The 55595-nt window shown below is 55.2% G+C and carries 59 protein-coding genes (1 of these 59 only partly in view); 36 read left to right on the top strand and 23 right to left on the bottom strand.

Annotated features, from left to right (window positions below; translation table 11 throughout):
* Positions 1-357 precede the first annotated feature (357 nt).
* On the top strand, positions 358-1638 hold the full coding sequence (gene serS / locus Q0O33_RS00595; protein WP_295494649.1) for a serine--tRNA ligase: 1281 nt from the start codon (positions 358-360) through the stop codon (positions 1636-1638).
* Positions 1638-2405, top strand: coding sequence for a 5'/3'-nucleotidase SurE (surE, locus tag Q0O33_RS00590; RefSeq protein WP_295494647.1), 768 nt, complete (start codon positions 1638-1640; stop codon positions 2403-2405). Before serS ends, surE begins: the two co-directional genes overlap by 1 nt.
* Positions 2406-2428: 23 nt before the next feature.
* Here the strand turns inward: surE and Q0O33_RS00585 are convergent, their stop codons facing one another.
* Positions 2429-2830 (bottom strand): DUF1761 domain-containing protein, encoded by a 402-nt coding sequence (locus Q0O33_RS00585; RefSeq protein ID WP_295494644.1) that lies wholly within the window; start codon positions 2828-2830, stop codon positions 2429-2431.
* A gap of 75 nt (positions 2831-2905) precedes the next feature.
* On the opposite strand from Q0O33_RS00585, the gene rimO reads away from it, so the two are divergent.
* Positions 2906-4285: a 30S ribosomal protein S12 methylthiotransferase RimO gene (rimO, locus tag Q0O33_RS00580; protein ID WP_295494641.1), complete on the top strand. Its 1380-nt coding sequence runs from the start codon at positions 2906-2908 to the stop codon at positions 4283-4285.
* Here the strand turns inward: rimO and Q0O33_RS00575 are convergent, their stop codons facing one another.
* Positions 4286-5095 carry a DUF1295 domain-containing protein gene (locus tag Q0O33_RS00575; protein WP_295494636.1) on the bottom strand — a complete coding sequence of 270 codons (810 nt, stop codon included), beginning with the start codon at positions 5093-5095 and terminating at the stop codon, positions 4286-4288. It lies immediately after the preceding gene.
* The gene (locus tag Q0O33_RS00570; RefSeq protein ID WP_295494633.1) at positions 5092-5640 is read right to left on the bottom strand and encodes a lysophospholipid acyltransferase family protein; all 549 of its coding nucleotides are present in this window, start codon (positions 5638-5640) and stop codon (positions 5092-5094) included. Before Q0O33_RS00570 ends, Q0O33_RS00575 begins: the two co-directional genes overlap by 4 nt.
* A gap of 176 nt (positions 5641-5816) precedes the next feature.
* On the opposite strand from Q0O33_RS00570, the gene Q0O33_RS00565 reads away from it, so the two are divergent.
* Positions 5817-6956: a beta-ketoacyl-ACP synthase III gene (locus Q0O33_RS00565; RefSeq protein WP_295494630.1), complete on the top strand. Its 1140-nt coding sequence runs from the start codon at positions 5817-5819 to the stop codon at positions 6954-6956.
* Between the two features lie 107 nt (positions 6957-7063).
* On the opposite strand, the gene Q0O33_RS00560 is transcribed toward Q0O33_RS00565, so the two are convergent.
* Positions 7064-7240: a PspC domain-containing protein gene (locus Q0O33_RS00560; RefSeq protein WP_295494628.1), complete on the bottom strand. Its 177-nt coding sequence runs from the start codon at positions 7238-7240 to the stop codon at positions 7064-7066.
* 381 nt (positions 7241-7621) lie between these two features.
* On the opposite strand from Q0O33_RS00560, the gene recF reads away from it, so the two are divergent.
* Positions 7622-8677 (top strand): DNA replication/repair protein RecF, encoded by a 1056-nt coding sequence (gene recF, locus Q0O33_RS00555; protein ID WP_295494625.1) that lies wholly within the window; start codon positions 7622-7624, stop codon positions 8675-8677.
* Positions 8678-8707: 30 nt separating this feature from the next.
* Here the strand turns inward: recF and clpA are convergent, their stop codons facing one another.
* Together clpA and Q0O33_RS00545 are read right to left on the bottom strand one after the other, a co-directional pair.
* A complete protein-coding gene (gene clpA, locus Q0O33_RS00550; RefSeq protein WP_295494624.1) occupies positions 8708-11050 on the bottom strand; it encodes an ATP-dependent Clp protease ATP-binding subunit ClpA in 2343 nt (780 codons plus the stop codon).
* A 130-nt stretch (positions 11051-11180) separates the two neighbouring features.
* Complete coding sequence (locus tag Q0O33_RS00545) at positions 11181-11378, bottom strand: DUF1192 domain-containing protein (protein ID WP_295494622.1); 198 nt, start codon at positions 11376-11378, stop codon at positions 11181-11183.
* A gap of 82 nt (positions 11379-11460) precedes the next feature.
* Here Q0O33_RS00545 and Q0O33_RS00540 point away from each other — a divergent pair, with 82 nt between their 5' ends.
* Positions 11461-12459, top strand: coding sequence for an NAD(P)H-quinone oxidoreductase (locus Q0O33_RS00540; RefSeq protein WP_295494619.1), 999 nt, complete (start codon positions 11461-11463; stop codon positions 12457-12459).
* Between the two features lie 6 nt (positions 12460-12465).
* Here the strand turns inward: Q0O33_RS00540 and Q0O33_RS00535 are convergent, their stop codons facing one another.
* Positions 12466-13437, bottom strand: a complete 972-nt coding sequence (locus Q0O33_RS00535) for an alpha/beta hydrolase (RefSeq protein ID WP_295494616.1) — start codon at positions 13435-13437, stop codon at positions 12466-12468.
* Positions 13438-13599: 162 nt separating this feature from the next.
* Between Q0O33_RS00535 and Q0O33_RS00530 the strand changes: the two genes are divergently transcribed.
* The 10 genes from Q0O33_RS00530 to Q0O33_RS00485 all read left to right on the top strand — a co-directional run bounded on the left by Q0O33_RS00530 (position 13600) and on the right by Q0O33_RS00485 (position 23048).
* Positions 13600-14301 carry a DUF1013 domain-containing protein gene (locus Q0O33_RS00530; protein ID WP_295494613.1) on the top strand — a complete coding sequence of 234 codons (702 nt, stop codon included), beginning with the start codon at positions 13600-13602 and terminating at the stop codon, positions 14299-14301.
* A gap of 49 nt (positions 14302-14350) precedes the next feature.
* Positions 14351-15451, top strand: a complete 1101-nt coding sequence (locus Q0O33_RS00525; RefSeq protein ID WP_295494610.1) for an MBL fold metallo-hydrolase — start codon at positions 14351-14353, stop codon at positions 15449-15451.
* On the top strand, positions 15423-17141 hold the full coding sequence (locus Q0O33_RS00520) for an AMP-binding protein (protein ID WP_295494928.1): 1719 nt from the start codon (positions 15423-15425) through the stop codon (positions 17139-17141). The genes Q0O33_RS00525 and Q0O33_RS00520 overlap by 29 nt, the downstream gene beginning before the upstream one ends.
* A 13-nt stretch (positions 17142-17154) precedes the next feature.
* Positions 17155-18252, top strand: coding sequence for a DNA polymerase IV (gene dinB, locus Q0O33_RS00515; RefSeq protein WP_295494607.1), 1098 nt, complete (start codon positions 17155-17157; stop codon positions 18250-18252).
* 65 nt (positions 18253-18317) lie between these two features.
* Positions 18318-18962 (top strand): TetR family transcriptional regulator, encoded by a 645-nt coding sequence (locus Q0O33_RS00510; protein ID WP_295494605.1) that lies wholly within the window; start codon positions 18318-18320, stop codon positions 18960-18962.
* A gap of 150 nt (positions 18963-19112) precedes the next feature.
* Entirely contained in the window at positions 19113-19556 is a 444-nt protein-coding gene (locus tag Q0O33_RS00505) for a DUF1330 domain-containing protein (protein ID WP_295494602.1), read from the top strand.
* Between the two features lie 22 nt (positions 19557-19578).
* Positions 19579-20499: a nitronate monooxygenase gene (locus Q0O33_RS00500; RefSeq protein ID WP_295494599.1), complete on the top strand. Its 921-nt coding sequence runs from the start codon at positions 19579-19581 to the stop codon at positions 20497-20499.
* A 9-nt stretch (positions 20500-20508) separates the two neighbouring features.
* Positions 20509-20910 carry a ribose-phosphate pyrophosphokinase gene (locus Q0O33_RS00495; RefSeq protein ID WP_295494596.1) on the top strand — a complete coding sequence of 134 codons (402 nt, stop codon included), beginning with the start codon at positions 20509-20511 and terminating at the stop codon, positions 20908-20910.
* 24 nt (positions 20911-20934) lie between these two features.
* Positions 20935-21738, top strand: a complete 804-nt coding sequence (locus tag Q0O33_RS00490) for a TIGR03084 family metal-binding protein (RefSeq protein ID WP_295494594.1) — start codon at positions 20935-20937, stop codon at positions 21736-21738.
* A 5-nt stretch (positions 21739-21743) separates the two neighbouring features.
* Positions 21744-23048: an amidohydrolase family protein gene (locus Q0O33_RS00485; RefSeq protein ID WP_295494591.1), complete on the top strand. Its 1305-nt coding sequence runs from the start codon at positions 21744-21746 to the stop codon at positions 23046-23048.
* Here the strand turns inward: Q0O33_RS00485 and Q0O33_RS00480 are convergent.
* Positions 23035-24123 carry a DUF2855 family protein gene (locus tag Q0O33_RS00480; protein WP_295494588.1) on the bottom strand — a complete coding sequence of 363 codons (1089 nt, stop codon included), beginning with the start codon at positions 24121-24123 and terminating at the stop codon, positions 23035-23037. The genes Q0O33_RS00485 and Q0O33_RS00480 overlap by 14 nt on opposite strands.
* 132 nt (positions 24124-24255) lie before the next feature.
* Here Q0O33_RS00480 and ribB point away from each other — a divergent pair, with 132 nt between their 5' ends.
* From ribB to Q0O33_RS00445, 7 genes are all read left to right on the top strand, one after another.
* Entirely contained in the window at positions 24256-25557 is a 1302-nt protein-coding gene (ribB, locus tag Q0O33_RS00475) for a 3,4-dihydroxy-2-butanone-4-phosphate synthase (protein ID WP_295494585.1), read from the top strand.
* Positions 25557-25976, top strand: coding sequence for a 6,7-dimethyl-8-ribityllumazine synthase (ribH, locus tag Q0O33_RS00470; RefSeq protein WP_295494582.1), 420 nt, complete (start codon positions 25557-25559; stop codon positions 25974-25976). Before ribB ends, ribH begins: the two co-directional genes overlap by 1 nt.
* 180 nt (positions 25977-26156) lie before the next feature.
* Positions 26157-27758 (top strand): carboxyl transferase domain-containing protein, encoded by a 1602-nt coding sequence (locus Q0O33_RS00465; RefSeq protein WP_295494579.1) that lies wholly within the window; start codon positions 26157-26159, stop codon positions 27756-27758.
* A complete protein-coding gene (locus Q0O33_RS00460; protein ID WP_295494577.1) occupies positions 27755-28246 on the top strand; it encodes a DUF559 domain-containing protein in 492 nt (163 codons plus the stop codon). Before Q0O33_RS00465 ends, Q0O33_RS00460 begins: the two co-directional genes overlap by 4 nt.
* Positions 28243-30105: an acetyl/propionyl/methylcrotonyl-CoA carboxylase subunit alpha gene (locus Q0O33_RS00455; RefSeq protein ID WP_295494574.1), complete on the top strand. Its 1863-nt coding sequence runs from the start codon at positions 28243-28245 to the stop codon at positions 30103-30105. The genes Q0O33_RS00460 and Q0O33_RS00455 overlap by 4 nt, the downstream gene beginning before the upstream one ends.
* Positions 30106-30205: 100 nt before the next feature.
* The gene (locus tag Q0O33_RS00450) at positions 30206-30652 is read left to right on the top strand and encodes a MaoC family dehydratase (protein WP_295494570.1); all 447 of its coding nucleotides are present in this window, start codon (positions 30206-30208) and stop codon (positions 30650-30652) included.
* A gap of 36 nt (positions 30653-30688) precedes the next feature.
* Entirely contained in the window at positions 30689-31540 is an 852-nt protein-coding gene (locus tag Q0O33_RS00445) for a CoA ester lyase (protein WP_295494568.1), read from the top strand.
* Here Q0O33_RS00445 and acnA read toward each other — a convergent pair.
* Complete coding sequence (gene acnA / locus Q0O33_RS00440; RefSeq protein WP_295494566.1) at positions 31537-34212, bottom strand: aconitate hydratase AcnA; 2676 nt, start codon at positions 34210-34212, stop codon at positions 31537-31539. The genes Q0O33_RS00445 and acnA overlap by 4 nt on opposite strands.
* 392 nt (positions 34213-34604) lie before the next feature.
* Entirely contained in the window at positions 34605-34790 is a 186-nt protein-coding gene (locus Q0O33_RS00435) for a hypothetical protein (protein WP_295494563.1), read from the bottom strand.
* A 178-nt stretch (positions 34791-34968) separates the two neighbouring features.
* Between Q0O33_RS00435 and crcB the strand changes: the two genes are divergently transcribed.
* The 7 genes from crcB to Q0O33_RS00400 all read left to right on the top strand — a co-directional run bounded on the left by crcB (position 34969) and on the right by Q0O33_RS00400 (position 39331).
* On the top strand, positions 34969-35346 hold the full coding sequence (gene crcB / locus Q0O33_RS00430; RefSeq protein WP_295494560.1) for a fluoride efflux transporter CrcB: 378 nt from the start codon (positions 34969-34971) through the stop codon (positions 35344-35346).
* Positions 35343-36596: an RluA family pseudouridine synthase gene (locus tag Q0O33_RS00425; protein ID WP_295494557.1), complete on the top strand. Its 1254-nt coding sequence runs from the start codon at positions 35343-35345 to the stop codon at positions 36594-36596. The genes crcB and Q0O33_RS00425 overlap by 4 nt, the downstream gene beginning before the upstream one ends.
* Complete coding sequence (locus tag Q0O33_RS00420) at positions 36596-37195, top strand: FMN-binding negative transcriptional regulator (protein WP_295494554.1); 600 nt, start codon at positions 36596-36598, stop codon at positions 37193-37195. Before Q0O33_RS00425 ends, Q0O33_RS00420 begins: the two co-directional genes overlap by 1 nt.
* Complete coding sequence (locus Q0O33_RS00415) at positions 37192-37854, top strand: HAD-IA family hydrolase (protein WP_295494551.1); 663 nt, start codon at positions 37192-37194, stop codon at positions 37852-37854. Before Q0O33_RS00420 ends, Q0O33_RS00415 begins: the two co-directional genes overlap by 4 nt.
* A complete protein-coding gene (locus Q0O33_RS00410) occupies positions 37851-38090 on the top strand; it encodes a hypothetical protein (RefSeq protein WP_295494548.1) in 240 nt (79 codons plus the stop codon). The genes Q0O33_RS00415 and Q0O33_RS00410 overlap by 4 nt, the downstream gene beginning before the upstream one ends.
* Positions 38087-38788, top strand: coding sequence for an ATP12 family protein (locus Q0O33_RS00405; protein ID WP_295494546.1), 702 nt, complete (start codon positions 38087-38089; stop codon positions 38786-38788). The genes Q0O33_RS00410 and Q0O33_RS00405 overlap by 4 nt, the downstream gene beginning before the upstream one ends.
* Before the next feature lie 66 nt (positions 38789-38854).
* Entirely contained in the window at positions 38855-39331 is a 477-nt protein-coding gene (locus tag Q0O33_RS00400; protein WP_295494544.1) for a DUF3429 domain-containing protein, read from the top strand.
* On the opposite strand, the gene gmk is transcribed toward Q0O33_RS00400, so the two are convergent.
* The 4 genes from gmk to Q0O33_RS00380 all read right to left on the bottom strand — a co-directional run bounded on the left by gmk (position 39328) and on the right by Q0O33_RS00380 (position 42144).
* Positions 39328-39981, bottom strand: coding sequence for a guanylate kinase (gene gmk / locus Q0O33_RS00395; RefSeq protein WP_295494541.1), 654 nt, complete (start codon positions 39979-39981; stop codon positions 39328-39330). The genes Q0O33_RS00400 and gmk overlap by 4 nt on opposite strands.
* A gap of 69 nt (positions 39982-40050) precedes the next feature.
* On the bottom strand, positions 40051-40245 hold the full coding sequence (locus tag Q0O33_RS00390; RefSeq protein WP_295494538.1) for a hypothetical protein: 195 nt from the start codon (positions 40243-40245) through the stop codon (positions 40051-40053).
* A 37-nt stretch (positions 40246-40282) separates the two neighbouring features.
* Complete coding sequence (fumC, locus tag Q0O33_RS00385) at positions 40283-41671, bottom strand: class II fumarate hydratase (RefSeq protein ID WP_295494536.1); 1389 nt, start codon at positions 41669-41671, stop codon at positions 40283-40285.
* A complete protein-coding gene (locus Q0O33_RS00380) occupies positions 41668-42144 on the bottom strand; it encodes a ClpXP protease specificity-enhancing factor SspB (protein ID WP_295494925.1) in 477 nt (158 codons plus the stop codon). Before Q0O33_RS00380 ends, fumC begins: the two co-directional genes overlap by 4 nt.
* Positions 42145-42237: 93 nt before the next feature.
* Between Q0O33_RS00380 and hisB the strand changes: the two genes are divergently transcribed.
* The 6 genes from hisB (at position 42238) to groL (ending at position 47139) form a co-directional block, all read left to right on the top strand.
* Positions 42238-42825 (top strand): imidazoleglycerol-phosphate dehydratase HisB, encoded by a 588-nt coding sequence (gene hisB / locus Q0O33_RS00375; RefSeq protein ID WP_295494921.1) that lies wholly within the window; start codon positions 42238-42240, stop codon positions 42823-42825.
* A 3-nt stretch (positions 42826-42828) separates the two neighbouring features.
* Positions 42829-43440, top strand: coding sequence for an imidazole glycerol phosphate synthase subunit HisH (gene hisH / locus Q0O33_RS00370; protein WP_295494533.1), 612 nt, complete (start codon positions 42829-42831; stop codon positions 43438-43440).
* Positions 43437-44165 carry a 1-(5-phosphoribosyl)-5-[(5-phosphoribosylamino)methylideneamino]imidazole-4-carboxamide isomerase gene (hisA, locus tag Q0O33_RS00365; protein ID WP_295494530.1) on the top strand — a complete coding sequence of 243 codons (729 nt, stop codon included), beginning with the start codon at positions 43437-43439 and terminating at the stop codon, positions 44163-44165. The genes hisH and hisA overlap by 4 nt, the downstream gene beginning before the upstream one ends.
* Positions 44162-44920: an imidazole glycerol phosphate synthase subunit HisF gene (gene hisF, locus Q0O33_RS00360; RefSeq protein ID WP_295494527.1), complete on the top strand. Its 759-nt coding sequence runs from the start codon at positions 44162-44164 to the stop codon at positions 44918-44920. Before hisA ends, hisF begins: the two co-directional genes overlap by 4 nt.
* Before the next feature lie 164 nt (positions 44921-45084).
* Positions 45085-45372: a co-chaperone GroES gene (gene groES, locus Q0O33_RS00355; RefSeq protein WP_125230447.1), complete on the top strand. Its 288-nt coding sequence runs from the start codon at positions 45085-45087 to the stop codon at positions 45370-45372.
* A gap of 111 nt (positions 45373-45483) precedes the next feature.
* Positions 45484-47139 carry a chaperonin GroEL gene (groL, locus tag Q0O33_RS00350; protein WP_295494525.1) on the top strand — a complete coding sequence of 552 codons (1656 nt, stop codon included), beginning with the start codon at positions 45484-45486 and terminating at the stop codon, positions 47137-47139.
* An 86-nt stretch (positions 47140-47225) separates the two neighbouring features.
* Here the strand turns inward: groL and Q0O33_RS00345 are convergent, their stop codons facing one another.
* From Q0O33_RS00345 to cobS, 9 genes are all read right to left on the bottom strand, one after another.
* The gene (locus Q0O33_RS00345) at positions 47226-47615 is read right to left on the bottom strand and encodes a nuclear transport factor 2 family protein (protein ID WP_295494522.1); all 390 of its coding nucleotides are present in this window, start codon (positions 47613-47615) and stop codon (positions 47226-47228) included.
* Positions 47616-47617: 2 nt separating this feature from the next.
* A complete protein-coding gene (locus Q0O33_RS00340; RefSeq protein ID WP_295494519.1) occupies positions 47618-48562 on the bottom strand; it encodes a D-2-hydroxyacid dehydrogenase in 945 nt (314 codons plus the stop codon).
* The gene (locus Q0O33_RS00335) at positions 48559-48915 is read right to left on the bottom strand and encodes a hypothetical protein (RefSeq protein WP_295494516.1); all 357 of its coding nucleotides are present in this window, start codon (positions 48913-48915) and stop codon (positions 48559-48561) included. The genes Q0O33_RS00340 and Q0O33_RS00335 overlap by 4 nt, the downstream gene beginning before the upstream one ends.
* Positions 48912-50465, bottom strand: coding sequence for a cysteine--tRNA ligase (cysS, locus tag Q0O33_RS00330; RefSeq protein ID WP_295494513.1), 1554 nt, complete (start codon positions 50463-50465; stop codon positions 48912-48914). Before cysS ends, Q0O33_RS00335 begins: the two co-directional genes overlap by 4 nt.
* Before the next feature lie 167 nt (positions 50466-50632).
* Positions 50633-51304, bottom strand: coding sequence for a nitroreductase (locus Q0O33_RS00325; protein ID WP_295494510.1), 672 nt, complete (start codon positions 51302-51304; stop codon positions 50633-50635).
* Between the two features lie 64 nt (positions 51305-51368).
* Positions 51369-53183: a cobaltochelatase subunit CobT gene (gene cobT, locus Q0O33_RS00320; RefSeq protein WP_295494507.1), complete on the bottom strand. Its 1815-nt coding sequence runs from the start codon at positions 53181-53183 to the stop codon at positions 51369-51371.
* Positions 53183-54379 carry an alpha/beta hydrolase gene (locus Q0O33_RS00315; protein ID WP_295494505.1) on the bottom strand — a complete coding sequence of 399 codons (1197 nt, stop codon included), beginning with the start codon at positions 54377-54379 and terminating at the stop codon, positions 53183-53185. Before Q0O33_RS00315 ends, cobT begins: the two co-directional genes overlap by 1 nt.
* Complete coding sequence (locus Q0O33_RS00310) at positions 54379-54915, bottom strand: peroxiredoxin (protein ID WP_295494501.1); 537 nt, start codon at positions 54913-54915, stop codon at positions 54379-54381. Before Q0O33_RS00310 ends, Q0O33_RS00315 begins: the two co-directional genes overlap by 1 nt.
* A gap of 39 nt (positions 54916-54954) precedes the next feature.
* A protein-coding gene (gene cobS / locus Q0O33_RS00305; RefSeq protein WP_295494498.1) for a cobaltochelatase subunit CobS crosses the window boundary here: on the bottom strand, positions 54955-55595 show its 3' portion. It continues 355 nt past the right edge of the window; the window shows 641 of its 996 coding nt (coding positions 356-996); the start codon falls outside the window, past its right edge; it ends in the stop codon at positions 54955-54957.

Here is a 55595-nt window from a genome sequence, read left to right as displayed (position 1 = left end):
CACATATGTATCATCGATGCCAAAGTCAGAGACGCTTGTTTCACTGATCGTGTCTTGAGGCTTGGCGTTCACGCCCATCCAAATTCTCCACCCTGGGACAGCCCTCCAGTACGAAGGAATCTGCGTCCAATCCACTCTTCGCGGCGCTATAGCTTCGGGCCCAATGGGGCACAAGCGCCAAATGGCAAGGCTTGTCATCAATTGGACAATAATTTTGGAAATCGGGGCGTATGGAAAGGGAAAGGTCTGCAAAGGGTGCTGCAGGCCGTAAATGTTTAGGCGCCAAACATGTTTGTGCATCTGATCAACCCCCTTTTTCGTTGCGAAACCGAGACACGCGCGGCATAGCCTAAAGCCATGCATGACCTAAAATACATCCGCGAAAATCCAGTAGACTTTGACGCAGCTCTTATGCGCCGGGGCGCTGCACCCGTTGCTGCATCCATTCTCGTTCTGGACGAAAACCGGCGTGCAATTTTGACCGAAATGCAGAATGCGCAGGCCCGCCGCAACGATGCGTCCAAAGCCATAGGGGCGGCCATGGGCAAGGGCGATACCGCAACGGCTGAAGCTTTGAAGGCCGAAGTCGCGCAGTTGAAAGACACATTGCCGCAGTTGGAGGAGCGCGAACGGGCGGCGGGTATGGAACTCGATGCCTTTCTTGCCGGATTGCCGAACTTGCCCGCTGCTGACACCCCGGACGGCGCAGATGAGACCGAGAATGTCGAAATTGCGCGCTGGGGCGAACCACGCAATTTTGATTTTGAACCCCGCGACCATGCCGATATTGGTCCATCTCTTGGCCTTGATTTTGAAACCGGTGTTGCCATTTCCGGTGCGCGGTTCACCTTCATGCGGGGACAAATGGCGCGCTTGAATCGCGCGCTTGGGCAATTCATGCTCGATCATCAGACGGCGCAGCGCGGCTATACAGAGTGCGCTACGCCTTATCTTGTGCGGCAGGAATCTTTGTTCGGAACGGGGCAGTTGCCCAAATTTGCCGAAGACAATTTCCAGACAACCGATGGTCGATGGCTTATTCCAACCGCTGAAGTGTCGCTGACCAACAGTGTGCGGGAGCAAATTTTGGACGAAAGCGCATTGCCGATCCGGCTGACGGCGCTGACCCCATGCTTCCGTTCCGAGGCAGGGGCTGCGGGCCGCGATACCAAGGGCCTTATCCGTCAGCACCAGTTTGAAAAGGTGGAACTGGTCTCCATCGTCCAGCCCGAAGACAGTGTGGCAGAGCATGAACGCATGGTGGAGAGCGCCGAAGGCATTTTGCAAGCGCTTGAATTGCCATATCGGAAGATGCTGCTGTGTACGGGTGATATGGGTGCAAGCGCGCGGCGGACCTATGATCTCGAGGTCTGGTTACCGGGCCAAGCACTATACCGCGAAATCTCAAGCTGCTCGAACTGCGGTGACTGGCAGGCACGGCGGATGAATACCCGCTACCGTCCAACGGAAGGCAAAGGCAATGTCTTCGTTCATACGCTGAATGGTTCTGGCCTTGCGGTTGGCCGTACGCTCGTTGCTGTGCTTGAAAATCATCAGCAGGCCGACGGCAGTGTCAATATTCCTGCGGCCTTGCTGCCCTATATGGGCGGCCTTATGAAGTTGGAGCCAACCGCCTGATGCGTATATTATTGACCAATGATGATGGCGTGAATGCACCAGGCCTTAAGGTGCTTGAGGCGATTGCCCGCACGATCAGTGATGATATCTGGATTGTGGCGCCTGCGGAGGAAAACTCTGGCGCCGGCCATTCGCTTACCCTGACGAAGCCCGTACGCATTCGCCAGCATGGGGATAAGCATTATTCGGTCGCTGGAACACCAACCGATTCTGTCATGCTGGGGCTCGGGGTCATTATGAAAGATGCGACGCCAGATCTTATCCTATCGGGCGTGAACCGTGGTGCCAATTTGGGTGATGACATCACTTATTCCGGCACGGTGTCTGCCGCGATGGAAGGGGCGTTGGCAGGCATTCGGTCCATCGCACTGAGCCAGGTTTACAGCAAGGAAGGCATGGCCGACGCTGTGCCCTTTTCGGCCGCCGAAGCATGGGGCGAGCGTGTCCTTCGCCCGCTGCTCGATATGCCAGATACCCCGCGTACATTGACAAACATCAACTTTCCGCCGCTGCTGCCGGAAGACGTGAAGGGGATTAAAGTCGCCCGTCAGGGCTTTCATGATTACAGCCGTGGTTCAATTGTCAAAGGTACAGACCCACGCGGATATGATTATTATTGGTTTGGTTTGCATGGCACGCTGCATACGCCGGGCCATGATACCGACCTTGAAGTCATAGAAGACGGTTATATTGCCGTCACGCCTCTCCAACTTGATCTGACACACCATGAATCGTTAGCGGCATTGAGGCACAGATATAGCATTTGAAGCCGCGCTCTGGGCTCATGACCCTAATGCTCAAGGATTAGGAAGACCAAGCCCATAGCCGCGTAGAACACGATCCAATATCCGGCATCGATGGCGAATAACTTGCCTGACTTGCGCGAGAACAGGTAATTTGTAACAATGGCGGGGATGATATAGCCAAGCGAAATACCAACAGATATCATCAACGTCGAACGCGTATTGGTATCAAAAAATGCCAGTAAATGACCAAGAAAAACGGCGGAAAGTACAGAAAAAGCAAAGGTTAGGCCGTAGATTTTAATCATGTTGCTGCCACGCAATTGTTCTTCCGTAAATCCATGCTCTGCCATCCATGCTTTCCCGAAAAATGGCCCGTACCAGAGGCCACCAATCAGAAATCCCGTCGCGGCGGCCACCAGTATCGCCAACAGATTTGCGTTTGCCATCAATATCCCTTTCGTCATTCCGCCGATTTATCATGCGCTTGTTCACTAGTCGTGACAAGAGCACCGAAACCCGCTATGCGGCCCATCATCATGGCAACAGTAATTAAAGCAGCGCCGAAAGTCGGCATGGTATCGCTTGGCTGTCCCAAGGCGCTGGTCGATAGCGAACGAATTCTCACCAAACTGCGTGCAGACGGCTATGGCCTGTCGCCCGATTATGCGGGTGCCGATGTCGTGCTCGTAAATACGTGCGGGTTCCTCGATTCCGCAAAGGAAGAGAGCTTAGAAGCCATTGGCGAGGCTATAGCGGAAAATGGCCGTGTCATTGTGACGGGCTGCATGGGTAATGAGGCCGATGTTATTCGCGCGCGCTTTCCCGATGTGTTGGCAATTACCGGTGCGCATCAATATGAGGCTGTCGTATCAGCGGTCCATGAAGCTGCCCCGCCGACACGCGGTGCATTCGTAGATCTGGTGCCTGAAGGCGGATTGAAGCTCACGCCGCGCCATTACAGCTATTTGAAAATTTCAGAAGGCTGCAACCACAGTTGCGCGTTCTGTATTATTCCCTCCCTGCGCGGAAAGCTTGCCAGTCGCCGGATAGACGCGGTGCTGCGTGAGGCGGAGAAGCTAGTTTCTGCAGGTACCAAAGAGCTGCTCGTTATCTCGCAAGACACATCCGCTTACGGCGTCGATACACGGCATGAACCACGCGAATGGCAGGGGCGTCAGGTGCGGGCGCATATGACTGACCTTGCGCGCGAACTCGGTTTATTGCGTACCAGTGACGGCATTGCGCCATGGGTCCGGCTGCATTATGTTTACCCTTACCCACATGTGGATGATGTCATACCGTTAATGGCGGAGGGATATTTGACTCCCTATCTCGACATTCCGTTCCAGCATGCTGCGCCGGATGTCCTGAAGGCCATGAAGCGGCCAGCCAATGACGCCAAGGTGCTTGAGCGTATTCGCAAGTGGCGCAGCATCGCGCCGGACATCGCGATCCGTTCAAGTTTTGTTGTCGGCTTTCCCGGTGAAACCGAATCTGATTTTGAATATCTGCTCAATTGGCTCGAGGAAGCGCAACTAGACCGTGTTGGCGCGTTCCGCTTTGAACCGGTAGACGGCGCGCAAGCGAACGATCTGCCCAACCCAGTGCCCGAAGAGGTCAAGGAAGAGCGATTCCAGCGTATCATGGCGAAAACAGCCGCAATCAGCGCCGCTAAGCTTGCGGCAAAGGTGGGGCATAGCATTCCAGTTATCATCGACGAAATCGGCGACGTGGATGAAGATGGCAGCATCGGTGCGACCGGACGGTCGCAGGCCGATGCGCCTGAAATCGACGGCCATGTCTATCTGCGTGATGTCGCCTCCTCTTTGAAGTCGGGTGATGTCGTGCTCGTCAATGTCGAGGACGCTGACGAGCACGACCTGTTTGGCGTGGTAGCCTGATTATTTGCGCTTTGGCGGTAAAGGAAAGAAGCCCGATGTGCGGGCGACATAATCGGCATATTCGGGCCGCGTCTTCTTCATACCACGTTCCAATAATGGCTTGCCTGACCAGCGCGTCAGGGTGAATGTCAAAAATATCGGGCCAATGACACTGATCCATCCGGCCAGACCTGTTTCGCAGGCTATAAGCCAAATGCCCCACCATGTGCAGGCATCACCAAAATAATTGGGATGGCGGGTATAGCGCCATAGGCCGGTATCCAGAACCTTGCCCTTATTAGCCGGATTGGCGCGGAATGCGTTAAGCTGTGAATCGCCGATGGTTTCAAATGATATGCCGATGATCGCAATCACTGCGCCGCATAATGCCAACGGGCCCAAAACCGTGTTCCCACCTTCGCTTGCCCAAATACCAAGCTGCGCGGGTAGGGATGTTATGAATAGCAATGGTGCTTGTGTGAGAAACACCGAAAGTAGAGACGTCTTGCTCCAGCTCCAGCCTTTCTTTTCCATCGCGCTACCCATGATTTTTGTGTAGCGTGGATCTTCGCCATGCGCGCGCCAGCGTGTCCAAAGATGAAAGGTGAGGCGTAATCCCCATAGGTTGGTCAGCGCCAGCAGCAGGTGGGACCGTGCATCCGGTGCGTTTGATTGCGCCCAAGTCGCCCAGGCCAGTAATACCATGCCGAATGCCCAAAAGGCATCGATAAATGACACATCCCGAATTTTCACGGAATATGCCCATAAGGCAAGAATCACCGCGAGCAACGCCGCCGCATTGATAAGCATCGTCGAACCAAAATCAGTCATGCATCGTCCCTCGCAAATATCTCTGTCATACCCTTGGCGAGGTATTTTGGTTTAACCTTCGCGTAGATTTCTGCAACCTTCGCCATATCGGCTTTATAATCACCGGTCGGCCAGATCGCTGGACCAAGCCCGCCCGTTTTGGAACCATAATCCATCATGCCGACTACCAAGGGCACGCCTGCGCCCATCGCGATATGGTAAAAACCGGTTTTCCAAGCCTTCACCGTGCCGCGCGTTCCCTCCGGAGCGATGGTCAGCATGAATTCGTCGCGGCGACGAAATTCGTCAATCATCTGCTGCACATAATTGCGGTTTGAACTGCGGTCGACGGGAACGCCGCCCATATCGAGCATGAAATTTGTAAATGGCCAGCGGAAAAGCGAGGTCTTAGCCATGAAATGTGGCTTAATTCCTAAGTCATCAGTCAGTCCCAGAAAATAGACAAAGTCCCAATTGCTGGTGTGCGGCGCGGCAATAAGGACGAATTTGCGAGGTTCCGGGACCACGCCATGTGCATGCCAGCCCGCACCTTTATAGATGCCCACCAGCGCCCGCCTGAACAACCTGGATAGCCAGCTGGGCTGGCGTTCATTCAACGACATTAAGATATTCCTCCCCCATCGCTCACATAACGCCGTTACAATGCATTTCAAACGGCTTGTTTCGCAAATACGCAAAGGCTAGGCATTCGGACGCAACAAAAATCAACGCGGGAAAATACATGTCGCAACATGCACACGGCGCCACCCCAGTCATTTCTTCCACCGGATTGTTTACCCCTTCGGATACCATCAGCAACGCGGAACTGGTTGCGAGCTTCAATACCTATGCCGACCGATATAATGCGGCCAACCCCGATGCAGAGCCACTTACGCATAGCTCGGTTGAATTTGTCGAGAAAGCTAGCGGGATAAAATCCCGGCACGTGATGGATAAGCGCGCCATCGTCGATCCCGACATCATGGAGCCACGTTACCCCGAACGGCCAAATGACCAAATTTCGTTAATGGCCGAAATCGGTGTCGCGGCATGCCGTGATGCGTTGGCGCGCGCCGGGCGGAACATCGAAGATGTAGATGCCGTTTTATGCGCTGCGTCGAATATGCAGCGTGCTTATCCTGCCATGGCGGTAGAGATCCAGCATGAGCTTGGTATGCAACGCGGCTTTGGCTTCGACATGAATGTTGCCTGCTCTTCAGCTACGTTCGGCATTCAAACTGCTGCTGACTATATCCGTAGCGGTAATGCGCGCTCGGTATTGGTCGTAAATCCCGAAATAACCTCAGGACATCTTAACTGGCGCGACCGGGACAGCCACTTCATCTTTGGTGATGTTGCTACGGCAATATTGGTTGAGGCGAAGGATATAGCGCCCGCGCAACATTGGGAAATTCTCGGGACGCGCCTAAAAACGCAATTCTCGAACAATATCCGCAACAATTTTGGCTTTCTCAACCGTGCGCATGGACAGGGGCCTGTCAACCAAAGCGGACCGCGCAATGACAAGCTATTTGTTCAAGAGGGCAGGAAGGTGTTTAAAGAGGTTGTGCCAATGGTCGGGCAAATGATCATTGAACATGCGGAAAGCCTGGGCTTCTCCGGAACAAATTTACGTCGGATGTGGCTGCATCAGGCCAATACGGGTATGAACAGACTAATTGCACAAAAGGTTTTGGGGCATGAAGCGAGTGAGGATGAGAGTCCCACGGTGCTTGATACCTATGCTAACACATCAAGCGCCGGCTCCATCATCGCATTTCACAAACATAATGAAGACCTGAGCGCAGGTGATGTTGGTTTAATCTGTTCCTTTGGCGCAGGCTATTCTGCGGGCTCTGTATTCGTGCGGAAAGTCTCTTAAGCTTTAACTTTCTGTAATGCAGGGCATTCGCGCGCAACACGACCTGTGATTGGTGGGTCAAATCAACTTGCTTTGCCCTGCAGCCTCTTTGACGGAGTCTGTGTGCGTTAGTCGAGTATCATTGCGAACAATATGTAAATCAAAACCGGTGAACCAAAGCCGACAACCGTTGCCACGGCGAAAATCAAGCGAATGATCATGGCATCTATGCCAGCCCAGTTTGCTAGACCAGCGCAAACGCCAAGAACTTTCTTATTGGTTTTATCAAGTGTTAAACGTGCCATTAAATTGCTCCCTAATTCCAAAACGCTGGGTTGTATTATGCGATGATTGCGGCGGCAGGTGCAACGGCAGGTGCTACGCTAATGCCTACGGTGATGAATGCGCAGATAATTGCTGCGAAAGCCGATAGAACTTGTGTGCGTGCATATTGTGTCATGTTGATTTCCTTTTCGATGTTCCGGACCATTCCGGGTATGCGAACTGCATTGCATAGCCTATAACAGAATCAATTTATCTATAAAAAACAATATATTATAGTATATATAAGGGTATCGCATTGCTGGAATAAATTCATATATTGGGAAATTATACCAATATTTGGGAGCGATGGAGTGCCAATAGCCGCTTGACCAAAAGTGGCCATACTATAGCAGACGCATGATATGACGCTGTCGCGACTGATCCTGAATGATTTTCGCAATCATGCTGCGCTGGACATCCGGCCAGGGACGCAGTTCATTGCACTTCACGGGTCAAACGGGGCCGGTAAGACGAATATCCTGGAGGCAGTGTCGCTATTGGTGCCAGGCAGAGGTCTTCGCCGGGCGGCCATGTCCGACATGGTACGCAACGAGGGCAGCGGCGGCTTTGCCATCGTTGCGCACGCTGGCGGCAATGTGATTGGCACCGGTGTCAACGCAGAGCAGCCTGAACGACGCAAGGTACGGGTTAACGAGAGCAATGCTACAATAAACAGCCTTGCCGAATGGCTGTCGGTCATCTGGTTAACTCCAGCGATGGACCGATTGTTTGCGGATGGTGCAGCCGCGCGACGGCGGTTTCTGGATCGCTTGGTATTGGCGATAAACCCAGGGCATGCGCGGCACAGCAGCCGATATGAAAAGGCCATGCAACAACGCAACAGGCTTTTGGCGGGCGGTATTGCCGCCGACCCCCTTTGGTTAGATGCGCTTGAGGCGCAGATGGCCGAGAGCGGAAACTTTATACAAGCGGCCCGTGCTTCGGTCGTAGAGGCGTTGAGTGCACAATTGCTGACGACAATGTCCGGGCCATTTGCCACGCCGCAGATCAAATTAGTTGATAAGGATGCAGCTGCTCACGGCGATCTTGCGACTGCCTGGTGTAAGGGACGTAATCGGGACGCGGCCGCCGGGCGTACGTTGGTAGGCCCTCACCGTGCTGATCTTGAAGTATTACACAGCGCCTCAGGGCAGATTGCAGAGCAATGCTCCACAGGAGAACAGAAGGCTTTGTTGCTCTCGCTCATTCTCGCGCACGCGGCACTTGTAGCGGTCCAGCGTGATACACCGCCGATATTATTGCTGGATGAGGTCGCTGCGCATCTCGATCCTTCAAGACGCGCTGCGTTGTTTGGATTGTTGGCCGATACGGGCGCGCAAGTCTGGATGACTGGAACAGAACCCGAATTATTCAATGGTATTGGCGCTTCAGCCCAATTGTTGCCAATTGGGCAATGATAAGGCGGCCCTACGATGAGGGCCGCCCGATTAACCCGCTTTGCTAGGCTTTTTCGCAGCACTCTTCTTCGGCGGCTTGGGCTTGGCAGATTTAGGGGGCGCAGGCGTTACTTCAAAGACGGGTTGGCCGTCCTTGATACGCACAGCAACTTCGCCGCCATGAACAAGCTTTCCAAACAATAGCTCTTCCGCCAGCGGTTGCTTGATCTTCTCCTGTATCAGGCGACCCATCGGGCGCGCGCCGTACAGCTTGTCATAGCCACGCTCGGTCAACCATGCCCGTGCTTCGTCATCCAACTTGATGTGCACATTTTGGTCGGCAAGTTGCAGTTCGAGTTGCAAAATGAACTTGTCGACAACGCGCGCGACGACTTCAGTTGGCAGATATCCAAAGGGCACAGTGGCATCGAGGCGGTTGCGGAATTCCGGTGCAAACATCTTTTTAACGGCTTCGTCGCCGGCATCTTCTTTGCTGATATTGTTACCGAAACCAATGCCTTCTTTCGCCATGTCGCTGGCACCCGCATTGGTTGTCATGATCAAAATGACATTACGGAAGTCAACAGTCTTGCCGTGATGGTCGGTCAAGCGTCCATTATCCATAACTTGCAACAGGATGTTGAACAGGTCGGGATGCGCCTTTTCGATTTCGTCGAGCAACAATACGCTATGCGGGCTTTGGTCTACGGCATCTGTCAGCAGTCCGCCTTGGTCAAAGCCGACATAGCCGGGAGGGGCGCCAATCAGACGGCTGACGCTGTGACGTTCCATATATTCCGACATGTCAAACCTCTTGAGCGGAATGCCAAGGATAGACGCCAATTGCCGCGCGACTTCGGTTTTACCGACGCCGGTCGGTCCGCTGAACAAATAGCTGCCGATTGGCTTTTCGGTATCGCGCAGGCCGGCACGGCTGAGCTTGATGGCGCTCGCCAAAACTTCAATTGCTTTGTCTTGCCCAAACACCACGCGCTTGAGATCAGCTTCGAGGGTGCCAAGCGCAGTTTTGTCATCAGTCGAAACCTGCTTTGGCGGAATGCGGGCGATTGTGGCTATGACTGCTTCGATTTCGCGCGCAGTGATTAACTTGCGGCGCTTTGATGGGGCGACAAGCATCTGCATGGCACCAACTTCGTCAATGACGTCGATGGCCTTGTCTGGCTGCTTACGGTCATTGATGTAGCGTGAGGACAGTTCCACTGCGGCCTTGATGGCATCGGGGGTGTATTTAACTTTGTGATGCTCTTCAAATGCGCTGCGCAAGCCCGCAAGGATTTTGATCGTGTCCTCAATGCTTGGTTCGTTGACATCAATCTTCTGGAACCGGCGCAGCAATGCGCGGTCCTTTTCGAAATGGTTGCGGAATTCCTTGTAAGTGGTCGAACCGATGCAACGGATGGTCCCGCCCGACAACGCCGGCTTTAGCAAGTTCGATGCGTCCATCGCCCCGCCGCTTGTTGCGCCCGCGCCGATGACCGTATGGATTTCATCGATGAACAGGATTGCATCCGGAAGCTTCTCCAGTTCGGACACAACCGCTTTTAAGCGCTCTTCAAAGTCACCGCGATACCGCGTTCCAGCCAGCAACGCGCCCATGTCTAGCGAATAGATCACGGCTGGTAACAGAACCTCAGGCACCTGATTTTCGACTATGCGACGGGCTAGGCCTTCTGCAATCGCGGTCTTCCCAACGCCCGGTTCGCCCACATAAAGGGGGTTGTTCTTCGACCGGCGGCACAAAATTTGGACGGTACGGTCAACTTCGGCCGCACGCCCAATCAAGGGATCGATGCGGCCCTGTTTCGCTTTCTCATTCAGGTTGACCGTGAATTGATCCAGCGCACCTTCTTTCTTGTCCTTTTTTGACTTGGCGTCTTCTGGCTCTTCGTTTTTCTGCTCAGTGCCGGCGACTGGCCGTGGTTCGGCTAGCTTGCCGTCCTTGCCAATGCCGTGGCTAATGTAAGATACCGCATCGAGCCTGCTCATATCCTGCTGTTGCAGGAAATAGACGGCATAGCTCTCGCGCTCTGAAAACAAGGCTACCAGTACATTTGCTCCGGTAACGACATCCTTACCGGAACTTTGGACATGCAGAATCGCGCGTTGAACAACGCGCTGGAAGCCGCTTGTCGGCGATGGGTCAACCTTGCCCTCCACGCGAAGGCTTTCCAACTCGGTATCCAAATATGTAATGATGATGTCCGAAAGTTCGCCAAGCTCGACACCGCAAGCCTGCATAACTTTCGCCGCATCCGCATCTTCAATGAGCGCCAACAGGAGATGCTCCAGCGTTGCATATTCATGCGCGCGGTCGCCAGCATGCTTCAATGCGTTATGAAGTGTGGTTTCCAGCGACTCTGCAAATGATGGCATAATTTGGTCTCCCTAAAATGAGTCGCTGCACGGTCTCTACTCTATATCGGCGCTGCCTTCGGTGCTTTCAAGCATGATGAGAGAGATAACGGTTTGGGTTCCCGCTTTCTTAGCATTGGCTCGCTATGTGTCACTTCTTGAACAACGCGTCGGCAACGCTTCTGTGCTTGCTTGCAAACGTGATTTTGCCTTCGCAGCGCGTGATTTCTGCCTTTAGCGCAGCGATCCGTAACTCAAGTTCCGCAACAGATAGGGCGTCAATATCCTGCATGACAAGATTGGCCACAGGATCGTCGCGCCGGCGCGGCAGATTTTCGTCAATAACCATACCGCATATTTTACCGATGGGCGGTTGCTGTCAATATGAAGCTTGCTTAAAAGGTCGGTCAATCAAAAGGGATGGGCTACAGATGGATAAGCTACCGGAATTAATGACTGTAATCGAGATTTCGACGCCGGGTGGACCCGAGGTGCTTGTCCCGACACGTCGGCCGCTACCGGTTCCGGGTGTGGGCGAAGTTCTTTTGAAAGTCGCTTATGCGGGCGTAAACCGGCCTGACGTTATCCAGCGCAAGGGTCTTTACCCCGCACCTCCAGGGGCAAGCGATCTGCCCGGGCTTGAAGTGTCAGGAACAGTCGTCGCGGTGGGTGATGATGTCGACCCGACCATAATCGGTGCGCGTTATTGCGCTTTGGTCTCGGGCGGCGGATATGCCGAATATTGCCTTGCGCGCATGGATGTGTGCTTGCCGGTGCCAGCAAGCATGGACATGGCCGAAGCGGGTGCTTTGCCTGAGACATTGTTCACAGTTTGGCATAACGTGTTTGAGCGGGGCTACGCCGCCCCTAGCGAGACCGTACTCATTCACGGAGGGACCAGCGGAATTGGAACCATGGCAATCAAGTTGGGCAAGCTTTTCGGTCTGACGGTGATTGTGACCTGTGGTTCTGATCACAAATGCGCAGCAGCTCAAAAAATTGGCGCTGATCACGCTATCAACTATAATAATTCCGATTTCGTCGAACGTGTGAAGGCGATCACAGGTGGCGAGGGCGTCCATCTTGTGCTTGATATGGTCGCCGGTAGTTATGTGTCGCGAAATTTGCAGTGTTTGCGGGAAGACGGGCGGCATGTGACCATTGCGGTGCAGGGCGGGATGACAGCGGAAATTAACATGGCGTATGTCATGTCACGTCGCCTGATGCTGACTGGCTCAACGCTGCGCCCGCGAACCACCGCATTTAAGGCAATGCTTGCGCAGCAATTATTAGCGAAAGTCTGGCCAATAGTTTGCGAAGGAACGTTGCGTCCCGAAATGGACAAGATTTTCCCGCTTGCCGAAGCTGCCACAGCACATGCTTATATGGAATCCGGCGCCCATGTCGGAAAAATCATGTTGGAAGTTTAGGCGCGTTTATACCTTAGGCGTTTTTACCGCCAAGCTATCCAACCATGTTTTGACATCATTGGCGCTCTTTTCAGGTATTTCCTCCATCGGGATATGGCCGACATTGGGATATATAATCAACTTCGCTTGCGGCAAGGCTTCAGCGAACCATTTGGCCGAGGTGACGGGGATTAATTTATCTTCAGCGCCCCATAAGATAAAAACTGGCGCCTTGATGGACGAGAGCCGCTCTTTTGTGCCAGGTTTCATATTCTTGGGACTTGAAAAGCGCTGCATCGTTGCCTCGCGGTTGCCGGGATAGCGGTTTAATTCCCAGTATCGATCAACGAGCTTGTCGTCGATTTTGGATTGAACGCTCATTGACGTTTTAATGCTCGATTCAAAAATGCTGCGGGGTGCAATGAAGCGGACGGCTTCTTTTATAACCGGCATGCGCATTAGTTTGAACCCAAGCGGTAATTCGCCAGATTTGGCATGAGGCTGCCCACTGGCATCGACCAACAACAAAGCTTCGACCTTCTCGGGATGCTCCAATGCATATAACCACGACACGCCGCCGCCCATAGAATTGCCGCCGATGACCGCATTATCAACATTCAGCTTGGTCAATAAACGGTCAACAACGCTAACATATGATGTATTGTCGTAGATGCCCGTGGGGTTGCGCCCAGTCAGACCATGTCCGGGAAGATCAAGCGAAATGACGCGATAGTCCTTGCCGAGAGCTTTGACCCATGGTTCCCAAGTATGCAAAGAGGCGTTTGAACCGTGAATAAGAACGAGAACACGGCCATCGGACTTGCCTTCATCACGATAATGCACGCGCAGACCAGGCTCCAATTCGGCAAAGCGCGAAGCGGCGCTGCCATATTTTCTCTCCATCTGGGCTGCCTCTGTGTCAGGCGCGTAGCCCCAGAAAAACAGCGCGGCCAAGGCGGCAAGTAACAAAATAATGAGCCATTTGATCAAACGTAGCATATCTTCCCCCCGATGGTTGCTCCGAGGAATGCACGGGTGGTAGGGTACGTGCAAGTCCAAACGCGCATTGTCGCTTGCCGATATGGCAAACTTCGCCTAATGCTTGGCCAAGACATTCAGGCCGCTCCGTAAGGGGCGGCCCTTATTATTGGAGCAAATGAAATGGCCACCCCTTTGATGCCACATGCGACCGCCGCTTGGTTGGTCGACAATACGGGTTTGAGCTTCTCGCAAATCGCCGAATTCTGCGGAATTCATATTCTTGAAGTTCAGGCAATGGCTGATGACATGACTGGATCGAAGTATACTGGTCGTGATCCTGTGCACGCTGGCGAACTGGCAATGGAAGAAATTGAAAAGGGTCAGGCGGATGAGGATTATGTCCTCAAAATGTCAAAGGGACCGGATCAGGTGCGCCGCACAAAAGGCCCGCGGTATACGCCGGTATCGAAGCGGCAGGACAAGCCCGATGGCATCGCTTGGCTTCTGCGCAATCATCCTGAAATTTCGGATGGCGCGATCTGCAAGTTGATCGGTACGACGCGCAATACAATCGCTGCCATTCGTGAGCGCAGCCACTGGAACATAGCTGAAATTCAGGCGAAGGACCCAGTCACCCTTGGTCTGACATCGCAGCGCGAACTGGATGCGATAGTAAACCGCGCTGCAAAGAAAGCCGGTATCGACAATACCGCTGCCAACGACGCGCGCCTTGGAACCGATCGTGAAGCTTTGATCGAAGAATTGCGCGCGGAACGTACGGAAGCTGCGCGCCGGGCCGAAGCCGCATTGAACGGCGAAGACGAAAATGTTGGCAAGGCAGAATTGACCGCCGACACCTTATTCAAAAAAGCTGGCGAATAATCGAAACGTGATGATTGCCTTAATCGCTTGATTAAGGCACGGCGGGGGGATGGCGACTAAAACACCCCCCGCATATGACGCATCGCTTGCCGACCATGGATTTGAAGCAAGAGAGCTTAAGGGGCTAACCTACCCCTTGGGCGAACACGCTCCGCAATATGGTGAAATTTACCCAATAGCGCCCGATATGGGTTGGACGCGGATGCCCGTCCCCGGCAACCTGTCTCATATCAATCTATGGCTGCTGGATGAGGCGAATGGCGGATATGCAATTGCCGATACAGGCCTTTTCATGCCAGAGACGATTGATCAATGGCAGTTGCTTTTCAAGGGTGCGTTGGCGCACCGCGACCTAACACGGATTTTCGTGACGCATTTCCATCCAGACCATGTGGGCTGCGCTGGTTGGTTGGCAAACAAGTTCAAAGTCCCGATCTGGATGAACCGGACCGAATGGCTGATGGCGCGCATGCTGACCGCCGAGCAGTTAGATCACCCGCCAGAAGACGTCTTGAGTAATCGAAAATTCGCGGGCTTTGACGAAGAACGCATCGATATTTTGCGAAAAGGCGATTGGGGCGGCTTTGCGAGAGCCGTATCCAAACTGCCGACTGGGCATGTGCGCATGGATGACGGGCAAGTCATTCAAATCGGACGGCGCGCCTGGACCGTGATGACTGGCGGTGGCCACACACCTGAACATGCTTGCTTGGTAGATTTCGCTAATGGAATGGTTATTGCGGGCGACCAAATTTTGCCGCGCATTACATCGAATGTATCGGTCATGGACAGCGAGCCGGAGGCTGATCCGCTCGGTGAATGGCTGACGTCCATTGCGAAATTCCGTGCGGCTTTGCCAGCTGATATGTTGGTGCTGCCCGCACACGGGGAACCATTTACCGGTGTGCACGTCCGTTTGGACAAGCTTGCCTCGGGACATCATGAACGGCTTGATAAGCTTGAATTGGAATTGCGTACCAACGAAATGCGAGCTGTTGATACGTTCTCGTTACTGTTTGTCCGCGAGATTGACGATAGCGTCTATGGCTTAGCTGCGGGCGAGGCGCAGGCGCATTTACGGCATTTGCATATTGCCGGGCGAATAAAATGTGAAATCCGCGATGGCGTTGGCTGGTATCACGCGTCATAATGTCTGTATGACGCAGAGCATTTGGAGCGACCACTATCTTCATCCTAGCAAATGGGATCAGCAGTTTCCCGCATTGGCGTTGCATGACCTGTTTTTTCAATCGGCCGAGCGCATGGGCCGTGCAGCAATGGCGGACTTCATGGGCCGCAAATATAGCTATGCCGAGATGGCGCAGACAGTTCGACGCGTCGCCCGAGGGTTGCAGAATAAGGGTATAGGCAAGGGCGACCATATTGGCCTGTTTCTGCCGAATGTGCCGCAGTATATTGCGGCTTATTATGGCGCCCTGGCAGCGGGCGCGACAGTCGTCAATTTCTCGCCGCTCTACACAGCAGACGAACTTGGGCACCAGGTTGCCGATAGCGGGACTTCCATTTTGTTCACGGTCTCTGCGGCGGCGCTACTGCCCACGGCGATGAAGGTACTCAACAATAGCAGCCTGAAAGAATTGATCGTTGGAAGCATATCCGAAGCGTTGCCAAAAGCGAAAAGCTGGGCATATCGTTTGTTCAAACGGAACGAGATTGCGGCGATACCCCCAGATAGTCGTGTGTCTACTTTTGCCCATCTGGTCGCAAATGAAGGCAATTATACGATTCAGCCGTGTGCACCCGAAAAAGATATTGCGCAGTTGCAATATACAGGCGGGACCACTGGCACACCCAAAGGTGCAATGCTGAGCCATCAGAATATTACGGCCAATGCGCGGCAAATCAACATGCTTGATCCGCACAGCAGAATGAATCAGCCTGATGAACCATTGGATGATCGCATCCTTGGTGTCCTGCCGTTTTTCCATGTCTTCGCAAATGCGACCGTCCTTAATCGCACAATCGCCAATGGCGGTGAAATTGTCATGCTTCCGCGTTTTGAGGCAAAGGCCGCGTTGGCGGCGATTACCCGCGCAAAGATAACTTCGCTTCCTGGCGTGCCGACCATGTATCAAGCGTTGCTGGATTGCTCGAACCTTGCAAAGACCGATTTCAGCAGCCTTCGCGCCTGTATTTCGGGCGGTGCGCCCTTGGCCGGTGAACTGAAAAAGCGGTTTGAGACAGCTACCGGAGCCGTCGTCATAGAAGGCTATGGCTTGACCGAAAGCTCAGGTGTCGTTTCGTGCAACCCCTATGAGGGCATGAATAAGTTTGGCAGCATCGGGCAACCTCTCCCTGGAACCGACGTCCGGCTTGTTGACAAGGAGGACCCGGCTAAGCCCGCTCTACCTGGCGAACCCGGCGAGCTTACTTTCTCTGGTCCACAGGTTATGTGCGGATATTGGAATCGGCCAGAGGCGGATGCAGAAGTGTTTCTCGGCAAGTATCTGCGCACCGGCGATGTCGCGACGATTGACGAAGAAGGCTTTATCTTCATCGTTGACCGGTTGAAGGACATGATCGCCGTTGGCGGGTTTAAGGTGTTCCCAAGCCAGGTTGAAAATGTGCTCTACCAACACCCTGCGGTCAAGGAAGCGCTCGTCATTGGCGTTGCAGATGCATATCTCGGTGAAATTCCGCGGGCCTTTGTGACATTGCACAATGGGGTAACCGTAGATGGCGCTGTACTTGCTGCCTGGCTAAACCCGAAATTGGGCAAGCATGAACGCGTTCAGGGTGTCACGATCATGGATGTCTTGCCAAAAACAATGATCGGAAAGCTTGACCGCAAAGCATTGCGGATCGCGCTGGGTCCTTAGGCGTTGGTCTGCAATGGAAGGGGATCCCGCTCTCATCCGCAAAATAATCCATGTCGACATGGATGCATTTTATGCCAGCGTTGAGCAGCGGGATAACTCCGATCTGCGGGGCAAACCTGTCGCCGTCGGCGGCTCTTCCAAGCGTGGCGTAGTCGCTGCGGCAAGCTATGAAGCGCGCGCGTTCGGTGTACGCTCGGCCATGCCTTCGGTCACGGCGCAAAGGCAATGCCCCGACCTAATTTTCGTCAAACCAAGGTTTGAGGCCTACAAAGATGTATCTCGGCAAATTCGAGAAATATTCGCGCGGCACACCGACCTCATTCAACCGCTCTCCTTAGATGAGGCCTATCTTGATGTGACCCATGACAAGCAGGGCATCGGGTCAGCGGTCAAGATTGCTAAGGCAATCCGCGCGGCTATCCGCGACGAGACGGGGCTTACCGCCAGCGCTGGCGTAAGCTACAACAAGTTCATTGCGAAACTGGCCAGCGACCAGAATAAGCCCGACGGAATGTGCGTCATATTGCCGGATCAAGGCCCGGAGTTTGTCGCCAGCTTGCCTGTACGCCGTTTCCACGGCGTCGGGCCGCGTACTGCCGAGAAAATGGCAAAGCTGGGGGTGCATACGGGCGCGGACCTTGCGCAAAAGGATGAGGCGTGGCTGGCACAGCATTTTGGCAGTTGGGGCAGCTATCTTTTCTGGGCCGCACGCGGGATTGATCACCGTCCAGTCAACGAAAATGCTGTGCGCAAATCGATCGGGGCGGAAAGCACCTATTACAACGACAAGCGCAGTGAACCAGAACTGCGGGATGCATTAGAAGAAATAGTCGATATCGTTTGGGACCGCATTGACCGGTATCAGGCAGAGGGTAGGACATTAGTATTGAAGGCACGCTATTCGGATTTCCGGACGATCACGCGCTCTCGTACCGTTGGGTATGCCTTGTCCGACCGTGCAACCATTGCGCAGGTTGGGCATGCTTTGCTTGATCAAATTTTACCCGTCGAAATGGGCGTTCGGCTTCTTGGGCTAACATTATCCGGTTTGGTAGGGCACGATGAAATCGCGCACTGTGCAAAGCCGCAGGGACAATTTACATTTGATTGATTGAAAATTGAAATTTTTCGTCATATATCATGAAACTGTTATGTATATGTAACACAGGAAATGAAATGGCGCGCCCACAAACAGACATTGATGCTGGAAGAACTGCACTGCTGGAGGTGGTAAATGATTTGGTTCGCAAGCGCGGGGCGGTAGACATCTCGATGACAGATCTTGCCGCTGCGGCTGGCATGTCGCCATCTAATCTATACCGCTTTTTCGACAATAAAGAAGCATTGCTTGAGGCGGTGGCCGAGCGCTTTTTTGCCGAAAAAGTCGCGATAATGGTTGAGGTAACAGAATCCGACTTGCCTGTGCAGGACAAGATGTACCAATTTTTTGCGCGGCGTTTTCGCGCGATGGTTGTTCAATATGAGGCCGAACCAGACCTACTGAAAAGTTACCTCGAAATTGGCCAGCAATATTTTGAGGTTGTCCGCGGATATGTTGATCTGGGAGATCATTATCTCTCTCTCATTGTCGCAGAAGCCATGGACTTGGGCTATTTTGAAGGCCTCTCGATTGATGAGACAGTGTCCCTCATCAACCAGATGGTACAGTGCTACACAAACCCCGATGCGCTTTTTTACGTTGGCCCGGTCAAGTTGAGGGTCGAGAAGCTTGCAACTATTGTTGAGACAATTTTTCGAGGACTAGGTAAAAAATCGTCAGCGCAAAAGCTTGCCCAACCGCACATCAGAATTGTTTCATAAACCGAGCAGGTATCTAGGGTTTCTGGCGGCTGCCGAATTGTGTCGCAGTCGAGCCAAGGCAAGGAATGTCGCAAAACACCCCTGTTCGGTCTGTGCCCGCCTTTGTAGCATATAATCACTTTTACAATGTCACAGTGCTGATTTAAGCACATGATTAAATTTGAGGGGAGTAAGCTGTTTATGCGCGTCGATAATGCTATATTTCCATCAATGGAGCAGGCTTCGGCATTTTTCGGCGGTCCAGAGAATGGGCCGTTTATCATGGTCAATTTGCTGAAGTTCAAAGACAAGGCGGAATATGCCGATGGCAGTGATTCCGATCTTTCGGGCGCTGCTGCTTATGCCCGTTATGGGGAAGCTATTCAGGCCTGCTTGGCAGCTGTTGGGGCGCGCCAAATTTACGCCGGGAACGTTACTGGAATGATGATCGGTGAAGTTGAGGACCAATGGGACATGATCGCCTTGGTCGAATATCCGTCACTCTCGGCCATGCAGAAAATGATGTCTTCGCCTGAATATCAGGCCATTGAAACCCATCGCAAAGCGGGGCTTTCTGGCCAATTAAATATCCGCACCAGTAAGATTGGACGTTAATATGAAGCCTATGAAGAACCGCATGACTGAGCTGCTCGGCGTCGAATATCCCATCATTCAAGCGCCAATGGGTTGGATTGCGCGGGCGCAACTGGCATCGGCAGTGTCGAACGCGGGTGGACTTGGTATCATCGAAACATCCTCAGGTGAGTTGGATGCAGTACGCGCCGAAATCATCAAGATGCGTGAACTTACCGATAAGCCCTTCGGTGTTAATATCGCACAAGCCTTTGTGCGTGATCCCGGGATCGTTGATTTTGTGGTCGACCAAGGCATCAAGTTTGTAACTACATCAGCGGGCGACCCCAACAAATATTGCGGACCATTAAAGGCGGCCGGCCTTACTGTGTTTCACGTCGTACCAACATTGGCAGGTGCGTTGAAAGCTATTGATGCTGGCGTTGATGGCCTAGTGGTTGAAGGCGGCGAAGGCGGAGGTTTCAAAAATCCGAAGGACGTTGCTTTAATGGTCCTGTTGCCTCTCATCCGGAGCAAATTGGATGTGCCAATTGTGGCCGCCGGCGGCATCGTCTGCGGACGGACAATGGCAGCTGCCTTCGCTCTTGGCGCTGAGGCGGTTCAAATGGGCACACGGATGGTAAGCGCTGCGGAATCACCCGTGCACCATAATTGGAAAGACGCCATCATCAACGCGAAGGAAACCGATACATTGTTCCTTAACCGTCATGGACCCGGACCGGCATTGCGCGCCTTGCGCACCGAGCGAACAACAAAGCTAGACGTTGAACCAACGGATAACATCATGGGCGAAATGCGCGGGGTACTTGATTTGTATTTCGGCGGTGACATGGAGGCTGCGATTGCGCTTTCCGGGCAAGTGGCCGGACGCATTGATGCGGTGAAACCCGCCAAGCAAATCATCGACGAAGTGATGGACGAATTTTATTCTGTCATGAATGATTTGCGACGCGACTATCTTTAGGATTTTGACTTGGACCCAGTCCTTGAAGAGTTTTTGAGCGATCCTGCCGCAGATGTTTCGGCGCTGCATGATGTTGCCCGGATAAAGGCCATATTGGAGCAATGTGGGCGTGATGGCCGTGCGATCAGCTATTCCGAGCTTTTGCTGAACCTTGGCTTCCGCTTCACACGGCCCAAAATGCGCGCGGTCTGTAAGACGCTGGACAAGATAGATCAGATCACCGCCGAAGAAGGTGCGCCTGCGCTCGCCGTGCTTGTGGTGCGTGAAGGTGACGGCTTACCGGGGCAGGGATGGTGGACAGGGCGAAGTGATTATCAAGGTGAATGGACAGGGCCGCAAGCGCATGCCCATATCCGCACGCTGCAGGATGATGTGTTCGCATATTGGCAAGACCAATCGCTTCGAATTTGAAACTCATCTGGGATCACGAAACTAATGCAACAGGCAGTAGACTTTTTGGACGAAAGCAAGGCGTTAAGCGCGCTGCTGACGCCGCTTTCCGAAGCAGAGTTCGAAGCGTCAACCCAGTTCAAGGGCTGGACCATCAACAACATCATCCGCCATCTGCATGTTTGGAACATAGCAGTCGACTTATCATTGCGTGACAAGGCAGCCTTTGGCGCGTTTGTAGCCGAGATGATGGCTGGTGTTCGCGGGGGAAAGCTGCCTGAGTTTGAGGTAAGCTATCTAGATGGTCTTTCGGGCCATGCATTACGAAACGCTTGGATAGAGCGCGCGAAAGCCACTGCCGCGGCATTTGCTGCCACAGATCCTAAGCTTCGTCTCAAATGGGTTGGTCCGGATATGAGCGCGCTAAGTTCAATCACTGCGCGGCTAATGGAAACATGGGCACATGGGCAGGCCGTTTACGATGCTCTTGGCGTGGAGCGGCAGGACACTGACCGGATTGGTAACATCGTACGCCTTGGCGTAAATACGTGGGGCTTCACATGGAAAAATCGCCGCCTCGAGCCACCGGGCGAGATGCCGAGAGTTCGCCTGTCCGCGCCATCGGGCGCTGTGTGGGAATATGGCGAGCCCTCCGAAAGTATTATGATTTCCGGTAGTGCGACAGAATTCTGCCAAGTCGTCACCCAATGTCGCAATATTGCCGACACTGCGCTTGAAGTCACAGGCGAAGTCGCGCATCAATGGATGGGTATTGCGCAATGTTTTGCGGGGCCACCACAGGACCCACCAGCAAAAGGTTCACGGCATCGCGCCGACAGGGGAGTTTGAATAGCATGAAGAAGGTCGTTTTTGTCTCATTAGGCGCAGTCTTTCTAGCCAGCACGCCCTTGGCCGCGCAGCCAAGCGACGTGGTTACGGTGATCCATGTCGGCAAACTACTAGACAAGCCAGGAACCCCGCCGCGCGGACCATCCACTGTAATTATTCGCAACGGCAAAATCGCTGAAGTTTTCTCTGGCCATCAGCAGGGACCAGCAGGCGCGACGATCATTGATCTGAAAGAGAAGTTTGTCCTCCCCGGGTTAATCGACAGCCATGTACATCTGGATAGCGACGCTGGCGGTAATGCAGCATTAATCGAGGGCTTAACCGACAGTCCGGCACGGGCTGCCTATTGCGCTGCGGGTAATGCGAAGAAGACGTTGATGGCTGGCTTCACGACGGTGCGCAATTTGGGCGACGGCACTGGCGCAACCCTTGCTTTACGCGATGCGGTTGCTGCAGGTGACCTTCCCGGCCCCCGGATTATCGATGCTGGCCGTTCGATCTCAACGACCAGCGGGCATATGGACGCAACGCTATCGGTCTCCGAAGACTTGCATGGCAGCATCGGTCAGGAAAATCTGTGTGATGGCGTTGAAAGCTGCCGTCAGGCGATACGCAAACAAGTCCGGCGTGGCGTGGACGTGATCAAGATTGCAACCACTGGCGGCGTAAATAGCCGCATTGGAGCTGGACTCGGGCGGCAGTTATTCGATGACGAGGTGAAGGCATTAGTTGATACCGCGCATCTTTACGGCAAGAAAATTGCTGTACACGCCCATGGTGACGACGGCGTCAACATCGCCTTAGCCGCGGGCGCGGACTCGATTGAGCACGGTACCATGATGACCGACGAGACCATCAAATTGTTCAAATCCTCAGGCGCCTATTATGTGCCTACTCTGTCTACCGTAAATGGCTATCTTGAGCGGTTGGCTGCTAACCCCAATGCCTACCCGCCCGACGTTCTTGCGAAAGTGCAATGGCGGATTGGTGTTACCGGTAAGAGCCTTGCCAAAGCCTATCCCGCCGGCGTAAAAATTGCATTTGGCACAGATGCCGGTGTGTCCAAACATGGCCGGAACGCAGACGAATTTGAATTGATGGTCAAACATGGCATGCCCGCCAGCGCGGCCATTCAGGCTGCGACAATCAATGCCGCGTCCTTATTGGGTGTTGAAAAAGACGTTGGCTCAATTGAACCCGGTAAAGCGGCCGATTTGATCGCAGTCGCAGGTGACCCCATAGCGGACATCACGACATTGAAATCTGTGCGTTTCGTTATGAAGGACGGGCGGGTTTTTAAGGCTGAATGATTATTCCCTTTTGCGGATCAGTCCGCCCTTGAAGCGTTTCCACAAAGACGCTTGCGGCGGCCTCTAATCCCGTATGGGTTTCAATGTCCACAACGCCATCGGCTGCGGTTAGGAAGCTTTTCCAACTGCGGCCGACAGCTTCGCCAAAGCCCTTGGGGCCAAGTTCCTGAATAGTTGCGACGGCGTGATCAGGGGCGAAGAACAGGATGGGCTTCGGTCCTGGCATCTCGCTGCCGCTTGCGCCAGCACTGTTGGGGCCTCTTGCATCAACATGGGTGGCACCGACCAAACAGCTATATTCTAGATGGTTGGCCAGCCTTTCGTGGATCGCCCGGAGTAAGCGCGAATTGCCGGCAAAATCGACGCATACCGAAGCGGTCTTGGGCAGGGTATCGACTGCATCATACGCGATGACTTCGTCGTACAGGCCAGTCCCGACGACAAACCCCACATTGCCTTTCGAGGTCAGACCAATACGCTTTATGCTAGGCGATAAATCCTTAGCGACGCTTGCAAGGCCCATGGCCGTTTTGGATGAAGCGCTAGTGATGAGAAGGGTTTCTGCGTTAAACCAGCTTTCTCGGCGCAGCATGGCTTCAATTAAGAAGCCGGTTTTGAATAAAGGCCCGAATAACATACGCTCTGCCTCTTTTTCGGCGTCATGTTCTGGGTCGGAAGCAAGGCGGCTATATTGGTTGTAGATGGGGCTCATGGGTTGACGGTGTGCGGCCATATCCGTGAAGCCGCCCATACTGATCTTGCCGGGTACGACATCAAGATGCGTTCCCATCGGTAAATAGCCATAGACCCGCTCGCCAACGGCAATTTCGGGGCAATGCGATTCTTCGACCATGGCATGACCCCACATTGGCACGACGCCAAAATCACCTGCTGCCGGAAAGAAGTTCCAATAGCCAAACATGTCACCGATGACGGCATAAGTGATGTTGTTTGCCGTGACCGAGAAGCTTTCAATCCGCAAACGAACGGCGCCGTCTGCGAGCGGCAACAATGCTGTGTCATGCACCTGTGTTTCGGTCAGCGCCTTTTTATTTACCCAGATCGTCGATGCCATATTTGCTTCTCCTCTGTCCGTCGGCATAACCGCCCTTCGTTGCGCATTCAATGAAAGACCATTTTCCTAATTGTTCACATTGATGTGAATATGCACTTTGACAATCACATCATGATGTGAAAATAACGAATCATGAGCATACAATTGATTACTAAACTTCGTAGCCTCGTCAACGACGGTGGCTTGTCACGGTCCGGCCTAGCCCGCGCTGCTGGCCTTCATGCCAACACTTTGCGCGACTTGGATGAGCCGGGCTGGAACCCGACCGCTGAAACCCTGCGTAAGTTGGAAAGCTATTTGTTCTCCAACGACGATACGCCCGCGCTCGTGCCGATTGAGGAAATCATTGAAGAGGCGCGCAATGGTCGTATGTATATCCTCGTCGATGATGAGGACCGGGAAAATGAGGGCGACCTGATCATTCCGGCGCAAATGGCAACGCCAGACGCGATCAATTTCATGGCAACGCATGGCCGTGGCCTCATCTGTCTTTCGATGACCAAGGCACGTTGTGAACAGCTTGGCCTGACGCCGATGGCGCGCGAGAACCGCGAAAGCATGCAAACAGCCTTCACAGTGTCCATAGAAGCCCGTGAGGGCGTCACGACGGGCATCAGTGCTGCAGACAGGGCACGGACCATTTCCGTCGCTGTGGACGCCTCTATGGGGCCTGACGACATTGTTTCGCCTGGTCATGTCTTCCCGCTGACGGCCCGCGATGGCGGCGTGCTGGTGCGCGCAGGACATACTGAAGCGGCTGTCGACATTAGCCGGCTTGCCGGTCTCAACCCGTCGGGCGTGATTTGTGAAATCATGAAAGACGATGGCACAATGGCGCGGATGGATGACCTCGTGGCCTTCGCCCGCATGCACAACCTCAAGATGGGTACAATCCGCGACCTGATCGCCTATCGCCGCAAGCATGACCATTTGGTCGAAAAGCGCGCGGAGATGAAGTTCAACAGCCGCTGGGGCGGTGACTGGACCGCCATGACCTTTTACAACAAGGCGACGGGTGATGAGACCATTGCTTTGGTAAAGGGCCGCATTGACTCTGAAAAACCGACATTGGTACGCATGCATACCATGTCGATGTTCGTTGATGTGTTTGGCGAAGAAAATGAGCGTTCTGGCCTGTTGTCACGTTCGATGGAGGCCATTGCCGCGGAAGGTGCTGGTGTGATCGTGGTCATTAACAAGCCGATGAAAGGCATTGTGTCTCGCTTCATGCAGTTGCGCGCCGAGGGCAAGCAAGCTGGTGCGCCAGAGATTGAGGAACTGCGCGACTATGGCGGCGGCGCACAAATCCTGACCGAGCTTGGCGTGCATGACATGATATTGCTGACCAACACGCACCACACGCTCGTCGGCCTTGAAGGCTATGGCCTTTCCATTGTAGGCGAACGGCCTATCCCCGGCACCGGAGGCGAGTAATGGCAAAATTCCTTATAGTTGAAGCACGGTTTTATGACCATCTGAACGACATGCTCGTAGCAGGTGCGAAGACAGCGTTGAAGGCCAAGGGGCATGAGGTTGAGGTTATCACTGTGCCCGGCGCGCTCGAAATTCCGGGCACCATATCGATGGCTGCAGAGGCGCAGATATATGACGGATTTGTCGCCATTGGCGTTGTTATTCGCGGGGAAACCTATCATTTTGAAATCGTTGCTGGTGAAAGCGCACGCGGTATCATGGCGTTGACGATGGACGGAATCGCCATCGGCAACGGCATATTGACCGTTGAAAACGAAGCACAAGCCATAGTACGCGCCGACCCTAAACAAAAGGACAAGGGCGGGGAGGCCGCCATTGCGGCGATGGCCTTGCTGGCGTTGCAAAGTAAATTTGGGTGACTAAAAATTGGTTTGCGTAATAAAGTTGCGCATTCCTTTTCTTGCTTTCCGCGCTATACATCTCTTAAGTTTGAAAACTTCGTCACCCTGAACGTGGTTCAGGGTCCATCGCGCCTATAAAGGCCGGGCTTGAGAGGAAAAATGGATGCTGAAACAAGTTCAGCATGACGGAGTGTCTGCATGAGCGCTCCCGTATTGCCAACGTCGATCAACACCGATTCCGAAGAGTATAAGGCGCGCAGTGCCCACAATCAGGCGCTTCGTGACGACCTTTGGACTAAAGTCGCCGAAGCTGCGTTAGGCGGTAATGAGAAGTCGCGTGAGCGCCATACTTCTCGTGGAAAATTGCTGCCGCGTGAGCGTGTCGAACGCCTGCTGGATAGCGGTTCGCCTTTCCTAGAAATCGGCCAGCTTGCAGCCTGCGACCTGTATGATAGCGAAATTCCGGGTGCAGGCCTAATCACGGGAATCGGCCGCGTTTCGGGGCGCCAGTGCATGATCGTCTGCAACGACGCGACCGTAAAAGGCGGCACTTATTATCCGATGACGGTCAAAAAGCATTTGCGGGCCCAAGAAATCGCCGAGGCGAACCACTTGCCGTGCATCTATCTTGTCGACAGCGGCGGCGCGAATTTGCCGCATCAGGACGAGGTGTTTCCTGACCGGGACCATTTCGGGCGCATCTTCTTCAACCAAGCAAATATGAGCGCCAAAGGCATCCCTCAAATCGCCTGTGTCATGGGAAGCTGCACCGCGGGAGGCGCTTATGTGCCCGCCATGTCAGACGAAAGCGTCATCGTTCGCAACCAAGGTACGATTTTCCTCGCTGGCCCGCCCTTGGTGAAGGCCGCAACGGGGGAAGAGATTAGCGCGGAGGATCTGGGCGGTGGCGACTTGCATGGCCGGAAGTCCGGTGTGGTCGATCATGTGGCCGAGAATGATGAGCATGCGTTGACTATTGTTAGGGATATCGTCAGCCATTTAGGGTCAACCCACAAACCGGACATCGATACCAAAGAACCACGCCCACCCAAATTTGATTCCGACGAATTGTACGGTGTCATCCCCGACGACGTCCGTGCGCCTTATGATGTCCACGAAGTCATCGCACGGCTGGTCGATGGCAGCGAGTTTCATGAGTTCAAGGCGCTGTACGGCACGACCTTGGTCTGCGGCTTTGCGCATATCTGGGGGATGCCCGTCGCGATCCTCGCGAATAACGGCGTATTGTTTAGCGAAAGCGCCGTCAAAGGCGCGCATTTTATTGAACTTGCCTGCCAACGGCGGATACCGCTCTTGTTCTTGCAGAATATCAGCGGCTTCATGGTTGGCGGCAAATATGAGGCGGAGGGCATTGCCAAGCATGGCGCAAAGCTCGTCACCGCCGTCGCCACCGCGAGCGTGCCAAAGATTACAGTCCTTATCGGCGGCAGCTTTGGCGCAGGGAATTACGGCATGTGCGGGCGCGCATATTCCCCACGCTTTCTATTCACTTGGCCCAATGCGCGGATTTCGGTGATGGGCGGCGAACAAGCCGCTTCCGTCCTCGCCACCGTCCACCGCGATGCGGAAAAATGGACGCCGGAGGAAGCCGAAGCCTTCAAGTCCCCAATCCGTCAGAAATATGAGGATGAAGGCAACCCTTATTACGCGACCTCGCGGCTTTGGGATGATGGCATAATCGACCCCGCACAAACCCGCGATGTGTTGGGCCTAGCCTTCGCCGCAGCACTCAATGCGCCAGTTGAGGAGGCGCCCCGCTTCGGGGTGTTCCGGATGTGAGTGAGCAGCAAGCACCTCCCCGAACCGGGGAGGGGGACCATCCGAAGGATGGTGGAGGGGTGCTATCCGCCTCATCGAACGCTTATGCCGTTGCAAAGCGCGAGCGTCGTTCCGGTAATCTGCCCGAGGTTCTTATTTGGCGCGAACTGCGCAAGCGTCCCGGCGGTTATAAATTTCGTCGTCAGCATCCGCTAAGCGACGTCGTCATTGATTTTGTTTGCCTTGAATGTCGGCTTGCTATTGAAATCGATGGCCAAGCACATGGAGTAGGTGACAGACCAGAGCGAGACGCACAGCGTGATACCTATCTTCAGTCACGCGGATTTCATTTATTACGCTTGCCTGCGGCTTATGTTCTGCAAAGCATTGAAGATGCCCTTGCGACTATTGTTGCCGCTTGCGTCGAACACCAACCCCTCCACCACCAGCCTTTGGCTGGCGGTTCCCCTCCCCGGTCCGGGGAGGTGTTTGAAAGATTGAGACCATGATCCAATCCCTCCTCATTGCCAATCGTGGTGAGATTGCTTGCCGGATTATCCGCACCGCGCGTGACATGGGTATACGCACAATAGCGGTTTATTCGGACGCGGATGCCCATGCATTGCATGTGCGCGAAGCCGATGCGGCGGTGCATATCGGGGCGTCTCCGGCGCGGGAGAGCTATCTCGCGGGGCATAAGATCATCGCTGCTGCCAAAGCCACGGGTGCAGATGCGATCCATCCGGGCTATGGCTTCCTGTCTGAAAATGCGGAATTCGCGCAAGCGGTGATTGACGCAGGGCTGATCTGGGTTGGGCCGCGCCCCGCCAGCATCACTGCCATGGGTCTGAAGGACGCCGCCAAAAAATTGATGGCCGAAGCGGGCGTGCCCGTCACCCCAGGCTATATGGGGGATAACCAAGACCCAGATTTCCTCGCCGAGCGCGCCACCGAAATTGGCTATCCCGTGCTGATCAAGGCGGTCGCTGGCGGCGGCGGGAAGGGGATGCGCAAGGTCGACGAGGCGGGTGACTTCATCGACGCGCTTGCTTCGTGCCAGCGGGAGGCCAGCGCATCATTCGGTAACGCGCATGTGTTGATCGAGAAATATATTCAGCGCCCGCGCCATATTGAGGTGCAGGTGTTTGGCGACACCCATGGCAACATAGTCCATTTGTTCGAACGCGATTGTTCGCTGCAACGCCGTCATCAAAAGGTAATTGAAGAAGCCCCCGCGCCGGGCATGACGCCGTATACCCGCGAGCTGATTTGTGGCGCTGCTGTCCGCGCAGCAAAGGCGGTAAATTATGTCGGCGCAGGCACGATTGAATTCATCGCCGATTCTTCCAAGGGTTTCATCGACCCAGACCTCGTCTGGTTTATGGAAATGAACACGCGTTTGCAGGTGGAGCATCCTGTGACGGAGGAAATCACGGGCGTTGACCTTGTTGAATGGCAATTGCGCGTCGCTAGCGGAGAGCCGCTTCCGCTTCGGCAGGACGAGTTATCCATTGATGGTCATGCCATCGAAGCGAGACTCTATGCCGAAGACCCGGCGAAAGGCTTCTTGCCGAGCGTTGGCAGACTCGAATTTTTCGAGCTCGATGGCAGTGTCCGTATCGACAGTGGCGTGTGCCAAGGATCCGAGGTGTCGCCGTTTTACGACCCGATGATTGCCAAAATGATAGCCCATGATTTGGACCGCGCAGGCGCGATACGGTCGCTGGCATGGGCTTTGAACGATAGTAAAATTTGGCCGGTTAAAAACAATGCCGCGTTTCTTATCAACGCGCTTGAACATCCTGATTTTGCCTCGGGCAATATCGATACCGGCCTTCTGCAGCGCGCGGGCGATGCGTTGATTCCCGACGAGGCCCCCGACACATATTATTTGGCGCGGAGCGCAGAACAATATACCAATCAGGCAGTTGCGGGCTTCCGCCTTAACCGGGATCGCAATCATAAGGCTGTCTTGTCGGTCGACGGCATTGCGACAATAGTCGAAATTCCGATACTTGCGTATGTCGATCCAAGGCCGTTCGTTTTTAGCCAAGACCCGCCAAAGGGCTTCTTCCAGACTGGGAACGGTCAGACTTGGTGGGTGGAACCTTATCGCTATGCAGGCGGTACCCATGCATCGGCTTATGATGGCGACATCCTGTCGCCCATGCCGGGCCGGATCATCGCGGTTGATGTCGCTGTGGGTGATCGCGTGACCAAGGGCCAAAAACTCGTCACGCTTGAGGCGATGAAGATGGAACATAGCCTCACAGCGCCGTTTGATGGCGTGGTGGCTGAGTTGAATGCGGAGACGGGTGCACAGGTGCAGGTTGAGGCGTTGTTGGTGCGGATAGAGGTGGTGGAGTGACTGAGATACTGAAGCAACAGCTCCACCACCAGCCTTTGGCTGGCGGTCCCCCTCCCCGTTCCGGGGAGGTATTGGTGATGATGGACAAAAGGCAACAATAATGGCAGGCAAATATTTCAACGAATGGCACATTGGCGATAGCATCGCCCACGAAATCCGTCGCACGGTGACGGAGACAGACAATCTGCTGTTCTCGGTCATGACGCATAACCCGCAACCGCTGCACATTGATGCGGAGGCAGCCAAGGCCAGTGAGTTTGGGCAAATTCTCGTAAACGGCACCTTCACTTTTGCGTTGATGGTGGGGCTATCGGTGGGGGATACGACGCTTGGCACGTTGGTAGCCAATCTGGGCTATGATAAATTGGTAATGCCCAAGCCCGTGTTCATCGGTGATACCCTGCGCGCGGAAACCGAAGTCATTGCGCTTAAGGAGAGCAAATCACGACCTGATGCGGGGGTGGTGACGTTCCTGCACCGATGCCTCAATCAACGTGATGAACTTGTTTGCCAAACGGAACGGGCCGCGTTGCTGAAAAAGGCATAGATTGCCATAACCTCCGGTGCAGGGCATAATGCCCGCATGAAACTGCGTTCCCTCCTTTTCGTCCCGGGTGACCGGCCTGACCGCTTTGCCAAGGCCGCCGCCAGCGGGGCTGATGCGATTATTATCGACCTTGAAGACTCAGTCGGGTTAGACCGCAAAATTGTCGCGCGCGAAGCGGCGGCGGAGTATCTTTCCGGCGATCGGCCGGTGCCGGTGTTTGTCCGCGTCAACCCGCAGGATAGCCATCTAACGCATGACGACCTTGCTTCGGTGTTGCCTTATATGCCCGATGCTATTGTCTTGCCAAAGACAGAGGGCGCGCGCTCAATCAATTGGCTACGCGCCGAAGCAGCGGCAGTTGCGGACAGTCAGGACGGCGAGGCACCGCCGATCTTGCCAATCGCGACCGAAACGCCAGGTGCGGTGTTCGACCTCGGGACCTTGCGTGAGGTTGCACATTATCTGGCTGGTGTTAGCTGGGGCGCAGAGGATTTGCCTGCCTCGGTTGGTGCAGTGACCGCGCGTGAGGTAGACGGCAGCTATACGGCACCATTTGAAATGGTCCGGTCGCTCACGCTTTTTGCAGCGCATGCCGCCGGCGTTGCGGCGATTGATACGGTGTTTCCGTACATCAGTGATCAGGATGGTCTTGCCGCGTATGTTGGCCGTGCGGCGCGCGATGGTTTCACCGGCATGCTTGCCATTCATCCGTCGCAGGTGGCGGTAATAAACGCGGGCTTTACGCCTTCGTCAGCGCAGCTTGCGCATGCCCAGTCCATCGTTGATGTGTTCGCGGCCAATCCGGGCGCAGGCGTGTTGCAACTGGACGGCAAAATGATCGACGCGCCGCATTTGAAAGCGGCGCTGTCGATCCTCTCAAGGGCTTAGGCCGCTAGTTTCCGCAACACATAGTGCAGAATGCCACCGTTCATGAAATATTCGACTTCGTTCGCGGTGTCGATGCGGCAGAGCGTGTCGAAATTGAACGTTGAGCCGTCCTTGCGGGTGACCATAACGGTTACCGTCTGGCGTGGCTGAAGCTTTCCGACGCTGGTGATTGTGAAGCTATCATCCGCGGTCAGGCCCAAGGTCGTCCGGCTTTCGCCGTCCATGAATTGCAGTGGCAACACGCCCATGCCGACCAAGTTTGAACGGTGGATGCGTTCGAAGCTTTCGACGATAACGGCGCGGACGCCGAGCAGGTTGGTGCCCTTTGCCGCCCAATCGCGCGAAGAGCCGGTGCCATATTCCTTTCCAGCGATGACCACCAAGGGCGTGCCGTCGGCTTTATGCTTCATGGCGGCATCGTAAATGGGCATGACTTCGCCTTGGTAGCTGCTCATGCCGCCTTCGATGCCGGGGACCATTTCGTTCTTGATGCGGATATTGGCGAAGGTGCCGCGCATCATGACTTCATGGTGGCCGCGGCGCGCGCCGTAGCTGTTAAAGTCTGCCTTGCTGACTTGGTGTTCCATAAGGAATTTACCAGCAGGGCTGTCGGCCTTGATGCTTCCAGCAGGCGAGATATGGTCGGTGGTAATGGAATCGCCCAAGATCGCCAGCGGCTTTGCCTCGATGATGTCCATCACCGGCGCGGGCGTCATGCTCATCCCTTCAAAATACGGCGGATTGGCGACATAGGTCGATCCGGCGCGCCATGTGTAGGTGTCCGAACCTTCGACTTGAATCTTCTGCCAATGCGCATCGCCTTCATAGACCTTGGCATAACGTGCGGTGAACATCGAACGGTCGATGTTTGCGGTCATGACATCATGCACCTCTTGGTTAGTTGGCCAGATATCGCGCAAATAGACGTCTGAACCGTCGGTCGCTTGGCCAATCGGCGTCGTTGTGAAGTCTTCGGTCACAGTGCCCTTGAGCGCGTAGGCGACCACCAAAGGCGGTGAGGCCAAGAAGTTGGCGCGGACATCAGGGGACACGCGGCCTTCAAAGTTGCGGTTGCCCGAAATGACCGAGGCGGCAACAATGTCATGGCCGTTAATCGCTGCCGAAATAGGCTCCGCCAATGGACCGGAGTTACCGATGCAGGTGGTGCAGCCATAGCCGACCAAGTTAAAGCCGACCGCGTCCAGATCGGCCGTCAATCCGGCACGATCGAGATAATCGGTCACAACTTGGCTTCCAGGCGCGAGTGAGGTTTTTACCCATGGCTTCGGACGCAAGCCAAAGGCATTGGCCTTACGCGCCACCAATCCGGCGGCGACCAATACGCTTGGGTTTGATGTGTTAGTGCAGCTGGTGATTGCCGCAATCACGACATCGCCATCGCCAATATCATGTGTCTTGCCCTCAACCGCGACGCGCTTGGCGCTGGCATGCTTGTAAACGTTGATCAGATCGTCGTTGAACACATTGTCGACTTGCGTGAGGACAACCTTGTCCTGCGGGCGCTTAGGGCCGGCAAGCGACGGAACAACGCTGCCCATATCCAATTCCAGCGTGTCAGTGAAAATCGGGTCGGCCATATCGGCATAGGCCCATAGGCCCTGTTCCTTGGCATAGGCCTCGACCAGTGCAATCTGGTCCTCATCACGGCCGGTCAGGCGCAGATATTCGATGGTCTTTTCATCAATGCCAAAGAAGCCACAGGTTGCGCCATATTCGGGCGCCATATTTGCCAAGGTTGCACGGTCGGCAAGGCTAAGCGATGCAAGGCCAGGGCCATAATATTCGACAAAGCGGCCAACCACGCCCTTGGCGCGCAGCATTTGCGTTGCGGTCAACACTAGGTCCGTCGCGGTCACGCCCTCGGCCAACGCGCCGGTCAGCTTGAAACCAACAACTTCGGGGATCAGCATGGACACTGGCTGGCCAAGCATCGCGGCCTCAGCCTCAATCCCGCCAACGCCCCAGCCAAGGACGCCAAGGCCGTTAATCATCGTCGTGTGGCTGTCTGTACCCACGCAGGTGTCGGGATACGCAATGGTCGCGCCGTCAGCGCCTGCGCTTGTCCAAACGGCCTGCGCAATATGCTCCAGATTAACCTGATGGCAAATGCCGGTGCCGGGAGGGACAGCCTTGAAATTGTTGAGCGACTTGGAACCCCATTTCAGGAAGTCATAACGTTCCGCATTGCGTTGATATTCGATTTCAACATTCTGCTCCGCCGCCTTAGGGTGGCCGAATTCATCGACCATGACGCTATGGTCGATAACCAGATGCACAGGCACGAGCGGATTAATCTTCGATGGGTCCGCCTTCAACGCGGTCATCGCATCGCGCATGGCGGCCAGATCAACCACGCATGGCACGCCGGTGAAATCCTGCAACAACACGCGGGCAGGGCGATATTGAATTTCGCGATCCGACTTGGCGTCCTTCTGCCAATCGATCAACGCCTGCACATCCTCCACCGAAACGGTAAAGCCGCCATCTTCAAAACGGAGCAGGTTTTCGAGCAATACCTTCATCGAAAAAGGCAGGCGCGATACATCGCCCAATTTCTCCGAGACTTTTTTGATCGAGAAATAATCCACCGTCTTGCCGCCAGCGGTCAAGGTGGAACGGGTTTGCAGGCTGTCTAATCCGATTGCGGTCATGTTTTCATAATCCCTTAAAATTTGGGCTTTTGGCCGGATGGGGAAGACGACACGGTAGGCGCTTGCTGCAACCCATGAAACGCGCGTCAAACCAGCGTAAAAGCGGGAGATTCGTTTGCTGGCCGCGCCTTAGCGCTTATGGAGTAGGCGTGCAAGGTGGGGCGGGGTAAAATTGCTGGTCAGGGAAGGGGGGCGTGATGAAGGATAAAGCGAAGTGGGAAACGAATTAAGACCCTGAAACAAGTTCAAGGTGACGCGATGTGTGTGGCTGGGGCGACTGTCGTTTCCGATAAAAATCGCACAAAACAAACGTCTTACTACATTCCAGATAGTTACAAATCGCGTCCTAACCCATCAAAGGCGTATTTATGCCGCGCGGGTGCGTCCCGCGATTAGCCGTGGCGTAAGGCGTCGGTGACTTCATCGAGGCTGCCGCACACGCGGAGCAATTGATCCTTTCCAAATACGATCAAGCATTCATCCTGCGCATTGTCGGCGGCGCGGACAAATTGAACAATTTCGGGATTGACCGAGATTTTTTGGCCACGCGCGTCAGTCATAGTGACAAAGGGGATCATGCATTTTCCTTAGAACATTTTATGGCGCGGCTGGGCGTCGTGCGCGCGAAGATGAAGTGCCTATCATGTTTCCTGTGCGTCGGCGAGGCGTGATGGATTTCGTTCCGTCGTGTTTAGGCTGACGCCTGCCCGTTTCCTTTGGCTGGCTTTTAACATTCACCGCCGCTACAGCGCGGATATGAACCCCATCATCCTTGTCATGTCGGGTGGAGCCATGGGCGCAGGCTTGCGTTATGGCCTGTCTCGCGCCTTGCCGGTCGGCGCGGCTGGTTGGCCGTGGCCGACCTTTGCCGCAAATGTCGTTGGCGGGCTGTGCATGGGCATATTGGCATTATGGCTGCTGCGTGGGGACAATGCGGCGGAACCGTTGCGTCTGTTTCTGGGTGTCGGCGTTTTGGGCGGGTTTACGACCTTCAGCGCCTTCTCATTGGAAATGGCGCAGATGGTGCAACGCGGGCAGATGGGCCTAGCGGCCCTATATGCGCTGGCGTCGGTGTTATTGGCGCTTGGCGCAGTGTTCGCTGGGATGGCGATAGCAAAGGCAATTTGGGCATGAGTAAGCAAGACGAAAAAGGCATACGGCAATTTGTCGTGGCCCCCGATGATGATGGCATACGGTTGGACCGTTGGTTCAAGCGGCATTTGCCCGACGCGTCGTTCAACATCGTGTCGCGCTGGGCGCGCACGGGGCAATTGCGCGTCGATGGCAAGCGGGCCACACCGGGTGTTCGGTTGCTGGCGGGCCAGACATTGCGCGTTCCGCCTGCGGACAGTTCTGCGTCCTCCAGCGCGCGGCCGGTGCGTAAGCGCCGTGACCTGACCGAAGACGAAATGGAATTCGCGCTGAGCATGGTCATCCACAAGGATGATGCCGCCTTGGTGATCAACAAGCCGGCAGGGTTGGCGACACAGGGCGGAACCAAGACCGAGAACCATGTCGATGGCCTGCTGGATGCCTTGGGCTTTGAGCTTGATAGCCGGCCAAAGCTTGTCCACCGATTGGACAAGGATACATCGGGCGCGTTGCTTTTGGCGCGGACATCGCGTTCGGCGGGGCATTTTGCTAAGGCATTTTCATCGCGCACCGCGCGCAAGGTATATTGGGCTTTGGTCGTGGGCGTGCCGGACATTGCCGATGGCTTCATTGACCTGCCCATTGGCAAGCAACCGGGCAGCGGCGGCGAAAAAATGCATGTCGATGAAAAAGACGGGCAATCCGCGCGCACCCGCTATCGTATTGTTGAACGCGCGGGCAACGCAACTGCATGGGTCGAATTGCAACCTTATACAGGCCGCACCCATCAGTTGCGTGTGCATATGGCGGCGATTGGCCACCCGATTGTCGGCGACGGCAAATATGGCGGCAAGGAAGCGTTTCTAACGGGCACGATCAGCCGTAAAATGCATCTCCACGCCCGCCGCATCCGCATTGACCACCCTTCGGGCCATCAAATTGATGTCCGCGCCGATTTGCCACCGCATATGGCGGCCAGCTTTGACGATTTGGGCTTCGACATTGAAATGGGCGATGCCTTAGTGCTCGACGCACCCAAATTCAGCGAAACCGCCGAAGGCAAGAAACGCGTTGCGGCCAATATCGCCAAGTCTGCGCGCAAAGAACGCAAGGGTGAACGCCGCTCGCGTGGTTCGGTGGCCGACAAGCCCAAGGATAATAAACGCAGCCAAATGGCCGCTGGCAAGAAAATCGCGGCGAAAAAGCCTGTGATCAAGAAAGCCGTCGCTGGAAAAGCGCCAGCAAAGAGGGCACCTGTGAAGAAGAAGGCTGCACCAAGGACCAATGCTTAATGCACCCGAACGCCGCCTTTGCTTGGGAAGATCTTGACGCGCTGCGCGCTTTTGCGCAGGATATAGGGTTTGGCACGATTTTTTTGGCGACCCCGGAGGGGCCGCGCGTTGCCCATCTGCCCTTCGTTTTTTTGGCAGAAAACCGCATTGGTTTTCATATCGCGCGCAACAACGCGATGACCCAATATCTGGATGGCGCGGAAGCCTTGTTTGTTGTCAACGGTCCGGACGGGTATATCAGCCCGGATTGGTATGGCATGGATAATCAAGTGCCCACTTGGAACTATTGCGCAGCAGAGATGCAGGGCAATATGCGCCAAATGGACGCAGCTGAGCTGATCGCCCAATCCGATGCGCTGAGCCTATTTCAGGAAACGAAATTGGCGCCAAAGCCGCTTTGGGATCGGTCGAAAATGGCCGATGGTTATTTTGAAAAGATGCTTCGGGGCATATTGGGCTTTCATATGGACATCACCGCGTGGCGCGGCACGCGCAAATTAGGACAAAATAAACCCGACGCCGCACGCAATGCCGCTGCCGACGGGGCCGCGCAAGCGGGCAAGCCCGATATTGCTGATGTGATGCGCCATCTGCCGTGACGGTGAAGCTTGCCATATTTGATTGCGACGGGACTTTGGTCGACAGTCAGGCCAATATTTGCATGGCGATGGAGCATGCGTTTGAAGGCGCGGGGCATCCGCCACCGCTGCGGCACGATATACGGCGCGTGGTTGGACTGTCTTTGGTGGAATCGATGCGGGTGTTGTTGCCCCATGCCGATGCCAAAACCCATGATGATTTGGCCGAACAGTATCGCGCGGCGTTCCTGACATTGCGCAACAATGGCCTCGTCGACGAACCGCTTTATGACGGTATAGCGGCCTTATTGTCGGAATTGGACGAAGACGGGTGGATGTTGGGCGTGGCTACAGGCAAGTCAGATCGCGGGCTGATCCGCTGTTTGGACCATCATGCGATTAAGGGCCTGTTTGTGACGCTGCAAACCGCCGACAGCCATCCGTCCAAACCGCACCCGTCAATGGTGTATCAGGCCTTGGCCGATGCCGACGCGGACGCATGCAATGCGGTGGTTATTGGTGATACGGTGTATGACATTCATATGGGCCGCGCCGCCGGAACGCGAACGGTGGGCGTAAATTGGGGCTATCACAAAGTTGCAGAGTTGCGCGAAGCAGGCGCGGACTATATCGCCGAAAGCATGGATGATCTGAAGGCCTATCTAAAGGATTTTGCATGACGCCAATGGACGACAAGGCCCGCGCAGAAATGCAGGCACAATATCGCTTTTTGGTCATTAACCTTTGCCGGATCACAGGCGCCGTCTTATTGGTGGTGGGCCTTGCCGCCATTGCGCGGGAGGCGTTTGGTATCCCCAAGGCGGCGGGGTATGTGTTGTTTCTGCTTGGTATGCTCGACTTTCTCCTTGTACCTGTATTCCTTTCCAAAAGATGGAAAAGTAAGCCGGATCAATGAGGCGGTTTTGGAAAGAGGTTACGCTTGAGCCCACGCCATTGGGCCAAGCTGTCCGGCTCGATGGGCGTCCGGTAAAGACACCCACGGGTAATGCGCTTGCGCTGCCGACGCAGAAAATGGCGGACGCAGTCGTGGCCGAGTGGGAGGCGGTGGAAAAAACGCTTAACCCGATATTGATGCCCGTGACGGGCTTTGCCAATGCCGCCATTGACCGGATTGCGCCGGATCATGCGGGCTTTGCCGCCGCCATTGCCGCTTATGGTGAGACAGACCTTTTTTGTTATCGCGCGGCGGCTGGTGAAGCTTTGGCCGACCGGCAGGCACAGATTTGGGACCCTTGGCTGCATTGGGCGCAGGGTCGATATGACATTAGCTTTGTGATTGTCGAAGGCATCATGCACCAGCTGCAACCCGTCGCAACGCTGGAGATATTGCGCGGCGTGGTCGCTAGACGCGGAGCATTTGAGCTGGCGGCGATGGCGAAGCTTGCGCATTTGTCGGGGTCGCTCGTTGCCACCTTGGCGGTGATTGAGCGCGCAGGCACGCCCGAAGATATTTGGAACGCCGCCTGCCTCGATGAATATTGGCAGGAAGAGTTATGGGGCGCCGACCATTGGGCGCAGAAAAACCGCAGTGACCGCGAAGGCGAATTTATGGCGGCCGCACGCTTTCTTGACCTGCTGACGTCCGGAACATAGGTGAATACCCATCTCACGGGGGTTTTGTGCAGCGTGTAATCGCGCGGTGCATTTAAGGAAAAAGCCATGACCGATAGCGCAACTTTCACCCTACGCCCCATTCCCAAGGCTGCCTTTATCGCGGGCTATGCCGGATTATTGCCGCAGGTCATTGCCGCCATTATGGTGCTATCGGGTTCCGATTATCAATGGACTGGCCTTGCCTTGGCGTATGGCTATGCCGCCTTTATTTTCAGCTTTATCGGCGGCATGTGGTGGGCGCTTGGCATGACCACGCGCACAGATGATGCGTCCGCCAATGGCATTTTCGCGCTGGCCGTTGCGCCCAGCTTGCTGGCGCTGGCTACCTATGTGCCGTGGATTTTGGGTTGGGAATGGCCCGGCCCGTCGTTGGCGTGGCTTGGGTTTTTCCTGCTGCTATCGCCCTTGGGGGATCGCTGGCTGGGTGCACGTTGTGCCTTGCCTATGGGCTGGATGCAGCTGCGCTGGCATTTGTCGCTTGGGCTGGGCGGATTGACCCTGTTGCTGGCTGGGTTGGCTTAAGACGCGGCGAGATCGCGTACGAAGCCGATAAGGCCCTTTTGCCGCCGCCTTTTCATGCGTTCGGCGGCGAGTATCTGCCGTACTTTTTCAAAACAGGCCTGCACATCATCGTTGATGAGCACATAATCATAGCCATCCCAATGCCCGATTTCGGCCTTTGCGCGGCTCATGCGATCGGAAATGACGGATTCGCTGTCCTGCGCGCGGCTGAATAATCGGCGCTCCAGTTCTTCGATAGATGGTGGCAAGATGAACACGCGGACGACATCCGGTCCGGCCTCTTGATATAATTGCTGCGCGCCTTGCCAATCGATGTCGAACAGAACATCGCAACCTGCCGCAAGCTTTTCCTCCACAGGGCCTTTGGGCGTGCCATAACGGTTGCCAAAGACATGCGCCCATTCCAGAAATTCCCCGTCTGCTGCCATTTGTTTGAATGTTGCGACATCCGTGAAATGATAATGCACACCTTCAATCTCGCCGGGGCGGGGAGGGCGGGTGGTGTAGGAGACCGATAAAGCGATTTTGTCATCCGCATCCAAAAGCATACGCGAAAGCGTGGATTTGCCAGCACCGGAGGGCGACGAAAGGACGAGCAGAAGGCCGCGGCGTTCCAATTCATACGGCTTGTGTGGGTCTTTATGGGCCATAGCCGCTACTGCGCGAAAGGGCAGGGCGGCGTCAAGAGGGAAGCGCAGTCCGTGGACGGCAAAAGCGGGTTAGGCGTCCTTACGCTCTTTGCGTTTGTCATAAATAGTTTTGGCTGCAATTGCGCCGCCGACCAGCAATAAGCCTGGAATGGAACGCGTCGCTATCCGCGTGGCCAGCAGACCAATGCCCGCGCCCAGCAAGCCATGACCCTGCTTGCGACCGATGGTTTCGCCGATAACGGCCCCTGCGATGGATTTTAACATGAGATGTTTCCCGTTAAACGTGACGACATGACATGCCTTAAACCATGTCTTCTGCTCGAACATGGGTATCGAAAGTGGCTGCGTCAACCAGACCGGATGCCAATGCGGCTTCGCGCAGCGTCGTTCCGTCGCGATGTGCCTGTTTCGCGATTTTCGCGGCATTGTCGTAACCAATGATGGGGGCAAGTGCGGTGACGAGCATGAGCGAGCGATCGAGCAAGTCCGCGATACGCGCGCGGTCGGGTTCAAGGCCAGCGACGCAGTTGGTGGCGAAGCTGTCCATGCCAATGGTCAACAGTTCAATCGAACGTAGGACATTTGCGCCGATCAATGGCTTAAACACATTCAACTGCAAATGCCCCTGCAGTCCGCCAATCGTCACCGCCTGATGATTGCCGATAACTTGTGCGGCCACCATCGTCAGCATTTCGCATTGCGTCGGGTTGACCTTGCCGGGCATGATCGAGCTGCCCGGTTCATTTTCGGGCAGAATGAGCTCGCCAAGTCCGGAGCGCGGGCCGGACCCCAACAAGCGGATGTCATTGGCGATCTTGGTCAGCGAGACTGCGAGCGTATTGAATATGGCGGACATTTCGACCAACGTGTCGTGCGACGCCAAAGCCTCGAATTTGTTCGGCGCGCTGACCCATGGTACGCCTCCAGTCAATGCGGACAACTCCGTGCAGAAATCTGTACCGAAATCCTGCGGCGCGTTTAGGCCAGTACCAACTGCAGTCCCACCTTGTGCCAGCCGCGAAAGCCGGGGCCATATGCCAATAATCCGGTCGGCGCTGTCACCGAGCATGGCGACATAGGCCGAAAACTCCTGCCCCAATGTCAACGGCGTGGCATCTTGCAGATGCGTGCGTCCGATCTTGACGATATGGGCCCAATTTTCGCTATGCACCGCAAAAGCTGCTGCCAGCCCTCTTACGGCCTTTAATAATTGATCGCGTGCCGCCATGGCAATGGCCACATGCATCGCCGTTGGAAAGCTGTCATTCGACGACTGCGACATATTCACATGATCGTTGGGATGCACTGGCGATTTGCCGCCCCGCCTCCCCGTCAGCATTTCATTCGCGCGTCCGGCAATCACCTCGTTTACATTCATGTTCGACTGCGTGCCGCTGCCGGTTTGCCAGATGGTCAGCGGGAATTGATTGTCATGCTCGCCAGCGACGACTTCTGCTGCCGCCGCTTCGATGGCGTCAGCCAGCGCCGAGTCTAGTCCATGCTTACGGTTAACCCGCGAGGCGGCCTGCTTTACCAATGCTAAAGCGTAGATAATACCCATCGGCATGCGTTCATGCGCGGGGAAGGGGAAGTTGGCGATGCTCCGCTGCGTCTGCGCGCCCCAATAGGCATCTGCAGGGACATCGATTGGTCCAAAACTGTCAGTTTCCGTGCGGGCTTGCCCCGTCACTTTTTCCGTCCGAAGTCCACACTGACGACGTTGGAACCATCTTCGATGACGACGGAGGGGCCGTCATTACCGGCTTCTTCATGCTGTTTAGACGCGCTTTCGCCCGCGTCCACATGGAATTGCAGCGCGAAGTCCACCGCTGGGTCCACAAAGGCCGTGATCGCGGAATAAGGGATGAAAAGATGCGATGGGATTTGATTGAAAGACAGGCCAACTTCGAAATGTTCGGCTTCCACCTTCAGGTCCCAATATTTGTGCTGGAGCACAATGGTCATTTCGTCAGGGAAGCGTTCATGCAGATGTTGCGGAATAGAAACGCCGGGGGCTTGCGTCTTGAAAGTAATGTAGAAATGATGTTCGCCCGGTAGGCCATCGCGCGCAACATTGCCGAGCACACGGCCCACCACGGCGCGCAATGCCTCTTGCACAACGTCATCATAAGGAATCAGGCTATCAACATGCTCTTCGGTCATCGCCACTAGGTGGACCGCTGGGAGCCCGAAATCAAGACGCTTATTGCCGTAAGCCAACTTGCCAAATGCGCGCATACGGCTATATCGGCGGCCATGCGTACAGGCTCTATCAGTCGCAAGACGAACGAAACGTCCATTGATGTTGAGGTCAACCTCGACGGCAGTGGTGTATATGACGTGTCCACAGGCATTGGCTTTTTGGACCATATGTTGGAGCAATTGTCGCGGCATTCGCTCATCGATTTGAAGGTCAAGGCGATAGGCGATCTGCATATCGACCAGCATCACACCACCGAAGATACCGGTATCGCTATTGGCGAGGCGGTGTTGCAGGCTTTGGGCGATAAGCGCGGCATTACCCGTTATGGCACGGCCTATGCGCCGATGGACGAAACCCTGACGCGGTGCGCGCTCGACATTTCGGGCCGTCCGTATTTTGTGTGGAAAGTATCGCTTGGCATGCCGCGGCTTGGCGAATGGGACACGGAGCTGATCGAACATTGGTTCCACAGCTTCGCTACCAGCGCGGGCATCACATTGCATGTCGAAAATCTATATGGTTCGAACAACCATCATATTGTTGAGAGCTGTTATAAGGCTTTGGCCCGCGCCCTGCGGCAAGCGATTGAGATCGATCCGCGCAAGGCGGATGCTATTCCATCTACCAAAGGCACTTTGTAGGTCGTGTCACTTGCGCTGATTGATTATGGCGCGGGCAATCTGCATTCGGTGCATAATGCGTTGAAGGCGGCTGGTGCGAGAGACATTCGCGTGACCGCTGATCCAGATATTGTGGCCAAGGCCGGGCGTATTGTTCTGCCCGGCGTCGGCGCCTTTGCCCATTGTATGGAGGCTTTGTCCGCCATTGACGGCATGATCGATGCGATGGAACAGCGCGTTCGGGGTGAAGCCACACCATTTTTGGGCATTTGTGTTGGTATGCAATTGCTCGCCGATGAAGGCGTTGAACATGGCAGCACGCGCGGGCTGGGTTGGATTGGCGGCACTGTGCGCGCGATTGCGCCAGCGCCTGACCTTAAAATCCCGCATATGGGCTGGAATGATGTTGTGCCCCATGACCGCGCGCCGTTGATAGAGCGCGGCGAAGCTTATTTCCTCCATGGCTATCACTTCGATGCCGCAAATGAGGTGGATGTGCTTGCGACCACTGACCATGGTGGTCCACTCGTTGCGGCGGTTGGCCACGACAATATCATGGGTGTGCAATTTCACCCCGAAAAGAGCCAGACTTATGGCATCAATTTTCTGAAACGCTTTTTGGAGTGGATGCCGTGATTGTCTTCCCTGCGATTGACCTAAAGGGTGGCGAAGTTGTCCGCTTGGCCGAAGGCGATATGAACCGCGCGACGGTCTATGCCGATGACCCAGCGGCGCAGGCGATGCTGTTTGCCGAACAAGGCGCGCAATTTCTACATGTGGTCGACCTCGACGGTGCATTCGCCGGACGGCCAGAAAATGCCGAAGCGGTGGAAGGGATTATCGAAAATTTCCCCGGCTATATCCAATTGGGCGGCGGCATTCGCAATACGCAGACAGCGGAGCGCTGGTTCGACATGGGTGTGGCGCGGCTGGTCATTGGTACAGCGGCGCTGAAAGACCCAAATTTTGTGAAGGATATGGCGCGCGAATTTACAGATGGCATTGTCGTTGCCGTTGACGCGCGCGATGGATTTGTTGCCACCGAAGGCTGGGCGGAGAAATCCGACATGCCGGTCATTGATCTGGCGCGCCGGTTTGAGGATGCGGGCGTTGCCTCGATCCTGTTCACCGATGTTGGTCGCGACGGGATGCTGACCGGATGCAATATCGACGCAACGGTTGATTTGGCGCGGCGGGTGCATATTCCGGTGATCGCCAGCGGCGGGGTGAAGGGGATAGACGATATCCATATGCTTGCGCGCCATGCCAAAGACGGCATTGAAGGCGTCATCACGGGCCGTGCGATTTATGATGGGCGGCTGGATCTCGCAACGGCGATCAAAGCGGCGGAACGCGCGTGACCGTTCGCGTCCGCGTTATTCCCTGTCTCGACGTCTCCAATGGCCGTGTGGTCAAGGGTGTCAATTTCGTAGACCTACGCGATGCAGGCGACCCGGTGGAGCAAGCGCAAGCTTATGATGCTGCCGGTGCCGATGAGCTATGCTTCTTGGACATCGGCGCAAGCCATGAGGGACGCGGCACCATTATTGACGTCGTGCGGCGCACGGCGGAGGTATGCTTCATGCCGCTGACCGTGGGCGGCGGCGTGCGCAGCGCAGAGGATGCGCGGGCGTTATTGCTGGCGGGCGCAGATAAGGTCGCGGTTAACAGTGCAGCTGTGGCGCGGCCAGAGCTTGTGGCCGACATCGCCGCGCGTTTCGGCAGTCAGTGCGTGGTGGCATCCGTGGATGCGCGGCGAACGCGCAACGGATGGGAAATCTTCACCCATGGTGGCCGCAATTCAACGGGCATTGACGCGTTGGAGCATGCCGTCAGGCTTGCCGAATTAGGCGCGGGCGAATTGTTGGTGACGAGCATGGACCGCGACGGCACGCGGGACGGCTATGACCTTGAATTGACCCGCGCGATTGCAGATGCGGTCCATATTCCGGTGGTGGCCAGTGGCGGTGTGGGCAATCTCGACCATCTGGTCGCTGGCGTGCGCGAAGGCCATGCCAGCGCCGTTCTGGCCGCTTCGATATTCCATTTCGGCCAATATAGCATTGCGAATGCCCATGCGGCGTTACGGGCGGCTGGATTGCCGGCGCGGGTCTAATATTTCTGAAAAAATCTGCGTGGCGAGTCCTTGACCTGACACAAAAACTTACTACATGGGCTCCGTTAGCACTCGTCCTGTATGAGTGCTAACGTATATTCATTGCCGTCCTCTGCTTCATGCAGGAGTGGCGGGATGGCGAAACAGAAAAAGGATAGTTCAACATGGCATTTCGTCCATTGCATGATCGCGTTCTCGTCCGTCGGGTCGAGGCCGAAGCAAAAACCGCTGGCGGGATCATCATCCCTGATACAGCTCAGGAAAAGCCACAAGAAGGCGAAGTCGTCTCGGTTGGCACAGGCACACGCGCCGATGACGGCACGGTAACGGCGCTTGACGTTAAGGCCGGTGACAAGATTTTGTTCGGCAAATGGTCGGGCACCGAAGTCAAGATCGACGGTGAAGACCTGCTGATCATGAAGGAATCGGATATCTTGGGAATCGTTTCCTAAGCAACCCGGTTCGTCATCCTGAACGTGTTTCAGGATAACGCACCGCCGCCTGTTATCCTGAAACAAGTTCAGGATGACGACAGAATTCAGATTTAAATAAGGAAAAATATCATGGCTGCTAAAGACGTGAAATTCGGCCGCGATGCGCGTGAACGCATCCTGCGCGGCGTAGACATTCTTGCCGATGCGGTGAAGGTGACTTTGGGTCCAAAGGGACGCAATGTTGTCATCGACAAAAGCTTCGGCGCACCACGCATCACCAAGGACGGCGTTACCGTCGCCAAGGAAATCGAACTGAAGGATAAGTTCGAAAATATGGGTGCACAAATGGTCCGCGAAGTTGCTTCGAAGACCAACGACATTGCCGGTGACGGCACGACCACTGCAACAGTTTTGGCGCAAGCAATCGTTCGCGAAGGCATGAAGTCGGTTGCAGCGGGCATGAACCCAATGGACCTGAAGCGCGGTATCGACTCAGCGGTAAACGCCGTTGTTGCTGACCTCGTGAAGCGTTCGAAGCCTGTTGCGGGCTCTTCGGAAATCGCACAGGTCGGCACAATCTCTGCCAATGGCGAAGCTGAAATCGGTAAGATGATTGCAGACGCCATGGAGAAGGTTGGCAAGGAAGGCGTCATCACCGTCGAAGAAGCTAAGGGCCGTGAAAGCGAGCTCGAAGTTGTCGAAGGTATGCAGTTCGACCGTGGTTACCTGTCGCCATATTTCATCACCAACACCGAAAAAATGTCGGTCGAGTTGGACAACCCATATATCCTCATCCACGAAAAGAAGCTCGGCAACTTGCAAGCCATGTTGCCAATTCTCGAAGCTGTGGTGCAGTCGGGTCGTCCATTGCTCATCATCGCTGAAGACGTTGAAGGCGAAGCGCTTGCCACTTTGGTCGTCAACAAGCTGCGTGGCGGCTTGAAGATTGCTGCGGTGAAGGCACCAGGCTTTGGCGATCGTCGCAAGGCGATGTTGGAAGATATCGCGATCCTTACCAAGGGTGAAATGATCAGCGAAGATCTCGGCATCAAGCTGGAAACCGTTACCTTGGGCATGCTTGGCCAAGCTAAGCGCGTCACCATCGACAAGGACAACACCATCATCGTCGACGGCGCTGGTGAAACCGATGCGATCAAGGGCCGCGTAGAAGCGATCCGTGCGCAAATCGAAAACACCACGTCGGATTACGACAAGGAAAAGCTGCAAGAGCGTTTGGCGAAGCTCGCCGGCGGTGTTGCCGTGATCAAGGTCGGTGGTTCGACCGAAGTTGAAGTGAAAGAGCGCAAGGACCGCGTTGACGACGCGCTGCACGCAACCCGCGCAGCCGTTGAAGAAGGCATCGTCCCAGGCGGCGGTACAGCACTTCTGTACGCTACTAAGGCTCTCGAAGGCCTCAAGGGCGCCAATGACGACCAAACACGCGGTGTTGACATTATCCGTAAGGCGATTGTCGCTCCATTGCGTCAAATCGCAGCCAACGCCGGATATGATGGCGCGGTTGTTTCGGGCAATCTGTTGCGCGAAAATGACGAGACCATGGGCTTCAACGCATCAACCGATGTGTATGAAAACCTCGTGGCCTCAGGCGTTATCGACCCAACCAAGGTTGTCCGTACCGCGTTGCAAGATGCGGCATCGGTTGCTGGTCTGTTGATCACCACTGAAGCGGCTATCTCCGACGCGCCAGAAGACAAGGCCGCTGGCGCCGGCGGCATGCCAGGCGGCATGGGCGGCATGGGCGGCATGGGTGGTATGGACTTCTAAGTCCAAACCCTCAGCGCACGCTGAAACAAAATGGGCCGGAGGGGAAACCTTCCGGCCTTTTTTGTTGTTCAGGTATGGTTAGGAAATCAGCGCGTCATCTGCTGCAACATTTCGCCCATTTTCTGGTGCAGCATGTTCATGCCCTTTAACGGGCGAACCATTACCTTGAAATGGGTGATCAGGCCGTCATCATTGCAGCTGATCATATCAATGCCGTTGATAGCAACGCCATCGATGACGGTTTCGAATTCTAGAATCGCGCTGTTTTCCCGGTGCCATTCGCCGACATATTTGAATTCGGCATTGCCCAGCGTATGCCCCGCCGCCGCAAGATATTTGGCGGTGATGGCTTTGCCCAATTGCGGCGTGTGGACGACGGGGCTTTCGAAAATACAATCATCGTGCAAGATCGCCGCGATAGTGTCGACATCGCGTGACAAGGCGACTGTGTGCCAGATTTCGGCGGGGTTAGGCATGATCAATATCCTAAATCAAGGTTCACCATCGGTTCAAGCGCTGCGCCCTTGCGATAGCGTTCGAGATTTTCGAAAAAGCGTGTCGCCGAGCGGACGAACATCATGTCCTGCGCGCGGCCGGACAAATGCATCGTCACATGGGCATTATCCAGCGTCCAAAGCACATGGTCCGCGGGCAACGGCTCTGGCGTGGTGACGTCCAGAAACGCGTTGGCGATCTGCTTGGTTTGCAATGCGGTGATCAACGCGTCCTGATCCACCACAGATCCGCGCGCGATGTTGATGAGCGTTGCGCTGGGTTTCATCGCGGTAAGTTCATCTGCGCCAATCATATTGTCGGTTTCCGGCGTCGCAGGAACGGCGAGGATGACCCAGTCAAAACCCCCCAGCACCGCGCGCCATTGATCGGGCGTGAGTGTGTTTGGTCCCGCCGAGCGCCGCACCACGGTAATATCGACACCAAAGGGTTTGAGGCGTTCTTCAATCAGCTTGCCAATCGCGCCATAGCCCAGCAACAATGCCTTTGATCCGAACAGTTCAATTTTGCCTGGCGAATCCAGCAACCATTCGCGGCGTTCCTGCGCGCGCACAACTTCGCGATAGTTTTTGGCGACGGTCAGCATGCCCATCACCACATATTCCGCGATGGTGATGGCGTTAATGCCTGCGCCATTGGTGACAACGCAGCCTTGCGCCTTCAACTGTGCCAGTGGCATACCGTCGACACCCGCATAAATGCTGTTCAGCCATTTCATTTGAGTGGCGGCGCCAATGACCGCGGCCATGTCGCCTTTGTCGTACATGTCGAACCAGCCAATCTCTGCCTGCGGCGCTAGCTCCAGCGCTTCGTCTTTCGACATGAAGAAATGCGGTTCAATCCAGTCGGGCAACCGTGGTTCAATCAACGGACGCACAAGTCCCGACATTACGAGTTTCGTTTTGGTCATGCGGCAAAAGCCTTCCAAGTGACAAAGAGTAGGAACGGGATGCCGACAAGATCGGTCATTGCGATGGTTTTTAGCGCGGGCGGAGAGCCTGCAGACCAATAGAGGATCAAGAAGGAGATCATACTGACGCCGATACCAATGCTGGCAATGCGGCGGCTCGCAGGGTCAAAAGCAGCCCAAACTGCAAGTAGAAAGATAACGAGGAACAGCGCAGCGCGATGATGTAGCAACAGGAACAAAGGGTTATCGCTAGCAACGCGGTAGAGTTGCCCAATCATCGCCGGACGGAACAACGCTAGCGCGGGTAGGGCATGGATAGCCGCAAGGACGAGCCAGGCAATTGTGAGCATCATATGTCAAGCTTCCAATCCCAGCCCAGCGGGTCGCCGTCCATGACTTCAACGCCCTTGGCGATGAGGTCGTCGCGGATCGCGTCAGAATTGGCGAAGTCCTTAGCAGCGCGCGCTTCTTTGCGGGCGGCGAGGGCGGTTTCTATTTCTTCTTCGCTGATAAGGGCGGCTTTAGGCCTGACGCGGAGGTCCTGACGGGTGAGGGCCATCAGGTTAAGGCCGAGGACGTTGTCCATGTCGGCGATAGCCGCGAGTTGGTCGGCAACGCCGATTTTTTTGAGACTGAGCAGCGTTTCCAGCGCGGTTATTGCGATGGCGGTATTCAGGTCGTCCGCGATTGCCGTATCGAAATCATTGACCGAAGCCATAATGACTGCTGCAACGTCACCCTTAACCCCAACCACGTCACCCTGAACTTGTTTCAGGGTCAATGTATCAGCCTCAACCATTACTTCGTTAGGCACAATGGATGCTGGAACGTTAGTCACCGGAGGTGAAACAAGTTCAGCATGACGGGCCTTGAGGTTGGCAACCCCCATCACCATCCGCTTCAACCGCACAAACGCGGCCTGCAAGCCTTCCCAGCTAAACTCCAGCTCACTCCGGTAATGCGCCTGCAAGCACATCAGGCGGTAGGCGAGGGGGTGGAAACCTTTATCTATCAGCAATTGTACGCGCAGGAATTCGCCAGATGATTTGCTCATCTTGCCGCTGCGTTCGATCAGGAAGTTATTGTGCATCCAAAAATGAGCGCCGCTATGGTCACTGCTGCAGCGCGCCTGGTTTTGCGCGATTTCATTGGGGTGGTGGATTTCGCGATGGTCGATGCCGCCGGTGTGGATGTCGAAAGGTAGGCCAAGCAACGCCTCTGACATGACCGAGCATTCCAGATGCCAGCCCGGCGCGCCTTTGCCCCATGGGCTATCCCACTCCATTTGCCGCGTTTCGCCCGCTGGCGTCTTGCGCCAAATCGCAAAGTCCGCGGCGTTGCGTTTGCCCTCCACCTCTTCGATGCGTGCCCCCAGAGCATTGGCACCGTCTTCAGTCTTAGCGCGGGCCAACGCGCCATAATGGGCGACGGTGGCGGTGTCGAAATACAAGCCAGATTCCAGCTCATAGCAATGCTTGTCGGCGATGCTTTTGGCATAATCGATCATTGCGGGGACGTAATCGGTGGCGATGGACCAATGTGCGGGCTGACGAATGTTCAGCGCCTTGATGTCTTCCCAATAGGCTTCGGTATAATGGCGGGCGATATCCCAGATCGACTGGGCTTTCTCCGCCGCCATTTTCTCCATTTTGTCTTCGCCGGCATCGGCGTCGTCGGTCAAATGGCCGACATCGGTGATGTTGATGACATGGGTAAGCTTATAGCCCTTGTAGGAGAGCACGCGGCCCAACGTGTCGGCAAAGACATAAGCGCGCATGTTGCCGATATGCGGGTAATTATACACCGTCGGCCCGCACGTATACACCCGCGCTTCGCCCGCATGCACAGGGGTGAAGGTTTCCAGTTGCCGGGTGAGGCTGTTGAAGAGGCGCAATTCGGTCATGGCGTGGCGATGCTGGAAATGGGTGCGGAGGTCAAGTCACCTCCAACTGTCACCCTGAACTTGTTTGTGCTCTGCACGCCTGCGGCTCCAGGGTCTATTTCGCTTCTCTGCCCTGCGATTTGCGTGGCATAATGGATGCTGAAACAAGTTCAGCATGACGTGGTTTTCTAAAACCCGTCCCAGCGTATCGCTTGGTCAATCTCCACGCGCGGGACCGTGAAGTTGTTCACGGCGGCGTCTGCGTCGCGATAGCCAATTGCCATGCCGCAGAAGAAGATATGGTCATCATCAATGTTCAGCAATGCGCGCATAGTCGTGCCGTACATGGCCCAGATTTCCTGCGCGCAACTGTCGAGGCCCTCTTCGCGGAGCAACAGCATGATCGTTTGCAGCCACATGCCCATGTCCGACCATTGCGGCGGGCCCATATATTTGGCCGTATAGGTGAATAATTGCACGGGCGCGCCAAAGCTGTCCCAGTTTTTAGCCACTTGTGCGATGCGGCCAGCGCTATCTTCACGGGCGAGGCCGAGCGAGTCGAACATCGCCTTACCAATGCTACGGCGTTGTTCTTCGTAACGGCCTTCTAAGTCTTTGGGGTAGATGTCATATTCATGGCCATCACCCAATGGCGCAGATGTTACCTTGGCCTTAATTTTTGCGGTCAGGTCGGCCAACGGCGCCCCTGTCAGTACCACCGCATTCCAAGGCTGCGTATTGCCGCCCGAGGGCGCCCGCTGCGCCTTGGCGAGCACGCGTTCAAGGATTTCTTGATCAACGGGTTTATCCAGAAATTGCCGGACAGAGCGCCGTGAGGCGACGGCTTCGGTAACGTTCATCTCTATTTCCCCGCAGGTTTAATCGTTTGATTAACGCATATTAAGCGGCGTGTGAAAGGCAAGCTTATTCCTCATCAAATAATCCAGCGAGTTGTTCAATCATCGTCCCGCCAAGCTGTTCGACGTCCATGATCGTCACTGCGCGTTTATAATAACGGGTCACATCATGGCCGATGCCGATGGCGACCAGTTGGACGGGGCTGCGGGTTTCAATCATTTCGATGACCTTGCGCAAATGCTGTTCCAAATAGCCGCCATGGTTGACCGACAAGGTGCTGTCATCCACGGGCGCTCCGTCCGAAATCACCATCAATATGCGGCGGTCTTCGGCGCGGGCGATCAGGCGGTTATGCGCCCAGAGCAAAGCCTCGCCATCGATATTTTCTTTCAATAGCCCTTCGCGCATCATCAGGCCCAAATTGCGCTTGGCGTGCCGCCATGGCTCATCGGCTTTTTTATACAAGATGTGGCGCAAGTCGTTGAGGCGACCGGGCATGGGCTGGCGTCCGGCTGCGAGCCAGTCTTCTCTTGCCTGCCCGCCCTTCCACGCGCGGGTGGTGAAACCCAAGATTTCGGTTTTGACCCCGCAGCGTTCCAAGGTGCGCGCCAATATGTCAGCGCTGATGGCGGCGATGCTGATGGGCCGTCCGCGCATCGATCCTGAATTATCGATGAGCAAGGTGACCACTGTATCGCGGAAATCGGTTTCGCGTTCGATCTTGTAAGACAGTGAACTGCCCGGCGATACCACGATCCGCGCGAGCCGTGCGGCGTCAATCATGCCTTCTTCTTGGTCGAAATCCCAACTGCGGTTTTGTTGCGCCATCAGGCGGCGTTGCAAGCGATTGGCGAGCTTTGTCACCACCGATTGCAGGTTCGACAATTGCTGGTCGAGATAGGCGCGCAGCCGGTTCAGCTCTTCTTCGTCGGCAAGCTCGGTCGCGGTGATTGTCTCGTCATATTTGGTCGACCAGATTTTATAGTCGCTCTGCGGCAAATGGTCCCAATTGCGGCACTGCGGCGTGACAGGTTGCATCCCGTCATCGCCCATTTCGCCGTCGGCGCCATCTTGGTCGTCCATGTCCTCGCCGTCATAATCGGCTTCCGTCTCTTCACCTTCGCCTTGCTGCGGTTCAGCGCGGGCCTCAGCTTGGCCAGCTTCGCCTTCGCCGTCATCTTCGCTATCGCCCTCTTGGTCTTGCGCATCCTCGTCATCGTCACCGCCTTCGTCGGCATCGGACGGATCGACATCACCTTCGGTAAGGTTCAGATGCTCGAGCATCGACTGGGTCAGCGCAGCAAAGGCGCTTTGATCGTCCAACGCTAGCGCCAACGCATCAAGGTCACTGCCAGCATTTTCCTCAATCCAACCGCGCAGCATATCGACGCCCGCGGCGGCCGCGGCGGGCACGGGCGCGCCAGTCAGGCGTTCGCGCACGATCAACGATAAGGCCGTGGAGATTGGCACTTCATCTGGGGCTTGTGCACGGCTTATCGGGTCGGTGCGCATTTTGAGTTCAAGCGCATGGCCAAGATTTGCGGCAATGCCCGCCATATTGCGCGAGCCCAGCGCCTCAACCCGCGCATTTTCAACAGCGTCAAAGGCCGCGCCTGCAATGACTTCGGAAGGGCGCAATGCGGCGTGGCGGGCGGGATTATGATGCTTCAACTTCAACGCAAAGCTGTCGGCGAAACCCCGTGCCTCGGCCACTTGGTCGGGGGGAAGCAGGCGGCCCGGCATGGGCACCTTGAAATTCTTACCCGCTTGGGTTGGCGCATCGGCGGTAAAGGCCAATTCCACCTCTGGTTCCTGCGCGAGCGCGCGGGCGGTGCCGGTTAGCACCTGTTTAAATAGTTCAAGAGGGGTTTCGTTGGACATTAATCGGGCAACCTCTTGCACATAGCTGCAATATCTTCCTTCGTTGGTTTCGCGGGTGCGCGCAGGGTGAAGACATGCGCATCCTTGGTCGACACGCGGTCTTCGGTCGTACGTGCACCGTTCACAACGGCGGCAAAATCCTTGCAGACAGCAAAGCTCCGCAAATAATCGCTATGCCCTGCGCCCCCGCCGGAAACGTCGGTCGTGTCGATAATCGTAAAACCAGTTTTGGCGGGTTCGGTCTGATATTTCGTCTTGGTCGCAAAGCAGCGTTGCGGCAGGCCCTTTGCCTTTAGATCCTGTGCTTCAAATGGGTTGAAGCAAAAAGGTGATCCCAAACGCGGATACCCATGTAAGGCGCGCGATACAGCCAGCGCGCGGTCGCTGAGCGATGCATATACCGTCACCCGCCGGTCATTGTTGACACGCCGCGCGGCGAGGACCTCTTCCGCGATATCGCGTTCAAAATCTTCGCGATCCATATCGGGTGAAGCCAAAATGATATTGGAGATATTGCTGGAATCGGCGTTGGTTGATGTGCGGTCAACATGTTCAATCGCCGGAATAACAAGCCGTGCGCCAAGCGAATGGGAGACAAGAACAATCTCCTTCACCCATTCCGTCCGTGCCAATTTGGTGAGGAAATTGCGAAAATTGCGTTCGTCCCAATACATGTTGGTTTCATCTACGGCGTAGCTCAGCAAATTGCCCTGTGAGGGCCAGCTATAATGGATGATTGGCCCATCAAAATTGCTCATCGCGCCAATTTGTACCGCGTCGCGCGCCGTAGTTGCCAGCGTTTCCCGATAGCCATGGACATATAATAAAACACGACCCTTGCGCAGGTTTGCCGCATCGCGCAGGCCATCCCACCATGCATCCTCCGGCTGGAATGCAAGTGGCACCACTATCAGCGCATCGCCTTTTACAGGCTTTATCTTTTGCGGCGGCGCAAAGCGGGCGTAGCGCATGCGATCGGCCCGGTGATTGGTCAAGAAGATCGTGTCGCCGCGGCAGTCGGGCAGGCGGCTGGTAACGATAAAATAGTCTTTTCCGGCTATTGCGGCACTATCATTATGCGATGGATTGCAACGTGGATTTTCCACCAGCCTATTGTGCGGCACATCGCCATATGCGACGGCCACAGTGCAACCCGACAGGAGAATGGGCAAAAGCAGGAAAGAGAGCTTACGCATTACTTCCGCTTGGCGTTTGCCGCATGCCAAGCCTTTACCGCGTTCAGCGCGCCGGAAACATGGCCCTTCACGCCAAGCTGCGAATATGCAAACAGCACCTTGCCATCGGGCGCGATGACATAAGTCGTGCGGTTGGTGCCCCCCATCATCGGTAGGCCGACCTTGTAATTTTTGATCATGGGCTTGGTCGCAATACCGACCATGAATTTGTTACGGCAGGCCTCAACCGAAAAACGCTTTAGCGTCTCCAGATTATCCGCCGACATGCCCACAATCGACGCGCCATAAGTTGCAAAGTCATCGGCAGCTTCCGAAAATTCATGCGCCTCAACGGTGCAGCCTGATGTGAATGCTTTGGGATAGAAATACAGCACGACTGGGCCGTTTTTCAAAGCCTTGTTCAGGTTGAAGGTGTCGGCCTTTCCGGCCAGCACGGCTTGCGTCGTGAAATCGGTTGCGCGTGTTCCGGTTTTCAACGCGGCAAAGGCCGGTGATGCCGACAGCATGAGCGCGAGGGCCAGTGCGAAGCGTTTCATAATGCGTTCCTTCAAATGAAGTGGCGAAATAGCCGATACTTACTTCGTTTTGCCAACAACGCTTTCCGGCAGATCTTGACCAAAAACGCGCTGATAATATTCGGCGACCAAGGCGCGTTCCGCATCATCGCATTTGTTGAGAAATGACAAACGGAAGGCAAAGCCGACATTTTTGAAAATCGCGGTGTTCTGGGCCCAAGTAATAACCGTGCGCGGGCTCATGACCGTTGAGATATCACCATTGATGAAGCCCTGACGAGTCATTTCGGCGACCTTCACCATATTGGCGACGGTGGCGGCGTCGGTGCCCGAGGCCTTGGCCAACACGATTTCGCTTTCAACCTGTGCTGGCAGATAGTTTAGGCCGACGACAATGTTCCATCTGTCCATCTGCCCTTGGTTAATCGCTTGCGTGCCGTGATACAGCCCGCTGGTATCGCCAAGGCCAACGGTGTTGGCGGTGGCGAACAGGCGGAAATAGGGGTTGGGGCGAATGACGCGGTTCTGGTCAAGCAGGGTCAGCTTACCTTCGGTTTCCAAAACGCGCTGGATCACGAACATTACATCCGGGCGGCCCGCATCATATTCGTCGAACACCAATGCCGTCGGTGTCTGCAACGCCCAAGGCAGCAGGCCTTCGCGGAACTCGGTCACTTGCTGCCCATCGCGCAAGACGATGG

This window comes from Sphingorhabdus sp. EL138, assembly GCF_945862485.1.
GTDB lineage: Bacteria > Pseudomonadota > Alphaproteobacteria > Sphingomonadales > Sphingomonadaceae > Sphingorhabdus_B.
This window is presented reverse-complemented; position numbering and strand designations above follow the sequence as displayed.

Excerpts from the sequence above, each read along its gene's own strand:
- serS (WP_295494649.1), top strand. The coding sequence starts at position 358 with ATGCATGACCTAAAATACATCCGCGAAAATCCAGTAGACTTTGACGCA.
- surE (WP_295494647.1), top strand. The coding sequence starts at position 1,638 with ATGCGTATATTATTGACCAATGATGATGGCGTGAATGCACCAGGCCTT.
- Q0O33_RS00585 (WP_295494644.1), bottom strand. The coding sequence starts at position 2,830 with ATGGCAAACGCAAATCTGTTGGCGATACTGGTGGCCGCCGCGACGGGA.
- rimO (WP_295494641.1), top strand. The coding sequence starts at position 2,906 with ATGCGGCCCATCATCATGGCAACAGTAATTAAAGCAGCGCCGAAAGTC.
- Q0O33_RS00575 (WP_295494636.1), bottom strand. The coding sequence starts at position 5,095 with ATGACTGATTTTGGTTCGACGATGCTTATCAATGCGGCGGCGTTGCTC.
- Q0O33_RS00565 (WP_295494630.1), top strand. The coding sequence starts at position 5,817 with ATGTCGCAACATGCACACGGCGCCACCCCAGTCATTTCTTCCACCGGA.
- Q0O33_RS00560 (WP_295494628.1), bottom strand. The coding sequence starts at position 7,240 with ATGGCACGTTTAACACTTGATAAAACCAATAAGAAAGTTCTTGGCGTT.
- recF (WP_295494625.1), top strand. The coding sequence starts at position 7,622 with ATGACGCTGTCGCGACTGATCCTGAATGATTTTCGCAATCATGCTGCG.
- clpA (WP_295494624.1), bottom strand. The coding sequence starts at position 11,050 with ATGCCATCATTTGCAGAGTCGCTGGAAACCACACTTCATAACGCATTG.
- Q0O33_RS00545 (WP_295494622.1), bottom strand. The coding sequence starts at position 11,378 with ATGGTTATTGACGAAAATCTGCCGCGCCGGCGCGACGATCCTGTGGCC.
- Q0O33_RS00540 (WP_295494619.1), top strand. The coding sequence starts at position 11,461 with ATGGATAAGCTACCGGAATTAATGACTGTAATCGAGATTTCGACGCCG.
- Q0O33_RS00535 (WP_295494616.1), bottom strand. The coding sequence starts at position 13,437 with ATGCTACGTTTGATCAAATGGCTCATTATTTTGTTACTTGCCGCCTTG.
- Q0O33_RS00530 (WP_295494613.1), top strand. The coding sequence starts at position 13,600 with ATGGCCACCCCTTTGATGCCACATGCGACCGCCGCTTGGTTGGTCGAC.
- Q0O33_RS00525 (WP_295494610.1), top strand. The coding sequence starts at position 14,351 with ATGGCGACTAAAACACCCCCCGCATATGACGCATCGCTTGCCGACCAT.
- Q0O33_RS00520 (WP_295494928.1), top strand. The coding sequence starts at position 15,423 with ATGGCGTTGGCTGGTATCACGCGTCATAATGTCTGTATGACGCAGAGC.
- dinB (WP_295494607.1), top strand. The coding sequence starts at position 17,155 with ATGGAAGGGGATCCCGCTCTCATCCGCAAAATAATCCATGTCGACATG.
- Q0O33_RS00510 (WP_295494605.1), top strand. The coding sequence starts at position 18,318 with ATGGCGCGCCCACAAACAGACATTGATGCTGGAAGAACTGCACTGCTG.
- Q0O33_RS00505 (WP_295494602.1), top strand. The coding sequence starts at position 19,113 with ATGATTAAATTTGAGGGGAGTAAGCTGTTTATGCGCGTCGATAATGCT.
- Q0O33_RS00500 (WP_295494599.1), top strand. The coding sequence starts at position 19,579 with ATGACTGAGCTGCTCGGCGTCGAATATCCCATCATTCAAGCGCCAATG.
- Q0O33_RS00490 (WP_295494594.1), top strand. The coding sequence starts at position 20,935 with ATGCAACAGGCAGTAGACTTTTTGGACGAAAGCAAGGCGTTAAGCGCG.
- Q0O33_RS00485 (WP_295494591.1), top strand. The coding sequence starts at position 21,744 with ATGAAGAAGGTCGTTTTTGTCTCATTAGGCGCAGTCTTTCTAGCCAGC.
- Q0O33_RS00480 (WP_295494588.1), bottom strand. The coding sequence starts at position 24,123 with ATGGCATCGACGATCTGGGTAAATAAAAAGGCGCTGACCGAAACACAG.
- ribB (WP_295494585.1), top strand. The coding sequence starts at position 24,256 with ATGAGCATACAATTGATTACTAAACTTCGTAGCCTCGTCAACGACGGT.
- ribH (WP_295494582.1), top strand. The coding sequence starts at position 25,557 with ATGGCAAAATTCCTTATAGTTGAAGCACGGTTTTATGACCATCTGAAC.
- Q0O33_RS00465 (WP_295494579.1), top strand. The coding sequence starts at position 26,157 with ATGAGCGCTCCCGTATTGCCAACGTCGATCAACACCGATTCCGAAGAG.
- Q0O33_RS00455 (WP_295494574.1), top strand. The coding sequence starts at position 28,243 with ATGATCCAATCCCTCCTCATTGCCAATCGTGGTGAGATTGCTTGCCGG.
- Q0O33_RS00450 (WP_295494570.1), top strand. The coding sequence starts at position 30,206 with ATGGCAGGCAAATATTTCAACGAATGGCACATTGGCGATAGCATCGCC.
- Q0O33_RS00445 (WP_295494568.1), top strand. The coding sequence starts at position 30,689 with ATGAAACTGCGTTCCCTCCTTTTCGTCCCGGGTGACCGGCCTGACCGC.
- acnA (WP_295494566.1), bottom strand. The coding sequence starts at position 34,212 with ATGACCGCAATCGGATTAGACAGCCTGCAAACCCGTTCCACCTTGACC.
- Q0O33_RS00435 (WP_295494563.1), bottom strand. The coding sequence starts at position 34,790 with ATGATCCCCTTTGTCACTATGACTGACGCGCGTGGCCAAAAAATCTCG.
- crcB (WP_295494560.1), top strand. The coding sequence starts at position 34,969 with ATGAACCCCATCATCCTTGTCATGTCGGGTGGAGCCATGGGCGCAGGC.
- Q0O33_RS00425 (WP_295494557.1), top strand. The coding sequence starts at position 35,343 with ATGAGTAAGCAAGACGAAAAAGGCATACGGCAATTTGTCGTGGCCCCC.
- Q0O33_RS00420 (WP_295494554.1), top strand. The coding sequence starts at position 36,596 with ATGCACCCGAACGCCGCCTTTGCTTGGGAAGATCTTGACGCGCTGCGC.
- Q0O33_RS00410 (WP_295494548.1), top strand. The coding sequence starts at position 37,851 with ATGACGCCAATGGACGACAAGGCCCGCGCAGAAATGCAGGCACAATAT.
- Q0O33_RS00405 (WP_295494546.1), top strand. The coding sequence starts at position 38,087 with ATGAGGCGGTTTTGGAAAGAGGTTACGCTTGAGCCCACGCCATTGGGC.
- Q0O33_RS00400 (WP_295494544.1), top strand. The coding sequence starts at position 38,855 with ATGACCGATAGCGCAACTTTCACCCTACGCCCCATTCCCAAGGCTGCC.
- gmk (WP_295494541.1), bottom strand. The coding sequence starts at position 39,981 with ATGGCCCATAAAGACCCACACAAGCCGTATGAATTGGAACGCCGCGGC.
- Q0O33_RS00390 (WP_295494538.1), bottom strand. The coding sequence starts at position 40,245 with ATGTTAAAATCCATCGCAGGGGCCGTTATCGGCGAAACCATCGGTCGC.
- Q0O33_RS00380 (WP_295494925.1), bottom strand. The coding sequence starts at position 42,144 with ATGACCGAAGAGCATGTTGATAGCCTGATTCCTTATGATGACGTTGTG.
- hisB (WP_295494921.1), top strand. The coding sequence starts at position 42,238 with ATGCGTACAGGCTCTATCAGTCGCAAGACGAACGAAACGTCCATTGAT.
- groES (WP_125230447.1), top strand. The coding sequence starts at position 45,085 with ATGGCATTTCGTCCATTGCATGATCGCGTTCTCGTCCGTCGGGTCGAG.
- groL (WP_295494525.1), top strand. The coding sequence starts at position 45,484 with ATGGCTGCTAAAGACGTGAAATTCGGCCGCGATGCGCGTGAACGCATC.
- Q0O33_RS00345 (WP_295494522.1), bottom strand. The coding sequence starts at position 47,615 with ATGCCTAACCCCGCCGAAATCTGGCACACAGTCGCCTTGTCACGCGAT.
- Q0O33_RS00340 (WP_295494519.1), bottom strand. The coding sequence starts at position 48,562 with ATGACCAAAACGAAACTCGTAATGTCGGGACTTGTGCGTCCGTTGATT.
- Q0O33_RS00335 (WP_295494516.1), bottom strand. The coding sequence starts at position 48,915 with ATGATGCTCACAATTGCCTGGCTCGTCCTTGCGGCTATCCATGCCCTA.
- cysS (WP_295494513.1), bottom strand. The coding sequence starts at position 50,465 with ATGACCGAATTGCGCCTCTTCAACAGCCTCACCCGGCAACTGGAAACC.
- Q0O33_RS00325 (WP_295494510.1), bottom strand. The coding sequence starts at position 51,304 with ATGAACGTTACCGAAGCCGTCGCCTCACGGCGCTCTGTCCGGCAATTT.
- cobT (WP_295494507.1), bottom strand. The coding sequence starts at position 53,183 with ATGTCCAACGAAACCCCTCTTGAACTATTTAAACAGGTGCTAACCGGC.
- Q0O33_RS00315 (WP_295494505.1), bottom strand. The coding sequence starts at position 54,379 with ATGCGTAAGCTCTCTTTCCTGCTTTTGCCCATTCTCCTGTCGGGTTGC.
- Q0O33_RS00310 (WP_295494501.1), bottom strand. The coding sequence starts at position 54,915 with ATGAAACGCTTCGCACTGGCCCTCGCGCTCATGCTGTCGGCATCACCG.